Origin of the sequence: Enterococcus sp. DIV1316a (genome assembly GCF_050536915.1) — a bacterium.
Classification (GTDB): domain Bacteria; phylum Bacillota; class Bacilli; order Lactobacillales; family Enterococcaceae; genus Enterococcus; species Enterococcus faecalis.
In genome coordinates this window covers 2680001-2737671 of sequence record NZ_CP172913.1, presented here as the reverse complement: position 1 = coordinate 2737671, position 57671 = coordinate 2680001, and the positions used below count along the sequence as shown (strand labels likewise).

Here is a 57671-nt window from a genome sequence, read left to right as displayed (position 1 = left end):
ACAACTTTGGAACATTTAGATGTCCAAGGCGTTGCGGTCAAGGCGATTGATAAAGGGGCATTAGATTGTACAATCAAAGCTCGGATGATTACAGTTTTACATCGAGGCGCTGAAAAAGAAACGTATGATTGGAAGGAGTTGGACTCATGGAACGTTTAAGAAGAACAATGATGTTTGTCCCTGGAGCGAACGCAGCAATGCTAAGAGATGCACCATTGTATGGGGCAGATTCAATCATGTTTGATTTAGAAGATGCAGTTTCATTAAAAGAAAAAGACTCTGCCCGTGTTTTAGTCCATTCTGCTTTGAAAACTTTCGATTATGGCAATATTGAAATTGTTGTTCGGATCAATGCTTTAGATGCCGGTGGCGCAGAAGATATTGAAGCAATGGTCTTAGCTGGTGTCGATGTGATTCGTTTACCAAAAACAGAAACAGCCCAAGATATCATTGATGTCGAGGCAGTCATTACAGAAGTAGAACAGCAAAATGACATTCCCGTAGGAACAACGAAAATGATGGCTGCTATCGAATCGGCTGAAGGTGTTCTAAATGCGCCCGCGATTGCCAAAAGTTCAACTCGATTGATTGGCATCGCGTTAGGCGCCGAAGACTATGTTACCAATATGAAAACACGGCGCCATCCAGATGGCCAAGAACTATTCTTTGCTCGTAGCATGATTTTACATGCCGCTCGAGCAGCTGGGATTGCAGCTATTGATACGGTCTATTCAGATGTAGACAATACGGAAGGCTTTGAAGCCGAAGTTCGTTTGATTAAACAGCTAGGTTTCGATGGGAAATCGGTGATTAACCCTCGTCAAATCCCATTGGTTAATACTATTTATGCGCCAACAGAAAAAGAAATCCAGAATGCTAAGGAAGTAATCTGGGGCATTCGGGAAGCCGAAGCTAAAGGTTCCGGTGTTATCTCCGTAAATGGAAAAATGGTTGATAAACCAATTGTTGAACGAGCTGAACGGGTCATTGCGTTAGCATTGGCGGCTAAATTAATTACCGAGGAGGAAATATAGACATGGTAGTAAATAAAGTAGGCAAAGACATTCCTCAATCTTATGCAGAGCAATACGGCATTTATGAAGGAGAATTAGCACACATTGATGCTTATCAAGAAGCGAGCCGAGCAATTAAACCAGTGAAACCTCGGGAGACAAAACTTTTAGGAAGTATTCGTGAAGCAATTGAAAAAACAGGTTTAAAAGATGGCATGACCATCTCTTTCCATCACCATTTCCGTGAAGGAGACTATGTGATGAACTTAGTTTTAGCCGAGATTGCCGCCATGGGGCTGAAAAACATTTCGATTGCACCTAGTTCAATTGCAAATGTTCATGAACCTTTGATCGAACACATTAAAAATGGAGTAGTCACCAACATTACTTCTTCAGGTTTGAGAGATAAAGTAGGAGCTGCTATTTCAGCAGGTATCATGGAAAATCCTGTGGTGATTCGTTCACATGGTGGCCGGGCACGGGCAGTAGCAGCAGGCGATATCCATATTGATGTAGCTTTCTTAGGTGCACCAAGTTCAGACGCTTATGGAAATGCGAATGGAACCAAAGGAAAAGCCACCTGTGGTTCTCTTGGATATGCGATGGTCGATGCAAAATATGCGGATCAAGTGGTCATCATTACTGACACATTAGTACCATATCCTAATACCCCTATCAGTATTCCACAAACAGATGTTGATTATGTGGTAGAAATTGATGCAATTGGTGATCCAGATGGAATTGCCAAAGGCGCAACACGTTTTACAAAGAATCCTAAAGAATTATTGATTGCTGAATATGCCGCAAAAATAATTACACATTCTCCTTACTACAAAGAAGGCTTCTCATTCCAAACAGGAACAGGTGGCTCTTCACTAGCAGTTACGCGGTTCATGAGAGAACAAATGCTTAAAGATGGCATTAAAGCAAGTTTCGCTTTAGGCGGAATTACGAATGCAATGGTGGAACTTTTGGAAGAAGGCTTAGTAGAAAAAATTATTGACGTCCAAGACTTTGATCATCCATCAGCTATTTCTTTAGGGGAAAATGCCAATCATTATGAAATTGATGCCAATATGTATGCTTCACCGCTTAGCAAAGGGGCGGTTATTAATCAATTAGACACAGCTATTTTATCTGCTTTAGAAGTGGACACAGATTTTAATGTAAATGTCATTACTGGTTCAGATGGTGTCATCCGTGGTGCTTCTGGCGGACATTCCGATACAAGTATGGCTTGTAAAATGAGTCTAGTGATTGCACCACTTGTTCGTGGACGGATTCCAACAATCGTTGAGCAAGTAAATACAGTCGTTACACCAGGTACGAGTGTCGATGTCGTAGTAACAGAAGTTGGCATTGCAATCAATCCAAAAAGAACAGACTTAATTGATTGTTTTAAAACCTTAGACGTTCCTCAGTTTACGTTAGAAGAGTTGAAAGACAAAGCCTACAACATTGTTGGCACCCCGGAACCAATTAAATATGGAGACAAAGTCGTTGCGTTAATTGAATACCGAGATGGTAGTCTAATTGATGTGGTACGCAATGTTTAATGGGGAAAAAGTAACACTTTTAGAGATGTTGGATGCTCGCGAACAAAGAGCTGCCACACAGAAGGAGTTGTTAGAAACAGCACCAGAAGCTAGTCTCTTATCTGCCACAATGAATATTCCTGGAGAAGTGAAAAATTCGCCCACCTTAACGGCTGTTTTTTTAGAAGTAATTGACGAAGTCGAGCAACAATTGCTGGATCAAGTACCGATTGTTAATTTTTACCGGAATGAAAAAACAGGGCCTGAATATTATTTGGCGGTTTCGTTAGCCCCACAAGAATTAAAACAAAGAATGGTCAAAATTGAAGAAACACATCCTTATGGTCGTTTAGTGGACCTAGATGTTTTATGGGGAAATGAGGAGCTAAAAAGCCTTCATCGAGGAGATTTAGGCTTGCCACCACGGCGCTGTTTTATTTGCCAAGAAGTGGCGAAAGTCTGTGGACGAAATCGACGTCACAGTCTTGAAGCAATGCAAGAAAAAATAACAGAAATAATTTTGACACGAAAGGAGCAGCCAAGTGAGTAAAAAAATTCGTTTTACAGAAACGGTGCTACGGGATGGACAACAAAGTTTAATTGCAACACGGATGCCAACCTCAGATATGCTGCCGATTATTAAAACAATGGACGAGGCAGGATTTCATGCATTAGAAATGTGGGGCGGGGCAACGTTTGATTCCTGTGTCCGCTATTTAAACGAGGATCCTTGGGAACGTCTTCGCCAAATTCGCAAAGAAGTTAAAAATACCAAACTTCAAATGTTATTACGAGGACAAAATTTACTAGGATATCGTCATTACGCTGATGATGTAGTGCGGGCCTTTGTCGAAAAATCAGTTGAAAATGGGATTGATATTATTCGTATTTTCGATGCCTTGAATGATGTCCGTAATTTACAAACAGCAATTCAAACAACAAAAGAAGCTGGCGGACACTGTCAAGCAGCGATTTCTTATACTACGAGTGAAATTCATACCATCGATTACTTTGTAAAATTAGCCAAAGAATTAAGTCAAACAGGAGCGGATTCCATTTGTATTAAGGACATGGCAGGCGTTTTGACGCCACAAACTGGTTTTGAATTAGTGAGCAAAATGAAAGATGCCATTGATTTACCTTTAGAGGTGCATACGCATGCGACTAGTGGTATTTCTGAGATGACCTATTTAAAAGTTGCTGAAGCAGGTGCGGATATCATCGATACAGCTATCTCTTCTTTCGCTGGCGGTACGAGTCAACCAGCCACAGAATCTGTAGCCATTGCGTTAGAAGATTTAGGCTTTGAAACAGGTTTAAATATGGAAAAAGTAACAGAGATTGCTGACTATTTCAATCCGATTCGTGATCGCTTTAGAAGTGAAGGCATTTTAAACCCTAAAGTTAAAGATACGGAACCGAAAACCTTGATTTATCAAGTGCCTGGTGGTATGTTATCAAACTTATTAAGTCAATTAACGGAGCAAGGTTTACAAGACAAATATGAAGAAGTTTTAGCTGAAGTACCTAAAGTAAGAGCAGATTTAGGGTATCCACCACTAGTTACGCCGCTTTCACAAATGGTTGGAACACAAGCCTTAATGAATGTGATTTCTGGGGAAAGATATTCCTTAATACCGAATGAAATCAAAGATTATGTGCGCGGAGAATATGGCAAATCACCAGCACCTATCGCAGAAGAGATTAAGCAAAAAATCATTGGGGATGAAGAAGTAATTACTTGTCGACCAGCGGATTTATTGAAACCAGAGTTGCATAGTTTAGAAAAGGAAATCCAACAATACGCAAAATCTGAAGAGGATGTCCTATTATATGCGATGTTCCCGCAACAAGGAAAAGACTTTTTAGGACGTCGTGAAGATCCTTTTTACGATGTACCGTTACAGAAAGTGACAGTCAAACTTGACTTGCCAGAATAGAACGGGCAAGTGCTCCGCAAATGTATAAAGAAGCAAGGGTTTGAGCGACGATAACGGTTGTTCAAACCCTTGCTTCATCAAATAGAAAAAAGGCAGCCCGTGAAAGGAAGTGACAATGTGTTAGAAGAAATTCTAGCAATTCATCAAAAAAATATTGGTGTGCTAAGTCTTGAAGCAACAGAAGCGGTGTTAAACCATCATGATTTAGCCAAAATGTATACACCTGGTGTCGCAGAATTGAGTTTAATGATTGCTCAAAATCATGAATTAGCGCGCGAGTGGACCATTAGTGGTAAGTTAATTGCGGTTATTACAGATGGGTCAGCTGTTCTGGGTCTCGGCAATATGGGCACGCAAGCGGGCTTGCCAATTGTTGAAGGCAAAGCTTTACTTTATAAAAATTTGGCGGGGGTCGATGCTATTCCTTTAGCACTGGAACAAAAATCAGTTGACGAGATGGTTCAAACAATTGAAAATTTACAAAATAGTTTTGCAGGAATCCACTTAGAAGATATTTCTGCACCAAAATGTTTTGAAATTGAAGAAAAACTTCAACAACGTTTGAACATTCCTGTGTATCATGATGACCAAGAAGGCACTGCCATTGTCGTTTTAGCTGGGCTAATTAACGCAGCTAAAATTAAAGGAAAACCTTTAAATGAATTACGTGTGGTGATTAACGGAGTTGGAGCTTCTGGTGTAGCGACCGCTAAGTTATGTATTCAAGCGGGGATTACGCATCTCACCTTAGTAGATCGCCAAGGTGTTTTAAGAGAAGAAGACCCGACATTGAATCCTTACCAACGTGCTTTGCTTCGACAGGTAATAAAACCATCAGTAGAAAACAAAGATTTAGCCACCGCTGTCGTCAATCAGGATGTTTTTTTAGGCTTATCAGAAGCGGATGTGCTAACGCCAGCCCTGATTAAATCAATGAACCAAGACCCAATTATCTTTGCTTTAGCAAATCCTAAACCAGAAATTGAACCAGACCTCGCCCAAGCCAATGGCGTCCGTTTATTAGCAACTGGTTCTTCCAAATATCCGAATCAAGTGAACAACATTTTAGCTTTTCCAGGTCTTTTTAAAGGGTTATTGGCAGCGAAAGGCAGAAAAGTCGATGTCGGTTTGCAAATGACAGTAGCACGAAGCTTGGCCGCTATGATTTCAGAACCCACAGCAGAAAAATTTATACCTAATGTATTTGATGGCGGCGTAGTTGACACGGTTTTTAATGCTGTACTAGACTATATAAAACAAGAAAAGACCACGGCAGAAGAAGGGACGTAAAAGGCAATGACAAAGCAAGCAAGGAGTAAATTAGCGCAGCAAGCACAATTGGCACTACTCTATGAAGTGACCTGTTTAAATAAACCAGGCTTGGTGGATCCAGTCGATGCAGGCGCCCATCAAGATATGGATGTTTTCACTTTTTTAGAAAGTAGTGTGGTTTTGACTCCTTATTTTGAAACCTTCGTTCAAGCTGGGACAGAGCTACGTCATTTGCCGATTGAGGCAACATTTCGCGCAATTCGACAAGTTGGTTTAGAAGCAGAACGAGCGATGTTTGAGGCAACAGAAGGTATCAATACACATAAAGGAGCGATTTTTTCTCTAGGTATTTTTTTAGCTATCTGTGGTCGTTTAATGATTTGGGAGACCCCTTGCACCTTACAATTGTTTCAACAAACGCTTCAAACAATGACGCAAGACTTATTGGCTGACTTTGAAAACCTCGCTACGAATGAGCTAGAAAAACTAACTTGGGGTGAACGACTATTTGTTCAGCATGGCTTGACTGGAATCCGTGGTGAGGCGCAACAAGGTTATCCCGCTGTCTTTGAACAGGGAGTGCCTTATTATCAAAAACATCAAGGCATACAACAACAAAAACTCATTGATACGCTCCTTTATTTATCGCTCTATGTTGAGGATACGAATTTGATTAAACGAAGTCAAAATGTCCAAATTTTTGAAATATATCAACCGTTAATCCAGGAATATTTTGCTTTAGGGGGGACACAAACGTTACGGGGAACCCTTTGTTTAGAAAGATTGAATCACTTATTCAAAGAAAAAAATTGGAGTATTGGTGGCAGTGCAGATGCTTTAATTTTGGTGGTGTTTTTAGATAAACTAATGAAATTAAATTGGCTGACCCCTTAATTAAAAAGATAGTTACAACGCTGATTTGGTCAGTTATTTTGACCTTATATGCTTATGGAAAGGTCTCAAGAGAATTCAAGAAAGCGATTGACAAATACCACGAAACACAGTATATTTTATTACGAAATCATTCTTATCAGAGTATACAAATACGATGATAAACAGTTGAAGCGAATCTTGATTTGCTTTTCCTAAACCTGATTCTTTTAGAATCAGGTTTTTGTTTATCTAAAAGGCGGCATTCGTTCAAAAACGGCTGTCGCCTTTTTTTATGAAATTTTTTTCTACCAAAAATAGCATAAAAATCTAGTTATCCGCATAAAAACTGGACTTATCACACTTTATCAAGGTCAAAACCACTCAATTTACTACTAATTTACTACTTATGAATGAGCTTTGATACGACGATTTATCCTTGAAAAGTGAAGATATAAAGATACTTCCAATAAAATTTGAATATTTAATAGGTAGACACTTCAAAAAATGAGGTGTCTATTTTTTTACCCGATTTTGAAAGGAAGTGAACTTATGAAAACAAAAAATCAAGAATCAAAAGGTCGTTCCCCACTCTTTAAGACCATCAAACATTCATTCAGCCAATAAAAAAGAAAGGATAGGTAAAAATATGGAACTTAAATTTGTGATTCCCAACATGGAAAAAACATTCGGCAATTTAGAATTTGCTGGCGAGGATAAAGTCGTTCAGCGAAGAATCAACGGACGGCTAACTGTCTTATCAAGAAGCTATAATCTCTATTCTGATGTTCAAAGAGCAGATGATATTGTGGTGGTGCTTCCTGCTGAAGCTGGCGAAAAACATTTCGGCTTTGAGGAACGTGTGAAGTTAGTCAATCCACGTATTACCGCAGAGGGCTACAAAATCGGCACTCGTGGTTTTACAAATTACCTTTTACATGCTGACGACATGATAAAAGAATAAAGAAAGAGAGGAAAAATGATGAGATTAGCAAATGGCATTGTATTAGATAAAGACACGACTTTTGGAGAATTGAAATTCTCTGCTCTACGTCGTGAAGTGAGAATCCAAAATGAAGACGGGTCGGTTTCAGATGAAATCAAGGAACGTACCTATGACTTAAAATCCAAAGGACAAGGACGCATGATTCAAGTAAGTATTCCTGCCAGCGTGCCTTTGAAAGAGTTTGATTATAACGCACGGGTGGAACTTATCAATCCCATTGCGGACACCGTTGCTACTGCCACCTATCAAGGAGCAGATGTTGACTGGTATATCAAGGCAGACGATATTGTGCTGACAAAGGATTCTAGTTCATTCAAAGCTCAACCACAAGCAAAGAAAGAACCGACACAAGACAAATAGTCGCTAGGTAGAAAGGAGACTTTTTCGCATGAAACAGCGTGGTAAAAGGATTCGCCCATCTGGTAAAGATTTAGTCTTTCATTTTACGATAGCGTCACTCCTGCCTGTTTTCCTGCTGGTTGTCGGACTGTTTCATGTGAAGACAATCCAGCAGATCAACTGGCAGGATTTTAACCTATCACAAGCAGATAAGATTGACATTCCCTATTTAATTATCAGTTTCAGTGTCGCAATTCTTATCTGCTTGCTGGTAGCGTTTGTATTCAAACGGGTTCGCTATGATACGGTTAAACAACTTTACCACCGTCAAAAACTGGCAAAGATGATACTTGAAAACAAGTGGTATGAATCTGAACAGGTCAAAACAGAGGGTTTCTTTAAAGATAGTGCTGGTCGTACAAAGGAAAAGATAACCTACTTCCCTAAAATGTATTATCGACTTAAAAATGGCTTGATACAGATACGGGTGGAAATCACGCTGGGAAAATATCAAGACCAACTCTTACACTTGGAAAAGAAATTAGAGAGTGGCTTGTACTGTGAGCTGACGGATAAAGAGTTAAAGGATTCCTATGTGGAATATACTTTGCTCTATGACACCATAGCCAGTCGTATTTCTATTGATGAAGTAGAAGCTAAAGATGGTAAACTTCGCTTAATGAAAAACGTATGGTGGGAATATGATAAGCTCCCTCATATGTTGATTGCTGGTGGTACAGGTGGCGGTAAAACTTACTTTATACTGACACTGATTGAAGCCTTGCTTCATACAGATTCAAAACTGTATATTCTTGACCCGAAAAATGCTGATCTTGCGGACTTAGGTTCTGTGATGGCAAATGTCTACTATAGAAAAGAAGACTTGCTTTCTTGCATTGAAACATTCTATGAAGAAATGATGAAACGTAGTGAGGAAATGAAGCAGATGAAGAACTATAAGACTGGCAAAAATTATGCTTACTTAGGTCTCCCGGCACACTTCTTAATCTTTGATGAATACGTCGCTTTCATGGAAATGCTGGGAACAAAAGAAAACACCGCAGTTATGAATAAGCTGAAACAGATTGTCATGTTAGGTCGTCAAGCTGGCTTCTTTCTAATACTGGCTTGTCAACGTCCAGACGCAAAATATTTAGGCGACGGAATCCGTGATCAGTTTAATTTCAGAGTGGCTTTAGGTCGTATGTCTGAAATGGGCTATGGCATGATGTTTGGCAGTGACGTACAAAAGGATTTCTTCTTAAAGCGAATCAAAGGTCGTGGCTATGTTGATGTAGGAACAAGTGTCATATCAGAGTTTTATACTCCCCTTGTACCAAAAGGATATGATTTCTTGGAGGAAATTAAAAAGTTATCCAACAGCAGACAGTCCACGCAGGCGACGTGCGAAGCGGAAGTCGCAGGTGTGGACTGATCTTGCTGGCTGGTGTGGCAATAGCCACGCCAGCACTTAACCCCCCGTATCTAACAGGGGGGTACAAATCGACAGGAAACAGTCAAAAAAACATTAGAAAATCCTTTGGTTACAAGGGATTTACAAAATTTCAGCGTATGTCAAATGGGCTTTAAAAGTTGACATACGCCTTTTTGATTGGAGGGATTTTTACTGAATGAACAAACTTGGTTACAGCATTTAAAAGAAAAACGCTTGGCTTATGGACTATCTCAAAACCGTTTAGCTGTTGCGACTGGTATTACAAGGCAGTATCTAAGCGATATTGAAACAGGAAAAGTCAAGCCATCAGAGGATTTACAGCAGTCCCTTTGGGAAGCTCTGGAACGCTTCAATCCCGACGCTCCCCTTGAAATGCTGTTTGATTATGTAAGAATTCGCTTTCCGACAACAGACGTACAGCAGGTGGTCGAAAACATCTTACAACTGAAACTGTCCTATTTTCTTCATGAGGACTATGGTTTCTATTCTTATTCAGAGCATTATGCTTTAGGCGACATATTCGTCCTTTGCTCCCATGAACTGGACAAAGGAGTTCTGGTGGAATTGAAAGGTCGTGGGTGCAGACAATTTGAAAGCTATCTTCTGGCACAACAAAGAAGCTGGTATGAGTTCTTTATGGACGTTTTGGTGGCTGGCGGTGTGATGAAACGCCTTGACCTTGCCATTAACGATAAGACAGGGATTTTAAATATCCCTGTACTCACTGAAAAGTGCCAACAGGAAGAATGTATCTCCGTCTTCCGCAGTTTTAAAAGCTATCGCAGTGGCGAACTGGTACGCAAAGAGGAAAAGGAATGTATGGGAAACACCCTCTATATCGGTTCATTACAAAGTGAAGTTTATTTCTGTATCTATGAAAAGGACTACGAGCAGTACAAGAAAAATGATATTCCCATTGAAGACGCAGAAGTAAAAAACCGTTTTGAGATTCGATTGAAAAATGAGCGTGCCTATTATGCAGTCCGTGATTTACTCGTCTATGACAATCCAGAGCATACCGCCTTTAAAATTATCAATCGGTATATCCGTTTTGTAGATAAAGACGATTCCAAACCTCGTTCTGATTGGAAACTGAATGAAGAATGGGCTTGGTTTATTGGGAACAATCGTGAACGATTAAAACTAACCACAAAACCAGAGCCTTACTCCTTCCAAAGGACGCTGAACTGGCTATCTCATCAAGTTGCCCCGACCTTAAAGGTTGCGATTAAACTTGATGAAATCAACCAGACGCAGGTTGTAAAAGACATTCTCGACCATGCGAAACTGACAGACCGACACAAGCAGATTTTGAAGCAACAGTCAGTAAAAGAACAGGACGTGATAACAACAAAAAAATAACTCAAATACAAATTCATTGAATATAGAGAGGAGAACATTTTTATGAATTTTGGACAAAACCTTTATAACTGGTTTCTATCAAACGCTCAATCACTGGTGCTTTTAGCAATCGTTGTGATTGGCTTGTATCTTGGCTTCAAGCGTGAGTTTAGCAAACTGATTGGCTTTTTAATTATTGCGATTATTGCGGTTGGCTTAGTCTTCAACGCTGCTGGAGTAAAAGACATTTTACTAGAGCTATTCAATCGCATTATTGGTGCTTAAATAAAACCGTTCTTTTGTGGAATATAAGTGGTTTTCTTATGTTCCGCAAAGGAATGGTACACCAAACGAAGTGCGGTAGGGATTTTTGAATCTCTACAAAGAAAGGACGTGAATATATGGACGATATGCAAGTCTATATTGCGAATTTAGGCAAATACAATGAGGGCGAATTGGTCGGTGCGTGGTTTACCTTTCCCATTGACTTTGAGGAAGTCAAAGAGAAAATCGGCTTGAATGATGAATATGAGGAATACGCCATTCATGACTACGAGTTACCCTTTACGGTTGACGAATACACTTCCATTGGCGAACTCAATCGACTATGGGAAATGGTATCGGAATTACCCGAAGAATTACAATCGGAGCTATCTGCTCTGCTCACTCATTTTTCAAGCATTGAAGAACTAAGCGAACATCAAGAGGATATTATCATTCATTCCGATTGTGATGATATGTATGACGTGGCACGCTACTACATTGAAGAAACGGGTGCTTTAGGCGAAGTACCAGCTAGTCTTCAAAACTATATTGATTATCAAGCCTATGGTCGGGATTTAGACCTTTCAGGAACGTTTATCTCAACCAATCATGGGATTTTTGAAATCGTCTATTAAATCTGTCGGTACATTACTACTGGCAGATTTTCTATTTTACGGGGTGGCTCAATCAGCTACCCCTATTTTTTATGAAAGGATTGATTACATGAAGAAAATACGAAGCTATACCAGTATCTGGTCTGTGGAAAAGGTACTGTATTCTATCAATGATTTTAGACTTCCGTTTCCCATAACCTTTACGCAAATGACATGGTTTGTCGTGTCACTCTTTGCAGTGATGATACTTGGCAACTTGCCCCCTCTTTCCATGATAGAGGGAGCATTTCTCAAATACTTTGGGATTCCTGTGGCTTTCACATGGTTTATGTCTACAAAAACTTTTGATGGTAAAAAGCCTTATGGATTTTTGAAGTCTGTCATTGCTTATGCACTGCGACCAAAGCTGACCTATGCAGGAAAAAAAGTAACGCTTGGCAGAAACCAGCCACAAGAAGCCATTACAGCAGTTAGGAGTGAATTTTATGGCATATCCAATTAAATACATTGAAAACAATCTCGTCTGGAATAAAGACGGGGAATGTTATGCTTACTATGAGCTTGTTCCTTACAATTACTCATTTCTAAGTCCAGAACAGAAAATACAAGTGCATGATTCTTTCAGACAGCTTATCGCACAAAATCGTGATGGCAAAATTCATGCTTTACAAATCAGTACAGAATCCAGCATACGTTCTGCACAAGAGCGTTCCAAAAATGAAGTCACTGGCAAGCTCAAAGCGGTTGCCTATGACAAAATCGACCAACAGACAGACGCTTTAATATCCATGATTGGCGAAAATCAAGTGAACTACCGTTTCTTTATCGGCTTTAAGTTGCTTCTCAACGATCAGGAGTTTTCTATGAAAAGTCTTACCGTTGAAGCAAAAAATGCTTTGTCTGATTTTGTCTATGATGTGAACCATAAGCTGATGGGCGATTTTGTTAGTATGAGTAATGATGAAATCCTGCGTTTTCAGAAGATGGAAAAGCTCTTAGAAAATAAAATCTCTCGTCGTTTCAAAATCCGCAGGTTAGATAAGGACGACTTCGGCTATCTGATTGAACACCTTTACGGACAGACAGGCACTGCCTATGAAGAGTATGAGTACCATCTATCAAAGAAAAAGCTGGATAATGAAACGCTGATTAAATACTATGACTTGATTAAGCCTACTCGCTGTTTGGTGGAAGAAAAACAGCGATATTTGAAAATCCAGCAGGAAGATGAAACCGTCTATGTAGCTTACTTTACCATTAACAGCATTGTCGGAGAACTGGACTTCCCGTCCTCTGAAATCTTCTACTACCAGCAACAGCAATTTACATTCCCGATTGATACGTCAATGAATGTGGAAATTGTAGCGAATCGTAAAGCCCTATCTACTGTCCGCAATAAAAAGAAAGAACTGAAAGACTTGGATAACCACGCTTGGCAAAGTGATAATGAAACCAGCTCCAATGTGGCGGAAGCTCTGGAAAGTGTGAATGAGCTGGAAACCAATTTAGACCAAAGCAAGGAATCTATGTACAAGCTGTCTTATGTGGTAAGGGTATCAGCAAATGATCTTGACGAACTCAAACGTCGTTGTAATGAAGTGAAAGATTTTTATGACGATTTAAGCGTAAAACTGGTACGACCATTTGGGGATATGCTCGGCTTACATGAAGAATTTTTACCTGCCAGCAAGCGTTATATGAATGATTATATTCAATACGTGACCTCTGATTTCCTCGCTGGTTTAGGTTTTGGTGCTACTCAAATGCTGGGGGAAAATGAGGGGATTTATGTTGGCTACAGCTTAGATACTGGACGCAATGTCTATCTGAAACCTGCTCTTGCCAGTCAAGGGGTTAAGGGTTCAGTAACCAATGCGTTAGCGTCGGCTTTTGTTGGTTCGCTGGGTGGTGGTAAATCCTTTGCGAATAACCTTATCGTCTATTATGCGGTGCTTTATGGGGCACAAGCAGTGATTGTAGACCCAAAAGCAGAACGTGGCAGATGGAAAGAAACCTTGCCAGAGATTTCCCATGAAATCAATATCGTCACTCTGACTTCTGATGAGAAAAACAAAGGCTTACTTGACCCTTATGTGATTATGAAAAATCCCAAAGATTCTGAATCACTGGCTATTGATATTCTGACATTCCTTACGGGGATTTCCTCTCGTGATGGGGAACGCTTCCCAATCCTTAGAAAAGCCATTCGTGCAGTAACCAATAGTGAAGTACGAGGGTTGATGAAAGTGATTGAGGAATTACGGGTTGAGAATACGCCACTAAGTACCAGTATAGCCGACCATATCGAAAGTTTTACAGACTATGACTTTGCACATTTATTATTCAGTAATGGTTATGTGGAGCAGTCTATCAGCTTAGAAAAACAACTGAACATTATACAGGTTGCGGACTTGGTACTTCCCGACAAGGAAACTTCCTTTGAGGAATATACCACTATGGAGCTTTTATCCGTTGCTATGCTGATTGTCATTAGTACCTTTGCTTTAGACTTTATCCATACAGACCGAAGCATTTTCAAGATTGTAGATTTAGACGAAGCATGGAGCTTTTTACAGGTAGCACAAGGAAAAACACTATCTATGAAGCTGGTTCGGGCTGGTCGTGCTATGAACGCTGGGGTATATTTCGTGACCCAAAATACAGACGACCTCTTAGATGAAAAACTGAAAAATAACCTCGGCTTAAAATTTGCATTTCGTTCCACTGACCTTAACGAGATTAAAAAGACCTTAGCCTTTTTTGGTGTAGACCCAGAGGACGAAAACAATCAGAAGCGATTGCGTGATTTGGAAAACGGGCAATGCCTTATCAGTGATTTATATGGTCGTGTCGGTGTGATACAGTTCCACCCTGTATTTGAAGAACTGCTCCATGCCTTTGATACCAGACCACCTGTGCGAAAAGAGGTGTAAATGTGAAACCATCAATAGTAAACAGAATAAAATCAAACTGGACGCTGAAACGTCTAGGTAAAGTGGCAATGACAGTGGCTTTCACACTTGTGATTGCCATTTTTCTTTTAGCCATGCTGGGAACGGTGGTTCAAGCTGCGGGCTTGGTAGATGATACGGTCAATGTGGCAAATGAATACAGCCGATACCCACTTGAAAACTATCAACTGGATTTTTATGTGGATAATAGCTGGGGCTGGCTTCCGTGGAACTGGTCGGACGGGATTGGAAAACAGGTCATGTATGGACTATATGCCATTACCAATTTTATTTGGACAATCAGTTTGTATGTTTCCAATGCGACAGGTTACTTAGTACAGGAAGCCTATTCCTTAGACTTCATTTCCGCTACAGCAGATTCCATTGGTAAGAATATGCAGACCTTAGCTGGTGTGAGTGCAAACGGATTTTCAACAGAGGGTTTCTATGTTGGATTCCTCTTACTCTTGATTTTGGTTCTTGGGGTTTATGTTGCCTATACGGGACTGATAAAGAGAGAAACCACAAAGGCAATTCATGCCATTATGAATTTTGTGCTGGTGTTTATCCTATCGGCTTCCTTTATTGCCTACGCTCCCGACTACATTAAAAAAATCAATGACTTTTCATCAGACATCAGTAATGCCAGTTTATCACTTGGCACGAAGATTGTCATGCCCCATTCCGATAGTCAAGGCAAGGACAGCGTGGACTTAATCAGAGATAGCCTGTTTTCCATACAGGTTCAGCAACCGTGGCTACTGCTTCAATACAACAGTTCAGACATTGAAAGTATCGGTATTGACCGTGTGGAAAGCCTGCTCTCCACCAGCCCAGATTCCAACAATGGCGAAGACAGAGAAAAAATTGTTGCGGAAGAAATTGAAGACAGAAGCAATACCAATCTAACCATTACAAAGACCATTAACCGTTTAGGTACAGTCTTCTTCCTATTTGTCTTCAATATTGGGATTTCCATATTTGTATTCCTATTAACAGGAATCATGATTTTCTCGCAGGTACTTTTTATCATCTATGCTATGTTTCTGCCTGTGAGCTTTATTTTAAGCATGATTCCATCATTTGATGGTATGTCAAAACGAGCCATAACAAAGCTCTTTAATACCATTTTGACACGAGCTGGAATCACATTGATTATTACGACAGCATTTAGTATTTCAACCATGCTCTATACCTTATCGGCTGGTTATCCGTTCTTTTTGATTGCTTTTCTACAGATTGTGACCTTTGCAGGAATCTACTTCAAGCTGGGCGATTTAATGAGTATGTTTTCTCTACAGAGTAACGATTCTCAAAGTGTGGGAAGTCGTGTGATGAGAAAACCTCGTATGCTTATGCACGCTCACATGCACCGTCTACAGCGGAAACTTGGACGTTCCATGACTACTCTAGGGGCTGGGTCTGCCATTGTTACAGGTAAAAAAGGACAGTCGGGTTCGGGGAGTTCTGCAAGGACACAAGCAGATCACTCCCGACCAGACGGAAAGGAAAAATCAACACTTGGAAAACGTATCGGTCAAACCATCGGTACAGTAGCTGATACCAAAGACAGAATGGTAGACACTGCTAGTGGTTTGAAAGAACAGGTTAAAGATTTGCCGACCAATGCAAGATATGCAGTATATCAAGGAAAATCCAAAGTAAAAGAGAATGTCCGTGATTTAACCAGTAGTATTTCTCAAACCAAAGCGGACAGAGCCAGTGGACGCAAGGAACAGCAGGAACAAAGGCGAAAAACCATTGCGAAGCGTCGCTCTGAAATGGAACAGGTCAAACAGAAAAAACAGCCTGCTTCTTCTGTTCATGAAAGACCGACTACAAGACAAGAACAATATCATGATGAACAGACCTCAAAACAGTCTAATATTCAGACTTCATATAAGGAATCTCAACAAGCCAAACAAGAGCGTCCAGCAGTTAAGTCCGATTTTTCAAGTCCAAAAGTGGAACGCCAAGGCAATACCGTTCAAGAAAAAACCGTTCAAAAGCCAGCAACTTCAACCACTACAGCAGATAGAACTTCACAACGTCCAATCACAAAAGAACGTCCGTCTACTGTTCAAAGAGTACCACTACAAAATACAAGAAGTAGACCACCAATCAAAACCGCCACCATTAAGAAAGTCGGTAAGAAACCATGAAGTTGAAAACTTTAGTGATTGGTGGTTCTGGATTATTCTTGATGGTCTTCTCACTGCTTCTGTTTGTTGCCATTTTATTTTCAGATGAACAGGACAGCGGAATTTCCAATATTCATTATGGAGGTGTGAATGTTTCCGCAGAAGTGCTGGCTCATAAGCCTATGGTAGAAAAATATGCCAAAGAATATGGCGTTGAAGAATATGTCAACATACTTCTTGCGATTATACAGGTGGAATCGGGCGGTACTGCGGAAGATGTTATGCAGTCCTCGGAATCCCTCGGTCTTCCACCTAATTCATTGAGTACAGAAGAATCCATTAAGCAAGGTGTGAAGTATTTCAGTGAATTATTAGCCAGTAGCGAAAGGCTCAGTGTAGATTTAGAATCGGTTATCCAGTCCTACAATTATGGTGGTGGTTTCTTAGGGTATGTGGCTAATCGTGGAAATAAATATACCTTTGAACTGGCTCAAAGTTTCTCAAAAGAGTATTCAGGTGGCGAAAAAGTGTCTTACCCCAATCCCATAGCCATACCTATCAATGGGGGCTGGCGATACAACTATGGCAATATGTTTTATGTGCAACTGGTAACGCAGTATCTTGTCACAACAGAGTTTGATGATGATACGGTACAAGCCATCATGGACGAAGCACTGAAATATGAGGGCTGGCGATACGTTTACGGTGGAGCTTCCCCGACTACTTCTTTTGATTGTAGCGGACTGACACAATGGACGTATGGAAAAGCTGGAATTAACTTACCACGAACCGCACAACAGCAATATGATGTGACCCAGCATATCCCACTATCGGAAGCACAAGCTGGCGATTTGGTTTTCTTTCATTCTACCTATAACGCTGGCTCTTATATTACTCATGTTGGGATATACCTTGGCAATAACCGTATGTTTCATGCAGGCGACCCAATCGGTTATGCCGACTTAACAAGCCCCTACTGGCAACAGCATTTAGTGGGAGCAGGACGAATCAAACAATGAGAAAGGAAGATTTAATGATGAAATTTAGAAAAAATCAGAATAAAGAAAAACAGATACCAAAGGAAAAGAAACCTCGTGTCTATAAGGTCAATCCTCATAAAAAGGTTGTGATTGCCTTGTGGGTACTTTTAGGGCTTAGTTTCAGCTTTGCGATATTCAAGCACTTTACAGCTATAGATACTCATACTATTCACGAAACAACTATCATAGAAAAGGAATACGTTGATACTCATCATGTAGAAAATTTTGTAGAGAACTTTGCGAAAGTCTACTATTCATGGGAGCAATCCGATAAGTCCATTGATAATCGAATGGAAAGTCTAAAAGGCTATCTGACAGATGAACTTCAAGCTCTCAATGTTGATACAGTACGCAAAGATATTCCTGTATCGTCTTCTGTAAGAGGATTTCAGATATGGACGGTAGAGCCAACTGGCGACAATGAGTTTAATGTAACCTACAGTGTAGACCAGCTCATTACAGAGGGAGAAAATACAAAGACCGTCCACTCTGCTTATATAGTGAGTGTCTATGTAGATGGTTCTGGAAATATGGTACTGGTTAAGAATCCGACCATTACCAACATACCTAAGAAATCAAGTTATAAACCAAAAGCCATTGAAAGTGAGGGGACGGTTGATTCCATTACAACCAATGAAATCAATGAGTTTTTAACGACGTTCTTCAAGCTCTATCCTACAGCGACAGCCAGTGAACTTTCCTACTATGTGAATGACGGGATATTAAAACCAATCGGAAAAGAGTACATCTTTCAAGAACTGGTAAATCCTATTCACAATCGTAAGGATAATCAAGTCACGGTATCGCTGACAGTGGAGTATATCGACCAGCAGACCAAAGCAACGCAGGTATCTCAATTTGATTTGGTACTTGAAAAGAACGGGAGTAATTGGAAGATTGTAAAATAACAAATATTGGTACATGATTACAGATACTTTGTAATCATGTACTCTTTTTGATAAAAAATTGGAGATTCCTTTACAAATATGCTCTTACGTGCTATTATTTAAGTGACTATTTAAAAGGAGTTAATAAATATGCGGCAAGGTATTCTTAAATAAACTGTCAATTTGATAGCGGGAACAAATAATTAGATGTCCTTTTTTAGGAGGGCTTAGTTTTTTGTACCCAGTTTAAGAATACCTTTATCATGTGATTCTAAAGTATCCAGAGAATATCTGTATGCTTTGTATACCTATGGTTATGCATAAAAATCCCAGTGATAAAAGTATTTATCACTGGGATTTTTATGCCCTTTTGGGTTTTTGAATGGAGGAAAATCACATGAAAATTATTAATATTGGAGTTTTAGCTCATGTTGATGCAGGAAAAACTACCTTAACAGAAAGCTTATTATATAACAGTGGAGCGATTACAGAATTAGGAAGCGTGGACAAAGGTACAACGAGGACGGATAATACGCTTTTAGAACGTCAGAGAGGAATTACAATTCAGACAGGAATAACCTCTTTTCAGTGGGAAAATACGAAGGTGAACATCATAGACACGCCAGGACATATGGATTTCTTAGCAGAAGTATATCGTTCATTATCAGTTTTAGATGGGGCAATTCTACTGATTTCTGCAAAAGATGGCGTACAAGCACAAACTCGTATATTATTTCATGCACTTAGGAAAATGGGGATTCCCACAATCTTTTTTATCAATAAGATTGACCAAAATGGAATTGATTTATCAACGGTTTATCAGGATATTAAAGAGAAACTTTCTGCCGAAATTGTAATCAAACAGAAGGTAGAACTGTATCCTAATATGTGTGTGACGAACTTTACCGAATCTGAACAATGGGATACGGTAATAGAGGGAAACGATGACCTTTTAGAGAAATATATGTCCGGTAAATCATTAGAAGCATTGGAACTCGAACAAGAGGAAAGCATAAGATTTCATAATTGTTCCCTGTTCCCTGTTTATCACGGAAGTGCAAAAAACAATATAGGGATTGATAACCTTATAGAAGTGATTACGAATAAATTTTATTCATCAACACATCGAGGTCCGTCTGAACTTTGCGGAAATGTTTTCAAAATTGAATATACAAAAAAAAGACAACGTCTTGCATATATACGCCTTTATAGTGGAGTACTACATTTACGAGATTCGGTTAGAGTATCAGAAAAAGAAAAAATAAAAGTTACAGAAATGTATACTTCAATAAATGGTGAATTATGTAAGATTGATAGAGCTTATTCTGGAGAAATTGTTATTTTGCAAAATGAGTTTTTGAAGTTAAATAGTGTTCTTGGAGATACAAAACTATTGCCACAGAGAAAAAAGATTGAAAATCCGCACCCTCTACTACAAACAACTGTTGAACCGAGTAAACCTGAACAGAGAGAAATGTTGCTTGATGCCCTTTTGGAAATCTCAGATAGTGATCCGCTTCTACGATATTACGTGGATTCTACGACACATGAAATTATACTTTCTTTCTTAGGGAAAGTACAAATGGAAGTGATTAGTGCACTGTTGCAAGAAAAGTATCATGTGGAGATAGAACTAAAAGAGCCTACAGTCATTTATATGGAGAGACCGTTAAAAAATGCAGAATATACCATTCACATCGAAGTGCCGCCAAATCCTTTCTGGGCTTCCATTGGTTTATCTGTATCACCGCTTCCGTTGGGAAGTGGAATGCAGTATGAGAGCTCGGTTTCTCTTGGATACTTAAATCAATCATTTCAAAATGCAGTTATGGAAGGGATACGCTATGGTTGCGAACAAGGATTATATGGTTGGAATGTGACGGATTGTAAAATCTGTTTTAAGTATGGCTTATACTATAGCCCTGTTAGTACCCCAGCAGATTTTCGGATGCTTGCTCCTATTGTATTGGAACAAGTCTTAAAAAAAGCTGGAACAGAATTGTTAGAGCCATATCTTAGTTTTAAAATTTATGCGCCACAGGAATATCTTTCACGAGCATACAACGATGCTCCTAAATATTGTGCGAACATCGTAGACACTCAATTGAAAAATAATGAGGTCATTCTTAGTGGAGAAATCCCTGCTCGGTGTATTCAAGAATATCGTAGTGATTTAACTTTCTTTACAAATGGACGTAGTGTTTGTTTAACAGAGTTAAAAGGGTACCATGTTACTACCGGTGAACCTGTTTGCCAGCCCCGTCGTCCAAATAGTCGGATAGATAAAGTACGATATATGTTCAATAAAATAACTTAGTGTATTTTATGTTGTTATATAAATATGGTTTCTTGTTAAATAAGATGAAATATTTTTTAATAAAGATTTGAATTAAAGTGTAAAGGAGGAGATAGTTATTATAAACTACAAGTGGATATTGTGTCCTGTATGTGGAAATAAAACACGATTAAAGATAAGGGAAGATACTGAATTAAAAAAATTCCCCCTCTATTGTCCGAAATGCAGACAAGAAAATTTAATTGAAATAAAGCAGTTCAAAGTAACTGTGATTACAGAGCCAGACGCAAAGACGCAGAGCCGATAAAATGAGATTAATACAATCTCATTTTATCGGCTCTTTCCGTTATGTATGGATTCTTTTAATTAGTCTTCGATGTTTCTTGCTTCGTTGATACCGCTGGCTAAAGATTCCATTAAGGATAGTTCTTTGTCTGTAAAGCTATCCATGTATTTCTCTATCTGTAATCGTCGGGTGCTTTTTACCAAGTTATTAGCAGGTAAGAAAAATTCATCAACGGAAACATGAAGTAACGATACAAGGTCATAAAGAACTTGTATGCTGGGGTGTTGCCCTTTATTTTCAATATTAGTTAAGTACCGTGGGTCAATTTCAATCAATGCTCCCACTTGTTCACGAGTTAAACCTCGTTTCAATCGAGCTTCTTTAATGGCTAAACCAAAGGCTCTAAAATCATATTTATCTTCTTTTTTACGCATAGTAGACCACCTCTATACATTTTATTGTTCCTACTGAATTAAAAACAGGTATAGAAAAACGTGTTATATGGTTTATAGGTTTATATTTAATAAAAAGCACTACTAAACGCCAATAAAAAAAACCGTTATATGGTAGTGCTATTTACGCTGTTAAAATATTGTATATTACTTCCAAATGGCGGTTTGTTGGAGGTCAACGTCGCCATGAAGTACATCATATACAATAAATTTCCTTACATTGGGTTCTTGTCAAAAAAAGTCGTCTATCTGCAATAGATAAGTACGTCCACCAATGTGGTTTTATAAATCATATAGATAGAATAACAGAAGCATGTAAACAGAGAAATAAATCTGTTTATATGCTTTTTTGGCTATTCAGAACTTTTTTACAAAGTTTATTTATCAGTAATGCAACAAATCCCCCTTTCACATTGGGACTAAGAGTGAAAGGAGATAAACGAGCAAGGCTCACTTCCTTTCCTAGACAGAAAGGGGGTGAGAAACATGAAACCATCTTCTTTTCAGACCACAATAGAAAATCAGTTTGACTATATCTGTAAACGTGCTATGGAAGACGAGCGAAAGAATTATATGCTTTATCTTTCAAGGATTGCAAAGCGTGAGGTGTCCTTTTCGGATGTTGGCGATTATCTTGTTAGCCAGTTTGCGACAACAGATAACTATTCAACTGACTTTCAGATTTTTACACTCAATGGGTTATCAGTAGGCGTTGAAAATGATTTGTTGAGTGAAGCATTACGTGAGTTGCCAGACAAGAAACGTGAAATTCTACTGCTGTTTTACTTTATGGACATGAGCGATTCAGAAATTGCAGACCTGTTGAAATTGAACCGTTCTACTGTCTATCGGCATAGAACCAGTGGACTAGCCTTAATTAAAAAGTTTATGGAGGAATTTGAAGAATGAAAACACAATATCCTATGATTCCCTTTCCTCTCATTGTAAAGGCAACAGATGGCGATACCGAAGCGATTAACCAGATTCTACATCATTACAGAGGGTACATAACGAAGCGTTCCCTACGACTTATGAAAGATGAATATGGCAATCAAAGTATGGTCGTTGATGAAGTCTTACGTGGAAGAATGGAAACCAGACTGATTACAAAGATTTTGTCATTTGAAATTAAGTAATATCCTCTCTCCTTTCGTGGAAGCGTGCTAAACCATTCCACGCTTCCCGAACAGGGAGGTTTGTTATTCCACCAAAGCATATTGAGCTTTCAATGTGTTTTGATAGGCTAACGAGCCATTGTTCTTTGAAAACTGAATAAAAGTAATCGAATACGTTTCGATAAGAAAAGAGCCAACGGAACTAACCGCCATGACCTATCTTATAAAGATAGCGAGCGATTCATGTTAGTGATCCGAGAAGCAATCTTTAGCAGGATTGCCTGCAACGACATTCTTATCGTGATAATGATACTCCCATACAGTCAATAGTCCGAGCGTGATAAAACCGTCGCAGGCAATGAGTATGGCTACATGAGAACCATGCAGGGGTGGAACTCCCGTGAGCTTTGCTAAAGCTGTTCGATTGCTGGTAAAACAACTTTTATGAAATCCAAATAAGTGATTTGGAAAGGAGGATTTTATGAAGCAGACTGACATTCCTATTTGGGAACGTTATACCCTAACCATTGAAGAAGCGTCAAAATATTTTCGTATTGGCGAAAACAAGCTACGACGCTTGGCAGAGGAAAATAAAAATGCAAATTGGCTGATTATGAATGGCAATCGTATTCAGATTAAACGAAAACAATTTGAAAAAATTATAGATACATTGGACGCAATCTAGCGTCGCCAAAGGGTCTTGTATATGATAAAATAGTATTAAGTCGTATCAAGGCTCTTTCCATAAAGGAAAGGAGCAAATGCCATGTCAGAAAAAAGACGTGACAATAAAGGTCGAATCTTAAAGACTGGAGAGAGCCAACGAAAAGACGGAAGATACTTATACAAATATATAGATTCATTTGGAGAACCGCAATTTGTTTACTCGTGGAAACTTGTGGCTACAGACCGAGTACCAGCAGGAAAGCGTGATTGTATCTCACTTAGAGAGAAAATCGCAGAGTTACAGAAAGACATTCATGATGGTATTGATGTTGTAGGAAAGAAAATGACACTCTGCCAGCTTTACGCAAAACAGAACGCTCAAAGACCAAAGGTTAGAAAAAACACTGAAACTGGACGCAAATATCTTATGGATATTTTGAAGAAAGACAAGTTAGGTGTAAGAAGTATTGACAGTATTAAGCCATCAGACGCTAAAGAATGGGCTATTAGAATGAGTGAAAATGGTTATGCTTATCAAACCATCAATAACTACAAACGTTCTTTAAAGGCTTCATTCTATATTGCTATACAAGATGATTGTGTTCGGAAGAATCCATTTGACTTTCAACTGAAAGCAGTTCTTGATGATGATACTGTCCCTAAGACCGTACTAACAGAAGAACAGGAAGAAAAACTGTTAGCCTTTGCAAAAGCTGATAAAACCTACAGCAAAAATTATGATGAAATTCTGATACTCTTAAAAACAGGTCTTCGTATTTCAGAGTTTGGTGGTTTGACACTTCCAGATTTAGATTTTGAGAATCGTCTTGTCAATATAGACCATCAGCTATTGAGAGATACTGAAATTGGGTACTACATTGAAACACCAAAGACCAAAAGTGGCGAACGTCAAGTTCCTATGGTTGAAGAAGCCTATCAAGCATTTAAGCGAGTGTTAGCGAATCGAAAGAATGATAAGCGTGTTGAGATTGATGGATATAGTGATTTCCTCTTTCTTAATAGAAAGAACTATCCAAAAGTGGCAAGTGATTACAACGGCATGATGAAAGGTCTTGTTAAGAAATACAATAAGTATAACGAGGATAAATTGCCACACATCACTCCACATAGTTTGCGACATACATTCTGTACCAACTATGCAAATGCAGGAATGAATCCAAAGGCATTACAGTACATTATGGGACATGCTAATATAGCCATGACGCTGAACTATTACGCACATGCAACATTCGATTCTGCAATGGCAGAAATGAAACGCTTGAATAAAGAGAAGCAACAGGAGCGTCTTGTTGCTTAGTAGTACAAATGAATTTACTACTTATTTACCACTTCTGACAGCTAAGACATGAGGAAATATGCAAAGAAACGTGAAGTATCTTCCTACAGTAAAAATACTCGAAAGCACATAGAATAAGGCTTTACGAGCATTTAAGAAAATATAAAAAGATAATTAGAAATTTATACTTTGTTTAATATAAAAAATTTCATAAAAAAATCTTAAAAACAGAAAAAATTGTTATAGATTAGAGTCATTTTTTTGATGTAAAGTTTTTATGACTTACAGCCATAAAATTGATAAAAACAGTCAAAGAAGCAGAAAAAATAATAGTGGAATTTCTCAAAAAAATAAAAAAATTTTCCGTTATTTAATTATCGATTTATCAAACGATAAGTTATAATAAAATAATTTATTTATCTTTAATGATTGAGGAGAAATGTATAAACTTCCTCATTTTCCTCTCATTGTATAAAAACTCACTAATGAATTAGTGAGTTTTTTAACATATCCAGGATGTTTGTTATCAAATGAATTTTTATATAAAAATTCACAGCATTATATTTTGAAAAGCTGAGGAAATGTACTAAACTGCAGGTGTTAAATCCATTTAAATCGCTAAAGGGGGAGATGAACAACTAGGGGAAGCTAATGATCTTGGTATTTATCGTTTATTTTAAAGAAAAGAGGGACGATCAGATGAAAAAGAAAATTGTTGAGGATTTTAATCGGAAAAGTCAGCATAAAAAATGGACAAAACGCAAGATGCTTAATTTAGCAATATCAAGTGGTTTATTATTTACGTCATTAGCAATCCCTGTAAGTATAGCTGTTACCTCTGGCACAATCAGTGCATCAGCAGCGGTCTTGGATATCGAACTATTATCAAATGTTACGTCAAATAATGACAGTGGCACTTCAACGAGTAATCGTTGGACAGCCGCAAACCAAAATCAACCAGTTAATTTCACGGTTTCTGGTGGCGCTTTAGCAGATGCTTCCGCTGTGTTTAGTGGACAAAAACAAGCGGTGTTAGTGGTTCCTCCTGAGTTAAGAGGAAATGTAGCTGCAGCAGGCAGCGCAGCAATCAATACCAATGTCACGATTGATCTTTCAAAAGTTACTTTTTTGACCGCCGTTTTGAATGCAGCCAATGATTTAACCAATGTCATTACTCAAATTACCAGTGGAGCGTTAGGGAATTTAACTGGTGTTGATATTGATCTGACGGAAGTGAATCGTCAGTTGGAATTAGTGAATAACATTGAAAACTTAGGTGCTGCTTCATTTACAGCTCCGGAAACGTTAGCAGCTGACGGCTCATACATTAGCGCACCAATTAGTGATGGTTTAGGGTTAGTTTTAGCCCAAAATGTTTCAAACATCTTACAAGATTTGAATGCGGCAGTTCAAGCTTTGGAGGCAAAAGGAACCAGTATCCCAAGTAATCTTGTCGCCACAGCCATAAATGCAGCCTTGCTTCCTGTCAAAGGCACGGTAAACGTGGCTGTTTCAGGTGCTTTGCCTTTATTAGCGGTTGGTGGTTCAGGTGTGAATGAGTTAGTGGATGCTTCTTTACTAGGCGCAACTACGGTTACTTTACCAACTACCGTTTCAACACCTCAAAATTTATCCAATAATTTAGATGCTCGTTTTGTAGGAACAGTCGTTCAAACAGATCTTTTAGACGTTAATTTATTAGCAACAGCAGACGGTGTATCCAACATTTATTTTGCTGCAGGTACTACTAGTGAAGTAACCGCACCTACCGTAACAGGAGTAACAGGCAATTCAACGGCAGGTTACGAAGTTAAAGGAACTGCCGATGCCAATGCCACGGTTGAAATCCGAAATGCAGGAGGTGCCGTGATAGGTACAGGTACTGCTGATGGGACAGGGGCATTTACAGTTACCATTCCCGCAGGTGAAGCAGGTGCGAATGAAACGTTAACCGCCGTAGCGAAAAACGCCAGCGGCACAGAAAGTACGCCAACAACGTTCCAAACACCAGCGGATGAAGCAACCGTAACCGCACCAACAATCACAGGAGTGACAGGTAATTCAACGGCAGGTTACGAAGTTAAAGGAACTGCCGACGCCAATGCCACGGTTGAAATCCGAAATGCAGGAGGCACCGTAATAGGTACAGGTACCGCCGATGGGACAGGGGCATTTACAGTTACCATTCCCGCAGGTGAAGCAGGTGCTAATGAAACGTTAACCGCCGTAGCGAAAAACGCCAGCGGCACAGAAAGCACGCCAACAACGTTCCAAACACCAGCGGATGAAGCAACCGTAACCGCACCAACAATCACAGGAGTAACAGGCAATTCAACAGCAGGTTACGAGATCAAAGGCACCGCCGACGCCAATGCCACGGTTGAGATCCGAAATGCAGGAGGTGCCGTGATAGGTACAGGTACTGCTGATGGGACAGGGGCATTTACAGTTACCATTCCCGCAGGTGAAGCAGGTGCGAATGAAACGTTAACCGCCGTAGCGAAAAACGCCAGCGGTACAGAAAGTACGCCAACAACGTTCCAAACGCCAGCGGATCCTAATACGCCCGTGGCGACGCCAATTGTTGAGACTGTAACAGGTAGTACAACAAAAGGCTATGAGGTCAAAGGGACTGCTGAAGTTGGCACCACCATTGAGGTTCGCGATGCAGCTGGCACGGTCCTTGGTACTGCAACAACTGGAACTGACGGAAAATATACAGTGACTTTAGATTCAGGAACAGCAACAGCAAATCAAACGCTGAGCGTTGTAGCGAAAAACGCTAGTGGCACGGAAAGTCAACCAGCAACGGCGACAACACCAGCTGATGTCACTGCACCAACAGTTGATAACATCACAGGCAACTCTGGTTCGGGTTATGAAATTACAGGAACAGCAGACCCTAACACAACAATCGAAGTTCGTGATCCATCTGGGGCAGTCATTGGTACAGGTACCTCTGATGCGAATGGTGATTTTACTGTAACGCTACCAACGGGAACGACCAATCCTGGGGATACGTTAACAGTGATTGGAAAGGATAACGCGGGAAATGAAAGTCAACCGACTGAAGTCCTTGTTCCTGCTGATGCCACGGTTACAGCACCAACTGTAACAGGAGTAACAGGTAATTCAGTTGCTGGTTATCAGGTGACAGGCACCGCTGATCCGAATGCTACCATCGAAATTCGTGATGCAGATGGGAACGTGATTGCAACAGGGACTGCCGATGGGACTGGTTCCTTTGCTGTGAACCTTCCAGCTGGGACGGCAAATGCGAATGAAACATTGACAGCGTTAGCCAAAGATCCTGCTGGCAATACAAGTACACCGACAACCTTCCAAACACCAGCAGATGAAGTAGTGGCACCGCCAAGTGTCGACAAAGTTACTGGGAATACAACACAAGGATATCAAGTGACAGGTGCCGCTGAACTTGGCACCACCATTGAAGTTCGTGCAACAGACGGAACAGTTTTAGGCACCGCAACAACTGGACCGACTGGCCAATATACTGTGACGTTAGCTTCAGGAAAAGCAACAGCTAAACAAACAGTGAATGTAGTTGCTAAAAATGATACTGGACTTGAGAGTCAACCAACTACAGCTATGACACCCGCTGATGTTACCACACCAACAATTGGTGACATTACTGGAGATTCAACAACTGGTTATGAAATCACTGGGACGGCGGACCCTAATACCACCATTGAAGTACGGAACCCAGATGGAACAATTATTGGTACAACGACAACGGATGATCAAGGAAACTTTACTGTGGACCTTCCAGCGGGAGCCGCTAATCCTGGTGATACATTAACAGTTGTTGGAAAAGACGGTGACGGCAATGAAAGTCAACCAACGGAAGTGACGGTCCCTGAAGATGCAACCGTAGCAGCACCAACTGTGACGACTGTTACAGGAACAACTGCCACTGGGTATCAAGTAACCGGCACGGCAGAGCCAAATGTCACCATTGAGATTCACAATGAAGCAGGTTTAGTTATTGCTACGGGAACGACTGATGGTGCTGGCGCCTTTACAATCACTCTTCCGACGGGCACAGCAACAGCTAACGAAGCCTTAACTGCCATTGCGAAAGATGCTGCTGGGAAAGAAAGTAATCCGACTGCTTTCAAAACACCTGCTGATCCAGATGCACCAGTCACGACACCTACTGTTGACAAAATCACTGGTAGCACGACAAAAGGGTATCAAGTAGTAGGAGCAGCAGAAGTTGGTACAACAGTTGAGGTGCGTGATGCCGATGGCACAGTCCTTGGCATGGCAACTACTGGAACTGATGGCAAATACACAGTGACTTTAGAGCCAGGGAAGGCCTCAGCTAACGAAACAATAACTGTCGTAGCGAAAAATGCAACAGGAAAAGAAAGTCAGCCAGCTACAGCAACTACACCAGCCGACTTAGCCACACCAACCATTGATTCTATTACCGGAAATTCTGGTAAAGGTTACGAAATCACTGGAACGGCGGAGCCCAAAACCACTATTGATGTCCGTGACGCAGACGGAACCATCATTGCTGCTACCACTGCTAACGAAACCGGCCAATATACGGTGACTCTACCAGCTGGCGTAGTGACACCAGGAGAAACGATTACGATTATTAGCAAAGATGGCGCTGGCAATGAAAGTCAACCAGCTACAGCCGTTATTCCAGCGGATGTTGTTTTAGCGGCGCCAACTATTACGAAGGTTGAAGGAAACAAAGCCAATGGCTATACAGTCACTGGAACTGCTGATCCAAATGTCACGGTTCAATTTTACAATAGCAGTGAACAATTATTGGCAAGTGGCAATACAACTACTGGAGGCACCTTCTCCGTTCATATTGCAGCAGGGTTAGCAACAGAAAAAGAAACGTTAACCGCACTAACCACAGATACACAAGGAAATGTGAGTCCTAAAACCACATTTATGACGCCAGCCGATATTACGGGAGAACCAGAAATTAAAATTGCGGCACCAACTGTTTCTTCAGTTTTAGGAACGTCTAAAGCCGGCTACCTCATCAAAGGAACAGCTGAACCAAACCGAATCATTCAAATTAGCAACCGACTATTAAGAAGTGTGATTGCTGTAGGTGCCACCGATGCTGAAGGCAACTTCGCTATCCAATTAACAGCGGGACAAGCGACTGCTCAACAAAGTTTACTTGCGACAGCTACCGATGGCGCAGGACATTACAGTACGGCTACAACCTTCATGACACCAGCCGACCCAACGAATCCTGGAGGAGGCAATGGTAACACTGGCGGAAATAACGGCAATACAGGAAACAATGGCGCAACTGGCGGGAATAATGGGAATGGTTCAAACACAGGTTCAAATCCAAATGGAGGTTCTGGTTTAGGCACAACAGGTTCTGGCTTAGGTTCACTAGGCAATGGCCTCGGTACAAATGGTAGTGGCTACCACCCTAAACTAAGCACCATCAGTTATGGCACTGGAAATCACGGGAAAACAGGCTTCTTACCTAGCACAGGTGAAAAAGAGTCTTCAGCCGTGACAACAAGTTTGTTTGGCGCCTTTGTCGCACTCCTTGCGAGCATGGGAATCATCAAACGCAAACGTAAAAACTAGCTCTCTCCTTTAATTCCTATAGATGAGAAAACGTATTGTTGAGAATTCCCCACTCAATGATACGTTTTCTCATTCCATTTAATGAAGAAAAATTGCCAAATAGAATAAAATGTGCTATTCTATTTTCAGAAAATCGAAGGAACAAGCAGTGAAAGTGCTAAATCCAACCTGAATTTTTTAATGCAGGAGGAGTGGGCGCTTTTTTTGTTGTTATGAAGAAAGGAAGCTAATTATGCAATCAGCTACAATGGAATTTGATACAATTGCGGCGATTTCTACGCCGCCAGGTGAAGGTGCGATTAGTATTGTTCGTTTAAGTGGCGAGCAAGCAGTTGCTATTGCAAACAAAGTTTATCGGTCAGGCACTAAAGATTTAGCTAAAGTCCCCACGCACACGATTCATTATGGTCATATTGTTGATCCGCAAAACGATCAATTGATTGATGAAGTCATGCTTTCTGTGATGCGGGCACCGAAAACATTTACACGAGAAGACGTGGTAGAAATTAACTGTCATGGCGGCATTGTCGTGGTGAACCAACTACTGCAATTACTGTTACGTGAAGGCGCACGAATGGCCGAACCTGGGGAATTTACAAAACGTGCTTTTCTAAATGGCCGAATGGATCTTTCACAAGCAGAAGCAGTGATGGACTTAATCCGTGCTAAAACGGATAAAGCGATGAATGTTGCATTGAACCAATTGGATGGTAACTTGTCGGCGTTAATTCGTTCATTAAGACAAGAAATTTTAAATACTTTAGCACAAGTAGAAGTTAATATCGATTATCCAGAGTATGATGATGTCGAAGAATTAACCACGAAATTACTTTTAGAAAAAGCCGAATTTGTGAAAGCGCAGATTCAACAATTATTAACGACCGCTAAACAAGGAAAAATTTTGCGAGAAGGCCTAAGTACAGCAATTATTGGCCGACCAAATGTCGGGAAATCCAGTTTGTTAAACCATCTGTTACGAGAAGAAAAAGCCATCGTTACAGATATTGCTGGAACGACACGTGATGTCATTGAAGAATACGTTAACGTTCGCGGCGTTCCTTTAAAATTAATTGATACAGCTGGGATTCGCGAAACAGAAGACATTGTGGAACGAATTGGTGTCGAACGTAGCCGCAAAGCGTTAGCAGATTCGGATTTAATTTTGTTAGTCTTAAATCAAAGCGAAGAATTGACAGAGGAAGATCGTCAACTGTTGGAAGCAACGAAAGGCTTAAAACGCGTTATTCTTTTAAATAAAATGGACTTACCGACAAAACTGGATCCTAACGAATTACAAGAATTAGTCCCTGCAGAAGAAATTTTATCCGTTTCGGTGTTGTCAAACACAGGCTTAGACCAGTTAGAAGCGAAAATTGCTGATCTTTTCTTTGGCGGCCAAACAGGCGAAAAAGATGCTACCTATATTTCTAATACACGTCATATTGCTTTGCTGGATCAAGCAGCGCTTTCGTTACAAGAAGTGATTAACGGCATCGAAGCAGGTATGCCAGTCGATTTAGTTCAAATTGATATGACCCGTTGTTGGGATTATTTAGGGGAAATCGTCGGCGATAGTGTCCAAGATGAATTAATTACACAGTTATTTAGTCAATTTTGTTTAGGAAAATAAGACAAGAGAGGAATTTTTTATGAATCAATATCAAGCAGAATCATATGATGTTATTGTCGTCGGTGCTGGACATGCTGGCTCTGAAGCAGCCTTAGCAGCCGCACGAATGGGCGTTAAAACGTTACTTTTAACAATTAATTTAGATATGGTTGCTTTTATGCCATGTAACCCTTCTGTTGGTGGACCTGCCAAAGGAGTCGTTGTCCGAGAAATCGATGCATTAGGCGGTGAAATGGGTAAAAACATTGATAAAACCTACATCCAAATGCGGATGCTAAATACTGGTAAAGGTCCAGCAGTGCGTGCGTTGCGCGCGCAAGCTGACAAACATGCCTATGCGACAGAAATGAAACATACCATTGAAAAAGAAGAAAATTTAACCCTTCGTCAAGGGATTGTTGAAGAATTAATCGTGGAAGATGGCGTTTGTCGTGGTGTTGTAACTTCAACAGGTGCCGCATACCGTAGTCAAGCAGTGGTGATTACTGCCGGTACTGCCTTGCGTGGCGAAATTATTATTGGTGAATTAAAATATTCATCAGGACCAAACAATTCGCAACCTTCCGTTGGTTTAGCCAATCATTTAAAAGAATTAGGTTTAGAAATCGATCGCTTTAAAACAGGAACGCCGCCGCGAGTAAAATCAAGTACGATTGATTATTCTGTGACAGAGGAACAACCAGGCGATAAAGAACCCAACCACTTTAGTTACAGCACGCCAGATAGTGCCTACAATCAAAACCAAGAACCTTGTTGGTTAACTTATACGAATGAAACAACGCATGAAATTATTCAAAAAAATCTACACCGCGCCCCAATGTTTACTGGGATTGTTGAAGGTGTGGGCGCTCGGTATTGTCCATCCATCGAGGACAAAATTGTTCGTTTTGCAGACAAACCAAGACACCAATTGTTCTTGGAACCAGAAGGGTTGAATACCGAAGAAGTTTACGTCCAAGGCTTATCTACTTCTTTACCAGAAGATGTCCAAACAGAAATGCTTCATTCTATTGAAGGATTAGAAAAAGTAGAAATGATGCGTACAGGTTACGCCATTGAATACGATGTGGTAGTCCCTCACCAATTACGCCCAACATTAGAAACAAAGGTCATTGAGAATCTTTATACAGCAGGTCAAACGAACGGAACTAGTGGCTACGAAGAAGCTGCTGGTCAAGGCTTGATGGCAGGAATTAATGCTGCATTGAAAATTCAAGGCAAAGAGCCTCTTGTTTTAAAACGTAGTGATGGCTATATTGGCGTCATGATTGACGATTTAGTTACAAAAGGCACTAACGAACCTTATCGCTTATTAACGTCACGTGCGGAGTATCGTTTGATTTTACGACATGACAATGCGGACTTACGTTTAACAGAAATGGGTCATGAAATTGGCTTAGTCAAAGAAGAACAATATGCCGCCTATCTAGTCAAAAAAGCGGCTGTTGAAGCGGAAATTGCCCGCTTAGGCAAACATCGGATTAAACCAACCAAAGAAGTGCAAGCATTTTTGGAAACCAAAGGCGCTGCTGGCTTAAAAGATGGTATTTTAGCTAGAGATTTTCTGAAACGCCCAGAAATCAGTTATCAAGAAGTCGCTCAATTTATTCCCGCACCTGAAGAGGCGCTCGATCCGAAAGTGATTGAACAAGTAGAAATTCAAATCAAGTACGAAGGCTACATTAAAAAAGCCATGGAAAAAGTTGAGAAACTAAAACGCATGGAAGCAAAACGCATTCCAGAAAACATTGATTACCAAGCGATTAACGGCTTGGCTACAGAAGCAAAACAAAAACTACAAAAAATCCAACCAGAAACGATTGCCCAAGCAAGCCGTATCAGCGGTGTGAACCCCGCTGACATTAGCATTTTGATGGTCTACATCGAACAAGGAAAAATCGCGAAAGTGCAAGGATAATAAAAATTTGAAGCAGTTGCTTCTTCACGGATGATTGATTGTGAAGAAGCAACTGCTTTTTTGTTTTGAATTAGTCTACTTTTTTTTCTAAACTGCAAAAAAAGACTGTCTTAAATAATTTCACAAACTGACCTATACTGAAAGCGCAAACAAATGATAGGAGTGGAACAAATGACAGATTGGTTAGGAATTAAAGGAAAAGTAGTGATTGTTACAGGAGGCTCATCTGGTATTGGTCGCAGCATTGTTGAAAGCTTGTTAGCGCAAGAGGTCTATGTCGCTAATTTTGATATTTCAGCATCAGAAACGCAACATGAGCATTTACTCTTTGTGAAAGTCGATGTAACTTCTCGAGCAGAAGTAGAAGCGGGTGTCGCTCAAGTGGTGGAAAAATTTGGAACCGTAGATGGCCTAGTAAATAACGCCGGAATCAATATTCCTCGTCTATTGGTGGATAAAAATCATCCTCATGGGCCTTATGAATTATCGGATGAGGTATTCGACAAAATTGTAGCCATCAATCAAAAAGGGCTCTACCTAATGAGCCAAGCAGTGGGCCGGATTCTTGTACAAAAACAAGCAGGTGTCATTATTAATATGTCTTCAGAAGCTGGATTAGAAGGCTCCGAAGGGCAAAGCGCCTACGCTGCAACGAAAGCAGCAGTCAGCAGTTATACACGTTCATGGGCTAAAGAGTTAGGAAAATCAAACGTCCGTGTCGTGGGGATTGCGCCAGGCATTATGGAAGAAACGGGCTTGCGCACTTTAGCATACGAAGAAGCATTGGCTTATACACGAAACATTTCTGTGGAGCAATTGCGAGCAGGTTATTCAAAAACAAGTACGATTCCATTAGGTCGTAGCGGAAAACTCCATGAAGTCGCTGACTTAGTATGCTATTATTTATCAGACCGTTCAAGCTATATTACAGGCATCACCACAAACGTAGCTGGAGGTAAAACAAGAGGATAGAGGTGGGAAAACTAAATGACGCTAGTAAATAGATGGTACCAAGTAATAAAATTACTAGTTGATCACAAAGGAATGAGCTTACAGGAATTGCAAGAGAAATTAGCCGCAAGTCCTCAAACAGTTCGTAAAAACATTGATACATTGAATGATGAATTAATCGGTATCGCCCAAATTATTCAGAAGGAAAATCTCTTTCAGTTAGAAATCAATAACTTTGAAGGTTTTGAAGAGGTTTTGTCTGGACGGCTAAAAAGGGAATCTGATTTTAATTCTTCAAGCAAGCGTGTTTCCTACATTATCAAACGATTAATAGAAGAAGATCAATTTATTTCAACTTATGATTTATCCGAAGAACTCGCCGTTAGTCGCGGCACAGTTAATAAAGACATTAAGCGCATGAAAGAGCTGATTGCTCCTTGGCAGGTTGCGGTTGTAGGTACGCCAAACCGTGGCATTCATTTAGAAGGAAAAGAGTTTGATTTACGCTTACTTCATGTGAATTACGTCCAAGAATATTTTGAAGAACAGTTTCTTCATGAAACTACCAAACAAATGATACAAAAAATAATCAAAGAAACAAGACTAGCAAAACAAGATAGTTTTCTTTTACGAAGAGTGGTTTCAATTGTTTTGCAGCGTGTTTTAGCTGGAAAACTCATTACGGAACTACCACTAGAATATGTTGATTATGTTCGTCATAACGAGCAGATTGAAGAACTGATGTATCACTTGGAAATAACCTATAATGTAACGTTAAGCCAATGGGAACGTTCCTTTATCAGCTTTCCTTTTAACATCAACACAAACCATATTCGTAATTCTTTATTGGCTGATGAAGGACTCTTAGCTGACTATTTTCAAAAAATGATGAAAAAAATTCATCATTCAGTTGTTGTTGAATTTGATGAGGACTTCTTGTTTTCAGAAATGAAAGATCATTTAAGAAACGTGATGAATCGACTCGTTTTTCATGTGGAGTGTCACGATTTATTTTACGGAGAAATTGAACGACAATATCCTTTGGCCTATGAATTAGCCAAGATTGGCTTGCAAGAATTGGGCCGTTTGTTAAATCGTTGTGTGCCGACGGTTGAATTTGGGTATCTCGCTTTGTATTTTGAACTAGCATTGAGAGGGAACTATGAAGCGGGAGCCAAAAAAGAAATCGCTGTAATCTGCAGTACAGGTCATGGAACGGCCTTGATCATTCAGCGGCAATTGGAAAAAGTTTTGGGTCCAGACGTCCAGATTGCCCATTTTTCTGAAGAAGAGGCAGAGAGAAGAGAATTGAATCAATATTTTGCTATTTTTACAACCATTCCCTTAAAAAATATTCGACCACAAACACCGATGATCCATTTAACTAATTTATTTAACGATACTTGGCTCAGAAATGAGTGGCAGAGAGCAAAAGAAATTCGTTCCGTGGAATCTCAAAATATTCATATGACCTATCAATTATTAGAGAATACTCAAGGTTACCGAGCGAATATCCAGAAAATGGTTGCTGATTTAGAAGCAGAAAAATTAGTAGATCCTCAATTTATCGAACGAATTTTTACTAGAGAAGATCAACAAACAACTATTTTTGAATCGGGGATTGCCTTTCCCCATACAATTAATCAAGCCTTACCAACGATTATTTTATCGATTGGGGTTTTTGAAGAATCACTGGTTACACCAGAAGGTAAAGTTGATGTTATTTTGCTGTTGGGTATTCCAGAAGAGCTGACGGCCACTGTTGAAGCAGAGTTACTACAACTATATGACCGCTTGTTTACAATCGCAGGAGACGAACGTTTACGTAATGAGTTACGGAAGCAACGAGATGTTTTAGCAGTTAAAGAGTGGATGCAAAGGAAGGGGATTATCATATGAGTTTTATCTACGTATTCGGGGCGCTTTTTTTAACAGCTTACTTTGTTCAGATAGCTATGGGAATGAAACAGATTAAACACTTTAATCAAAACTACCAAGAATTGCGACAATTAGGAAAAGTCGCGATTGGTCGACGTGCAGGGAAGTTAAAAGCAGGCACGATTATCTTGTTTGCTGTGGATTCGCAAGGGAAAATCTTAGCCGCTAGAAAGATGCAAGGTGTCACCGTTCTAGCTAAATTTCATCCCTTACCTCAGTACGTGAACGAGGATATTCATTATATGGATCATTACCATCCACTCGTACAAAAGGAAAATAAATTAACCCAACAAGCGATGGAAAATGCACGAGAAATTTACTTACGTGTTGAGCTTGGCAATTATCAAGAAACACAACCATTAACGCCGCTTAATGGAGCCAAAATTCAATGGCAATTATGGAAAAATAAAGTACAAACAAAATTGAAAGGAAGTGTCGAGTAATGTCTTATATTACAAAATTTGCGGAAGGATTTATGCACCTTTTCCAAACAGGAGCAGAAACATTTATTTCTTGGATGACAGGCATCGTACCTGTTGTTTTGATGTTAATGGTAGCTATGAATACTTTAATTGCTTTTCTAGGAGAAGAAAGAGTAACCAAAGTAGCCAAACTTTCTGCTAAAAATCCTGTTACGCGATATTTAGTGCTGCCTTTTTTATCCGCTTTTATGTTAGGCAATCCAATGTCCTTTACGATGGCTCGATTTTTACCAGAATACTATAAACCTAGCTATTATGCTGCACAAGCGCAATTTTGTCATACAAGTAATGGAGTTTTCCCTCATATTAATCCTGGTGAATTGTTCGTTTGGTTAGGGATTGCGCAAGGGATTGATACGTTAGGACTAAATTCGATGGACCTAGCGATTCGCTATATGTTTGTAGGGATATTAATGAATTTTATTGGCGGTTGGGTTACCGATTTCACTACCGCCTATGTTTGCAAACAACAAGGAATTACCCTTAGTAAAACAGTAGAGATTGCTGTGGATTAGAAAGGAGCAAGGTGCGATGACGTACAATAGTATTAAGGTAGTTAAAGGAAATGGCGGTTATGGTGGGCCCTTAGTGATTACACCGACAGAAGAAAAACATAAATTTATTTACATTACAGGTGGCGGCGAGAAACCCGCAATTGTTGATAAAATCGTAGAATTGACAGGAATGGAAGCGGTCAATGGTTTTAAGACATCGATTCCAGATGATGAAATCGCATTAGCCATTATTGATTGTGGAGGCACTCTTCGTTGCGGAATTTATCCTAAAAAAGGAATTCCTACTATTAACGTTGTTCCAACTGGCAAAAGTGGTCCCTTAGCACAATACATTAATGAGACAATTTATGTTTCCGCTGTAGGCCCGAAACAGATTACATTGACATCAGAAGAAGCTGCTGCTGATACAGAAAAGCCCACCTCGAAAAAAACAGAATTTAAATATGATACAAGTAAAAAAATTACTGAACAAAAAGCGGAACAACAAAGTTTTGTTGCGAAAATTGGTATGGGTGCAGGAAAAGTTGTAGCGACATTCAACCAATCAGCCCGTGAAGGCGTACAAACGATGATCAACACAGTGATTCCGTTTATGGCATTTGTTTCTTTATTAATTGGTGTAATTCAAGGTTCAGGAATTGGTGAATTTTTTGCCAATATCATGGCGCCATTGGCAGGAAACATTGTGGGGTTAACAATTATTGGTTTTATTTGTTCTCTGCCATTTCTTTCTCCTTTATTAGGTCCTGGAGCAGTAATCAGCCAAGTAATTGGTACGTTAATTGGTGTGGAAATTGGGAAAGGCAACATTCCGCCACAACTAGCTCTACCAGCATTGTTTGCTATTAATACACAAAACGCGTGCGACTTTATTCCCGTGGGCTTAGGCTTGGAAGAAGCTGAAGCTGAAACCGTTGAAGTCGGGGTCCCTTCTGTTTTATATTCTCGTTTCTTAAATGGTGCCCCTCGAGTACTAGTTGCTTGGTTAGCAAGTTTTGGATTGTATAGTTAAAAAATTTTTTTGGAGGATGGGAAATGTCAGTATTTACAACAAAGGTTCAGTCTATTGGACCAGAAGCCGAATTATTTAAAGAAGAAAAAATGGTCATCTTATTTGGAAAAGATGCACCAGATGCTTTAGCAGATTATTGTTATAACATTGAGGTTCAGCCAGTCACAGAAGCGATTACGGACAAGCAAACGTTAGTGATTGATGAACAAACTTACCAGATTACCGCTGTAGGCGAGGTAGTATTAACTAATTTAGACACATTGGGTCACATTACTATTAAATTTGATGGCGCAACAACACCTGAATTACCAGGTACATTATATGTTGAAGAAAAAGCTATTCCTGAAATAACTGTTGGTACAACAATCACTATTCTATAATTATCGTTTAAGGGAGGAACGTAAAAGATGGAATTTATGCTAGATACAATTAATCTTGAGGCTATTCGAAAGTATCAGAAAATTTTACCACTGGCAGGCGTAACGTCTAATCCCAGTATTGTTAAACAAGCAGGAAAAATTGACTTCTTTGCGCAGATGAAAGAAATCAAAAAAACGATTGGACAAGCGAGTTTGCACGTCCAAGTGGTCGGTCAAACGACAGAAGAGATGCTAGAAGATGCCCAAACCATTGTACAACAATTAGGCCAAGAAACATTCATTAAAATCCCAGTTAATGAAGCAGGCTTGGCAGCCATCAAACAACTTAAGCAGGCAAATTATCGGATAACAGCAACCGCTATTTATACAGAATTTCAAGGCTACCTAGCGATTGCGGCAGGTGCAGATTATTTAGCGCCATATTATAATAGGATGGAGAATTTAACAATTGATTCTCAAAAGGTTATTGAGCATTTAGCTGCAGAAATTAAACGGACGAACGCAAAGAGTAAGATCTTAGCTGCTAGTTTTAAAAACGTGGCACAAATTAATCAAGCCTGTCAAATGGGGGCGCAAGCGGTCACTATCGCACCAGAACTCGTGACACAAGGCTTGGCAATGCCCGCCATTCAAAAAGCAGTAACTGATTTTCAGGAAGATTGGGTTGCTGTTTTTGGAGTAGAAACGGTAAACGAATTAGCATAAAAAGAACGAGAAGAAAAAACGGCCATTTTTCTTCTCGTTCTTTTTTTGTTTCACATGAAACATCTACGATTATTCACTTGCTTAAAAATTAGACAATTCTCTTTATTTGTCAAAGAATTTCTTAAAAAAAAGGGTTATCTTTTGGGTATTTTTTTTGGTAGCAGTATGATGAGGGTATCAAATGATAGGAGGAAACGAGAATGAGATACACAAATGGAAATTATGAAGCATTTGCTCGACCAAGAAAACCAAAAGGTGTAGATGACAAGAGTGCCTACATCGTTGGTGGTGGCCTAGCAGGTTTAGCAACGGCTGTTTTCTTAATTCGTGACGGTCAAATGAAGGGCGAAAATATTCACATTTTTGAAGAACTCACGCTGTCTGGCGGTTCTTTAGATGGTAAATTTATTCCCCATGATGGCTTTGTCACTCGCGGCGGACGCGAAATGGAAAACCATTTCGAGTGTTTGTGGGATCTATTTCGTTCGGTACCATCATTAGAAGTAGAAGATGCCTCTGTCCTAGATGAGTTTTACCGGTTAGATTTAGATGATCCGAATTCTTCAAATTGCCGCATTATTCATAACCGTGGCGAACGTGTCCCCGATGATGGACAATTTACTTTATCCAAAAAAGCACAAAAAGAAATCGTTGATTTATTTATGACTTCTGAAGATCAATTAATTGGCAAAAAAATTGAAGATGTTTTCGGCGAAGAATTTTTTGAATCCAACTTTTGGATCTATTGGTGTTCAATGTTTGCTTTTGAAAAATGGCACTCTGCCATTGAAATGCGCCGTTACATCATGCGCTTTATCCATCACATCAAAGGTTTGCCTGACTTTACAGCCTTGAAGTTTACCAAATACAATCAATACGAATCGTTAGTGAAACCATTACTAAGCTTTTTAACCAATCAAGGGGTAGACTTTCAATATGAAACAACGATCAATGATATCCAAGTCGACATCAAAGGAGATACTAAAGTTGCTCGGCGATTATTGTTGACACAAGCGGGCAAAACCAAAGAAATTCCTTTAACTGAAAATGATTTAGTCTTCGTAACGAATGGCTCAATTACTGAAAGTTCGACGCAAGGAGATCATCATACACCAGCACCAATTACTCATGAACTAGGGGGAAGTTGGAATCTCTGGAAAAACTTAGCAAAACAATCCCCAGAATTTGGGCACCCAGAAGTTTTCTGTGAAAATTTACCAGATGAAAGTTGGTTTGTCTCAGCAACGATTACGTGGGAAAATTTCGATATTGAACCGTATCTTTCTCGGTTAACACATCGTAAATTACGCACAGGAAAAATTGTCACAGGTGGTATTATTACTATCAAAGACTCTAATTGGATGATGAGTTTCGCTATGCATAGACAACCGCATTTTAAAGAACAAAATGATCAACAATCTATAACTTGGGTATATGGATTGCTTTCTAATAAACCAGGAAATTATATTAAAAAACCAATCGAACAATGTACAGGGCAAGAAATTACGCAAGAGTTACTTTATCATTTAGGGGTCCCAGAAGGGGAAATTGAACGTATTTCAGAAGAATCGGCTACCACTATTCCGGTTTATATGCCGTTCATCACTTCTTACTTTATGTTAAGAGAACCAGGCGATCGACCATTAGTTGTACCAAACGGCTCTAAAAATCTTGCTTTCATTGGGAACTTCGCAGATACTGAACGAGATACGGTGTTTACAACAGAGTATTCTGTACGGACAGCGATGGAAGCTGTTTATCAATTGCTAGAGGTTGAACGCGGAGTACCAGAAGTGTTTGCTTCTGCATACGACTTGCGCGTCTTAGCAAACTCTGTTTATTATTTATCTGACAAGAAAAAATTAACAGAAATGGATATGCCGTTCGTGGAACGCAAAATGGTTGAACACTTTGTGAAGAAATTTGAGGATACGTATATTGGTGATATTTTAAGAGAAAATCATTTAATTTAGTTGAAAGAGGTCGGGATAGAAGTGTTTAACTCCGAGAAATAAGAAGGAATTTCCGAAAATTGTTCTATAATTTTTGGAGAATTTCGGCTTATTTCCGAAGGAGTTGCTTCTGTTCCCGCCGTTTATCAGTTTTTGAGCGTGGAGCAAAAATCCAAAGTGATTTTTGTCCCATGCTCTTTTTTGGTTGTTTTATTAACCGTTGAATAAATATTCATTATTGTGTATATTTATTTTATGATTTTATGAATATTAAATATATAATATGTTGAACGGGAGTGGCCAGTGGGCAACTTCGCAAAAAAATCTTAATTTCTGAAGAGACTTTTTCAAAATTTTGTTGAAAAGAAGGCGCATTTTTACCATAGTTTCTTCACATTTAACGGCTATTATTTAAACATACCCGATAAACAAAACCCTAACAAAACACTTTTTCATTTTTTAACTCCTCCGCCCGCCCTTCCCCAAAGGGCGGGTTGTTTTTTTGCGTTAAAGCAGTTGGCATTTTGTGGGGAAAGGATTATCATTATAGAAGAAGTATATAGAAAAAGGCGGCGAGAAGATGGGACGTTGGCAAGAATTACAACAAGCAATGAGTGCTGGTGTAGAGGCGGCGATTGACGCTGGCTGGGACCGCCAAGCTGTTTATGGATTAGTGGAAAGTGCCATAAAAGACACGCGTTTCTTGCCACTTGAGCAAGCGAAAACAGCAGTCGCGGAACTGTTTTCTGAAGTGGAAGAAGTGGGCTCTTCAGCGTATGAGCGATTATTTCGCTTTTCGGCTTATCGTCCGCAAGAAAAGCTCTCGTTACTGTTATGGCAATTAGGTGCAGTGTTGGATCAGCATGGCATGTTGCAATTAGTAGGACCTTATCGTTTCTCGAAGACGGTTGCACCGCATGCGACGTTTTGGGATTTGTTGGCAAAAACAGTTCAAAAAGCCTATCCGTTAGGTCTTCTTGGGAGCTTTAACCAAGAGAAAGCGAAAAAGATACATCAATTAAGAATGTATATTGATCGTCAAAATATCATGTATATCCGCGATTTTTTTAAACAAGAAGGGGACGCCGATGAACAGGCATTAAAACGCTATGTTTTTGCGGCCAAGCCGCAAGGGATGGGCGGGCGGAAGCTGAAAAAAAGCTCTGCTCGTTTGCACAACAAATACCCTGAGGGGGCATCCTATTCTTTAATTAATAAGAAACGATTGACACCTAATTTTCACAGTGAGTTTATTTTGAATGAAGAAGGGACCTTTGTAACCCAGTGGGATGTGTTAGTTGAAGACTGGCGAGGCAGATTAATTAGTAATCCAGCTTATTATCAAGCGGCCAAAAACAATGAATACCAGGAAAAAGTCTTGAATGGTGAATCGTTTAATTATGCAAATCGGAATAATCGTACCCATGAATTACTAGATAGTTCACCACCAGGGAGATTTGATCATCAATTACGAAAAACAGCCAAAAAAGGTTGGTTAAGTCCCCGTATCCAAGAATACGACTATCGCAGAGAACGACAAATAAAGTGCGATGATTATAGTAAGTAAAACAAGCCAATGTTTCACATGAAACATTGGCTTGTTTTACTCTTAGAGAAAGGCGGTTTTCGTTGCCGCCAATTGAACATTTTGGCCCGTGGCTAGAGACTTTTTACCACATAAAAAGGCGGATTTTTCTTTTATCATTCAGGCAAAAATCTTCCGAAAAGCATTGCAAGAAATTGCTATTTGCGTTAAAGTAGGAAAAGATGATTGTGAAACATTTTTCTGTTTCACAAAAAAGGAAGGAGTCTTTATGCTACCCGAAGAATTTAGACAACTATTAGCCGCAAAAGGCATTGAATTGACAGACCAACAGATGACACAATTTGACCAATATTTCCATTTACTAGTAGAATGGAATGAAAAAATGAATTTAACAGCCATTACAGAAGAAAAAGAAGTTTATTTGAAACATTTCTATGATTCTGTTTCGTTGGCATTCTTTGAAGACTTTGCCAGTGACAAAGCCATTTGTGATGTTGGCGCAGGCGCAGGATTTCCAAGTATTCCTTTGAAAATTGTTTTTCCTTCATTAAATGTCACAATTGTTGACTCTTTAAATAAACGAATTACTTTCCTAACAGAGTTGGTGAATCAACTAGGTTTGGCTAATGTTTCTTTGTATCATGATCGTGCAGAAACATTTGGTCAAAAAGCAGAATTTCGTGGCGCGTTTGATTACGTTACAGCGCGAGCAGTTGCACGATTAAATGTTTTAAGTGAACTGTGTTTACCCTTAGTTAAAAAAGAAGGCTATTTTTTAGCCTTAAAAGCATCGAAAAGCGAAGAAGAAATTAATGAAGCAAAACCTGCAATCGCTACATTAGGCGGTCAATTTCAGAAAGAAGTTGGTTTTACTTTGCCGATTACGGCAGACGAACGCCACATTGTCGTGATTCAAAAGAAAAAAGAAACCCCTAAAAAATATCCCAGAAAACCTGGATTACCAAATAAACAACCGATTAAATAAGATGGAGGCACACACATGACACGAATTATTTCTGTAGCGAACCAAAAAGGCGGCGTTGGTAAAACAACGACCACTGTAAATTTAGGCGCATGTTTAGCAAACTTAGGCAAAAAAGTCTTACTGATCGACATTGATGCACAAGGAAATGCTACCAGTGGCATGGGTGTCCCTAAACCAGATGTCGCACACGATGTGTATGATGTCCTTGTAAATGAAGAACCAATCACTAGCGTGGTTCAACATACCAGCCGTGAAAATTTAGATATTGTCCCTGCAACTATTCAATTAGCAGGCGCTGAAATTGAATTAACTTCAATGATGGCTCGAGAATCGCGCTTGAAATTAGCAATTGATGAAGTAAGAGACATGTATGATTTCGTTTTAATTGATTGCCCGCCTTCTCTAGGGCATTTAACAATCAATGCTTTTACAGCAAGTGATTCGATTCTAATTCCTGTTCAATGTGAATATTACGCATTAGAAGGCTTGAGTCAATTGCTAAATACGATTCGCTTGGTTCAAAAACATTTTAACCCTGAATTGAAAATTGAAGGGGTCTTGTTAACCATGTACGATGCTCGGACCAATTTAGGTGCCGAAGTCGTTGAAGAAGTCCGTAAATATTTCCGTGAAAAAGTCTATGATACGATTATTCCAAGAAATGTCCGTTTATCCGAAGCACCAAGTCATGGTTTACCAATCATTGACTATGATATTCGCTCAAAAGGTGCCGAAGTGTATCAAGCACTAGCAAAGGAAGTGTTGGAGAATGAATAAAGGCAAAGGTTTAGGCAGAGGCATCGATGCCTTGTTTCAAGATATCGCAAAGCTAGAAGATGTCGACGTTAAGAACGAACAAGTGACAGAAATTCTATTAAACGAACTTCGTCCCAATCCTTACCAACCGCGGAAAACATTTGATGAAACCTCTTTACAAGAACTTGCAAACTCGATTCTACATTCCGGTGTGTTTCAACCGATTATTGTTCGTAAATCGGCAGTTAAAGGCTATGAAATTATTGCAGGTGAGCGTCGGTTCCGGGCTTCTAAATTAGCCGGCAAAGAAAAAATTCCCGCAATTATTCGCGAATTTGATGAAGAATCCATGATGCAAGTTGCTGTTTTGGAAAACTTACAAAGGGAAGATTTAAATCCGCTAGAAGAAGCAGAAGCCTATGAAATGCTAATGAAAAATTTGAAATTAACACAAGCGGAAGTCGCAGAACGTTTGGGCAAAAGTCGCCCGTATATTGCCAATTATTTACGATTGCTAACCTTACCAGATGCGGTCAAAGCAATGGTTCAAAAACAAAGCATGTCAATGGGTCAAGCACGGACGTTATTAGGCTTGAAGAACAAAGAACAGCTATTGCCATTAGCTAATCGTTGTATTAAAGACAATTTAACGGTTCGACAATTAGAACAACTTGTCGCTGAATTAAACGAAACACAAGGCAAAAAGGGCAAAAAAGCGAAAAAAGCCATCAAAGAAAAACCCATTTATATTCGTGAAAGTGAAGACCGCTTAATGGATAAATTTGGGACAACCGTAGCGATTCAAGAAAAAGAAGGCAAAGGAAAAATTGAAATTGAGTACTTGTCCTCTTCGGATTTGGCTAGAATTTTAGATATTTTAGATATTCATTTTGACGAGGAATAAAAAGCAAAGTGAGAAAGTAAGACAGAAAGTCACAAATCCTTTTGCTAGTTTCGTTAAAAAATGGTATTGTAATCATGGTATTTTTATATAAGTAAGAGAAGAAAGAAGGCTTGGAACATGTATGATTTAGGCGATATTGTCGAAATGAAAAAGCCGCATGCTTGCCAAGCAAATCGTTGGCAAATCATTCGCATGGGCGCTGATATCAAAATCAAGTGCACGAATTGCGGGCATATTGTCATGATGCCGCGTCGTGATTTTACTAAAAAATTAAAAAAAGTAATCGAGAAAAAAGCAGACTAATGCTTTGATGCCTCTAATAGAAAAGAGAATAGACTGAGAGAAAGAGTGGAAAACAAATGGCACTAACAGCTGGAATTGTCGGCTTACCAAACGTTGGTAAATCGACCCTATTTAACGCAATTACAAAAGCAGGAGCAGAAGCTGCAAATTATCCCTTTGCAACGATTGATCCGAACGTCGGCATGGTTGAAGTACCAGATGCCCGTTTACAACGCTTGACAGAACTAGTAAAACCGAAAAAAACAGTTCCCACAACGTTTGAATTTACAGACATCGCCGGAATTGTTAAAGGTGCCAGCAAAGGAGAAGGGCTGGGAAATCAGTTTTTAAGTCACATTCGTCAAGTAGATGCAATCTGTCACGTGGTTCGTTGTTTTGATGACGAAAATATCATGCGTGAACAAAATCGGGATGCGGATTTCGTTGATCCTTTAGCAGACATTGATACAATTAATTTAGAGCTAATTTTAGCAGATTTAGATTCAATCAATAAGCGCTATACTCGCGTGGCTAAAATGGCGAAAGCAAAAGATAAAGAAGCGGTGGAAGAATTAGCTGTTTTAGACAAAATTAAACCAGTTTTAGAAGAAGGGTTATCTGCTCGTACGATTGAATTTACGCCAGAAGAAGAGAAAATTGTTAAATCTCTTTTCTTATTAACCACAAAGCCGGTCCTTTATGTAGCAAATGTTTCAGAAGATGAAGTGGCAGATCCAGACAACAATGAGTATGTACAACAAGTTCGTAATTTTGCAACCAGTGAAAATGCGGAAGTAATCGTAGTTAGTGCGCGAGCAGAAGAAGAAATTGCTGAATTGGATTCTGAAGAAGACAAGGCTGAATTTTTAGAAGCAATGGGCATTGAACAATCTGGCTTAGATCAATTGATTCGTGCGGCGTACGATTTGTTAGGCTTAGCTACCTACTTTACAGCTGGTGAACAAGAAGTTCGTGCGTGGACGTTCCGTAAGGGAATCAAGGCACCTCAAGCAGCTGGGATTATCCACAGTGACTTTGAACGAGGCTTCATTCGTGCGGAAACAGTTTCTTATGAAGACCTAGATAAATATGGCAATATGCAAGCTGCCAAAGAAGCGGGCCGTGTTCGTTTAGAAGGAAAAGACTACGTCGTTCAAGATGGCGATGTTATGTTGTTCCGTTTTAACGTTTAAAAAAATGTGCCCAACAAGCAATTTGTTTTGGGCTAAGCCCACATATTTAAGGCCATTCAGCCGTTTAGAAAGAGGTTCCCTCTACATGAGGGTGAGGAGGATACAACTATGGAAGCAGAAGCATTACGAGCAATCGTGGCTGAGAATCGTCAATTAGAACAGAATTTGACTAAAAGAAATGAACAATACATTTTTGACTTAAAAAAATCATTAAAAGCGGCTAATTTATCTGAAGAAGAGCTAGCATTGGCTCTACACGGTATTTTACCAGAATTAGTAGCCGGTCAAAAAACAGGTAAAACAGCCCGTCAGTTATTTGGCACTGTTTCAGAACGGACGGAAGCAATTTTAAATAAACCAGCAGAAGTCAAAGAACCAGCGGGCTGGATGATTTGGCTCGACAATACCTTACTATTACTTGGTTTATTAACAATCATGTTAGCGGCGATGTCTCTATTTTCAAAAGGAACCGCACAACCTCTCGGATTAACCACATATATCTTAGGTGCGATGGCTGGGGGTTATGTTTTCTATCTAATGCACAAATATGTTTACCGTTTTGATCGTCAAGGTGGCGACAAAAGCAAACGTCCTGGTTGGTTAAAAACGACCGCCATTCTATTTGGTGGGATGTTCTTGTGGATTGCAGTTTTTGCCGGTTCAGCGATGCTGCCACCAGTGATCAATCCCATTTTAGATCCGATGATTGCTTTAGTAATCGGTGCGTTAGCCTTTGTAGCACGCTATTTCTTCAAGAAAAAATACAATATTCAAGGTAGTTTCATGACACGTCAATAAACGGCGCGCGCTCAATTGTGAATGCGCTCGGCTGACGCAGAAACTGCAACAAGCAAAGTCGCTCTCTCAATAGAGCGTTTTAACAGTTAAAGCCTGGGGGATTAGTCGAAAAAACTAGTGTCCCAGGCTTCTGTTTTCAGAAGTTTGCTAAAGAAAGGAGCCTCTTATGGGACAACAAGTGAAGTCTTGGTGCCGTCAACACGAGCGGCTACTCATTTTTATTAGTTTTCTCTTATTAAGTGGACTTTCTCTCTATTTTGTCTATTTTCAAGAGAATTTTTTACGAGCAAGTGATTTTCGCTTTCATCAAAATCGGGTGGAAGGTCTCGCATTAGCAATTAAAAACAACGACTGGTTTCCTAAAATCAATTATTTTTTCTTGGGAGGCTATGGCTATGCCTCTAGTTTGTTTTATCCAGATGCGTATCTTTATTTACCTGCGCTTTTGCGTGTTCTGGGGCTTTCCTTTGTCGCTAGTATGGCGATTTTTGTGTTTGCAGTAAACTTGGCAACATTTAGTCTTACTTATTATGCAGGCCGATTAATGGCGCTCTCTAAAAAAAGAAGCTATCTCTTTGCCATTTTGTATGGCTTATCTATTTACCGCATGCAAGACTTGTTTAATCGCCAAGCGTTAGGAGAATTTTTGGCGCTAAGTTTTTTTCCGTTGGTCTTAGCGAGCCTGTTTTTATTACGAAAGGGAATCACGAAATATTGGCCGTTGTTAACGCTGGCGATGACTGGCATTGGGTTGGCTCACTTTATTTCTATTGAAATGGTTTCTATTTGGATTGGGTTATACATTCTGTTTTATTGGCAGCAGTTTTTTAAAAAGGAGGTCCTGTGGGCATTAGCGAAGGCTGCAGGTCTGACGCTGCTTTGGCTGGCCTTTTATCTTTTACCAGTTGCTGAACAAATGAAAAATCAAGTGTTTAAAGTTACCTCCAATCCACTCACTTATATTTCCGAAAGAAGTTATCCCATTGTTTCTCTTTTCATTAATAGTTTAAAGAGCAGTGTTTTTCACGCGAAAACAGCGAATCTAGGAACCCTTTTGTTTGTAGGGCTTGTTGTAGCAGTGGTTTCGCTTGCCAGCAAAAAAATTCAGAACAAACGGTTTATTGGTTTGACGCTGGTACTCTTATTGATGGTTACCACGCTTTTTCCTTGGCACTGGCTGAACCACACGCCTTTAAATACGATTCAGTTTCCTTGGCGGTTTTTAGGGATTCTTTCTGTAATGCTCGCTTTTTTCATTGCACAAGACGAATGGGGCGTTTTCCGTAAATCTTGGACCGTGGCTTTGTTGGTTTTCCTTGCCATCAGCAATTTGGGCATTTATCAATATCAAAGTATTCAGTCACAACAAGGCCACCTGTTAACAAAAGCTGAGTATGAGCAACCAACGCCTTTTTATATCGGTGCGGGCCATGAATATTTGCCAGATGAAATCAATTATCAGGAATTATTGAAACAGAAAAAACGACAACTTGATTATTCGGCAGAACAAGTAACCATTACAAACGTTAGAATGCCTTATGGGAAAATTTCATTTGACTACCAAGTGGTGAATCAATCAGCGAAGGTGACCGTTCCTTTTATTTATTACTTAGGCTATCAAGCCACGATTCAAATGAAAAACCAAACGGGCGCTAAAAAAATGAACCTAACCAATCAAGGAGGCTTAGCCGCTCTTTCTTTATCTGGTACAGGACATGTCGACATCCGTTACCAAAGAACAAAAGTGCAAAAAATAGGGACAATGATGACCTTGCTTTCTGTTGGTGGTTTTGGATTTAGCCGATTTTTACAACAAAAAAAGAAACACAAGATAAAAGAACAACGATGAAAGTAGGACCTTAATTAGGAAGAGTTGAATAAAGGACAAACCGATTTCGGCATTTTGTCCTTTATTCCTCATTGATTATTTAAACAAATCTAGTTGACTTCCTTAGTATTATCTGTTATTTTCATATATAAAATTAAGTCGAGGAGTGGACAAAAAAATGTCAAATTGGGAAACAAAATTTGCGAAAAAAGGTCTTACATTTGATGATGTGCTATTAATCCCTGCAGAAAGCCATGTCTTACCAAATGATGTAGACATGAGTGTACAATTAGCTAAAAATATCAAGTTAAATATTCCATTGATGAGTGCCAGTATGGATACTGTTACAGATAGTAATATGGCAATTGCGATGGCTCGTCAAGGTGGACTAGGTGTCGTACATAAAAATATGACTGTCGCCCAACAAGCAGACGAAGTACGTAAAGTCAAACGTTCTGAAAGCGGCGTTATCATTGATCCATTCTTTCTAACACCAACAAACTTAGTAGCGGATGCAGAAGAATTAATGAGTCGTTACCGTATTAGCGGTGTGCCAATTGTAGAAACAATGGAAAACCGTAAATTAGTCGGAATTATTACAAACCGTGATATGCGTTTTGTAACGGACTACCAAATCAAAATTGAAGAAGTCATGACAAAAGATCATTTAGTCACTGCGCCAGTTGGCACATCTTTAAAAGATGCAGAAAAAATCTTACAAAAACATAAAATCGAAAAATTACCAATCGTTGATGAAGCAGGTCGCTTAAGTGGCTTAATTACAATTAAAGACATTGAAAAAGTGATTGAATTCCCAAATGCTGCCAAAGACGAACACGGTCGTTTACTTGTGGCGGCAGCAGTCGGTGTCACTAGTGATACGTTCGAACGTGCGGAAGCATTATTAGAAGCAGGTGCCGATGCGATTGTTATCGATACTGCACATGGCCATAGTGCCGGCGTTATTCGCAAAATTAAAGAAATTCGTGAAACGTTCCCTGAAGCAACATTAATTGCTGGTAATGTTGCCACTGCTGAAGCAACCAAAGCATTGTATGATGTCGGCGTGGACGTTGTCAAAGTTGGTATTGGACCTGGTTCAATTTGTACAACACGTGTCGTTGCTGGTGTTGGTGTTCCTCAATTAACAGCGATTTATGATGCTGCTTCTGTAGCTAGAGAATATGGTAAAGCAATTATCGCTGATGGCGGTATTAAATATTCTGGTGATATCGTGAAAGCCTTAGCTGCTGGTGGACATGCTGTAATGCTAGGAAGTATGTTAGCAGGTACAGATGAATCTCCAGGCGAATTTGAAATTTATCAAGGCCGTCGTTTCAAAACTTACCGTGGCATGGGCTCATTGGGTGCAATGGAAAAAGGATCAAGTGATCGTTACTTCCAAGGAAGTGTCAATGAAGCAAACAAATTAGTGCCAGAAGGAATCGAAGGACGTGTCGCCTACAAAGGAAGCGTTTCTGATATTGTCTTCCAATTAATCGGTGGCTTGAAATCAGGGATGGGTTACGTCGGTGCAGCAGACCTGAAAGCGTTGCGTGAAGAAGCACAATTTGTTCAAATGAGTGGTAACGGATTGAAAGAATCACATCCACATGACGTTCAAATCACAAAAGAAGCACCAAACTATTCTGTTCAATAAAATAAAAGCTGATTTTTTTGAAATTTAAAAGAGGCAGACGTCATTTCGACGTCTGCCTCTTTTTCTGTAGAATGAAGGAGTTGCTTCTGTTTCCACCGTTTATCAGGCTCCTTTTTCTGTAGAATAAAAGCCGTTATCTGATATCAGACAACGACCTTCATCTTCCCTTTATTTAATAACTGTTAGGTTACCCATGTAAGGAACTAGGACTTCTGGTACAGTCACAGAGCCATCTTCGTTTTGGTAGTTTTCTAAAATAGCAGCGACTGTCCGTCCCACGGCTAAACCAGAACCATTGAGTGTATGCGCATATTGGACTTTATCATTTTCATCACGGTAACGAATCATCGCACGGCGCGCTTGGAAATCTTCACAGTTTGAGCATGAACTGATTTCACGGTATGTCTCTTGAGCGGGAATCCAAACTTCCAAGTCATAAGTTTTCGCAGCTGAGAAGCCCATGTCACCTGTTGAAAGAGCCATGACACGGTAAGGTAATCCCAGTTTTTGCAGAATTTCTTCGGCATTATTCGTCATTTTTTCTAATTCCTCATAAGAATGCTCTGCATCACTAAATTTAACCATTTCGACTTTATTAAATTGGTGTAAACGAATTAACCCACGTGTGTCACGACCAGCGCTACCAGCTTCAGAACGGAAAGAAGGGCTCAAGGCCGTAAAGTAAATTGGTAAATCCTTGCCATCTAAAATTTCATTGTTGTAGTAATTGGTTAGAGGGACTTCCGCCGTTGGGATTAACGTTAAATCCGTATCTTGTAATTGGAAGACATCTTCTTTAAATTTAGGAAATTGGCCAGTTCCGAACATGGCGGTGTCATTAACGATATAAGGCGTAATCATTTCTGTATAGCCATGTTCATAAACATGTAAATCTAACATGAAGTTGTATAACGCACGTTCTAAGCGAGCACCTAGGCCTTTGTAATAAACAAAACGGCTACCAGCTACTTTGGCACCACGTTCAAAATCTAGAATGCCTAAGTTTTCAGCGACTTCCCAGTGTGGTTTTGGTTCAAAAGCAAAAGTTCTTGGTTCACTCCAACGACGTACTTCTACATTTTCTTCTTCACCAGCACCAACAGGCACAGAATCATCTGGCAAGTTCGGTAAAGTAGTTGTGATCCCACGTAGCTCTTCGTCAATAGCATTAATTTCTGCATCTAACGCTTTAATATTACCGCCGACTTCTTTCATTTCCGCGATTTTGGCCGTTGCATCTTCTTTGTTCCGTTTTAATTGAGCAATTTCAGCAGACACATCGTTCCGGTATTTTTTCATTTCTTCGACTTTGACTAATAAATCACGGCGACTTTCATCTAAACGCAGAAATTCCACTAAGATTTCTTCTTTCACACCACGGGTTTGTAGCTTTGCTTTTACTTCGTCAAAATTTTGACGCATCATTTTTACATCTAACATATTTTTTCCTCCTTAAAATTAGTACATAATCAATAATAACTGTTGTAGAAAACAACAAAAAAGCCATCTCACCCCAAAAATAAATATTCTTGGGACGAAATGACTGGAAATCTCGCGGTACCACCCAAGTTCAGTAATGTTACTGCCCTTGATTTGCAGATAACGGCTGCAGACCGTTCCAACTTATTTCGCTGGACACCTGGAAGAGACGGACTTCTTTATAGATGAATGTTTGCTCGCACCCCCGCAAACTCTCTGGAATTCAGTGCCATAAATACTTTTTCTCTTAGTTTTCTCTTTTCTATAGAATACCGAAAAAGTTCAGGGATGTCAATTAACTCTCTGATTTCTTGTTGGTACGCTGTAAGGGTAGATGAATAATAAAGGAAGTCCACTTTTGATCAGACTTCGCATAAATATATCCACCATGTAAAGCGACAATACTTTGTGCAATAGCCAGACCTAAACCAGTACCACCCGTTTCTTGTGATCGGGATTCTTCGACACGATAGAAGCGGTCAAATAACTGATCTAAAGAATGTTTAGGGATAGCTGGTCCATCATTGCGAACAGCGATAATTGCTTCGGTGCCGACTTTGTCTACTTCCATTACAATATGATGGCCGCCTTTGCCATATTTCAAAGCGTTTGAAAGAAGGTTGTTAAAGACTCGGACTAGTTTTTCCGTATCGCCTTCCATCATTAAAGAAGCTGGATTGGCTTTTACTTGGATTTGCATATTAATCTTTTTCGCTTCCAATTCAAAATCGGCAGCAAGCTGTTCAATTAATTGTGCCATATCAAAAGTCGTCGTATGAATCGGTACACTTGGTTGACGGACTTTTGTATATTCAAAAAGATCATCAACTAATAATTTCATTTGTTTCGCTTTGACGTAAGCGGTATGCGTATATTTCAGTAAATCTTCTTGGCTATGAAATTGACGATCTTCAATCAATCCCAGATAACCAATAATAGAAGTTAACGGTGTCCGAATATCATGACTGACATTCGTAATTAATTCATCTTTTGATTTTTCAATTCGCCGTTCATCTTCAATGGCTGCGACAGTACTATCCACCAGACCGTTAATACTCGTCACGACTTTTGCTAAATCACCACTTAATTCAAACGGAATGCGGTGATTGTAATTACCATCAGCGATGTAATGTAACTCACTGATAATATGACGCAATTGCATTTGATGGTAGCGACGAATTAAGCGCCAATAGAGAACAGCTGCATCTACTAAAAAGAAAATAGGTAAGACAAATTTATTCCAGCTCCAAAACAAATCAGTATTTAATTCTTTAGCGACCGCATCCTTAGTGGCCCAGATGACACCAGCTAAGGGCGAGTTTTCACTAAGTAGTTGTCCTAAAAGGAACATAATTGAGACATTTAATAGTAGTAATAAAACAATTGTCACAATTGCTTCTGCTAATAACTCGCTGATTTCTTTAGAAGTTAAGGTAATTCGTTTTTGTTTTTCAATCTTTTTAGGTTTAACGAGCATCGATCTTATATCCAACTCCCCACACTGTTTGAATGACTTTTTCTCCACCAGTTGCTTCTTCAATTTTATCTCTTAAATGACTGACGTGAACCATCACGGTTTTAGCAGAAACAATACTTTCTTGTTGCCACACACGCTCAAAAATTTCATCCGCACTAAACACACGATTTGGATGACTAGCTAATAGATAGAGGATACCAAACTCAAGAGCGGTTAATTGAATTTCTTTTCCTTCTATTGTTTTGACTTCGTGAGAGTCCTTATTAATCATTAATGGGCCGACTTCTAATTCATCGGGTTCTTCTTTGGTTAATTGCATTTGGCTTCTACGTAAAATAGACTTCACCCGAGCCATTACTTCTAAAGGATTAAAAGGCTTGGTGACATAATCGTCTGCACCAGCAACTAAGCCTTTGATTTTATCCATATCGGTTGTTTTTGCTGTTAACATAATAATTGGAATTTGCGATTCTTTTCGAAGTTCTTTCACTACTTCCATTCCATCCATGATTGGCATCATAATGTCCAAGATTAATAAATCGATATCTGGTGTTGTGTGCAATTTGGATAACGCTTCTTTTCCATCATAAGCTTTCACGACTTCGTATCCTTCATTATGAATATAAATACTCAATAGTTCTACAATTTCTTTATCATCATCTGCAACTAAAATTTTCATAAGCGTTCATTTCCTCCATATATAAAAAAATCTCTTTTCCATATTTTAACAAATAATTGCTAAAAAGGACAAAATCCTTGATATATTACGATAAATTTAGAAGATTTTGCTAAAAGTTAATAAACTATAGCCAAAAAAGGATGAAAGGGGGTAAAAAACGAACGAAAATACCTATACCAATCATAATAATCGGTATTGAAAAAAAGTTTAAAAAAAGTGAAAATAATGATTGACCAATGCTTGAAATCTTGGTATATTATTACATGTCGCAAGGCGAGTCACACAGCTGAGCGATTCAGAAATCAATAATTAAATAACAATTCTTGATTTCAAATCTCTCGAAAAAAGTTTGAAAAAACAACAAAAAAGTTGTTGACAAATAACAAGCGAGATGATAAGATATAGAAGTTGTCACAACAGACAACAACAACCGAGCAAAACAACTTAAAAAAACTTTTTTAAAAAAGTTCTTGACATCCAAACGAAAGTTTGTTATGATATAAAAGTTGCTGCGAGGTAACGTAGACCTTTGAAAACTGAACAAAGAATAGACGAACCAAATGTGTAGGGCGTCTTGATTCAATTCAAGACAACAAACATTTTTAACAAGCAAGCAATATGCTAGCAAACAAATTGAGCTTAACAATCGCAAGATTGTTCTAACTTTTATTATGAGAGTTTGATCCTGGCTCAGGACGAACGCTGGCGGCGTGCCTAATACATGCAAGTCGAACGCTTCTTTCCTCCCGAGTGCTTGCACTCAATTGGAAAGAGGAGTGGCGGACGGGTGAGTAACACGTGGGTAACCTACCCATCAGAGGGGGATAACACTTGGAAACAGGTGCTAATACCGCATAACAGTTTATGCCGCATGGCATAAGAGTGAAAGGCGCTTTCGGGTGTCGCTGATGGATGGACCCGCGGTGCATTAGCTAGTTGGTGAGGTAACGGCTCACCAAGGCCACGATGCATAGCCGACCTGAGAGGGTGATCGGCCACACTGGGACTGAGACACGGCCCAGACTCCTACGGGAGGCAGCAGTAGGGAATCTTCGGCAATGGACGAAAGTCTGACCGAGCAACGCCGCGTGAGTGAAGAAGGTTTTCGGATCGTAAAACTCTGTTGTTAGAGAAGAACAAGGACGTTAGTAACTGAACGTCCCCTGACGGTATCTAACCAGAAAGCCACGGCTAACTACGTGCCAGCAGCCGCGGTAATACGTAGGTGGCAAGCGTTGTCCGGATTTATTGGGCGTAAAGCGAGCGCAGGCGGTTTCTTAAGTCTGATGTGAAAGCCCCCGGCTCAACCGGGGAGGGTCATTGGAAACTGGGAGACTTGAGTGCAGAAGAGGAGAGTGGAATTCCATGTGTAGCGGTGAAATGCGTAGATATATGGAGGAACACCAGTGGCGAAGGCGGCTCTCTGGTCTGTAACTGACGCTGAGGCTCGAAAGCGTGGGGAGCAAACAGGATTAGATACCCTGGTAGTCCACGCCGTAAACGATGAGTGCTAAGTGTTGGAGGGTTTCCGCCCTTCAGTGCTGCAGCAAACGCATTAAGCACTCCGCCTGGGGAGTACGACCGCAAGGTTGAAACTCAAAGGAATTGACGGGGGCCCGCACAAGCGGTGGAGCATGTGGTTTAATTCGAAGCAACGCGAAGAACCTTACCAGGTCTTGACATCCTTTGACCACTCTAGAGATAGAGCTTTCCCTTCGGGGACAAAGTGACAGGTGGTGCATGGTTGTCGTCAGCTCGTGTCGTGAGATGTTGGGTTAAGTCCCGCAACGAGCGCAACCCTTATTGTTAGTTGCCATCATTTAGTTGGGCACTCTAGCGAGACTGCCGGTGACAAACCGGAGGAAGGTGGGGATGACGTCAAATCATCATGCCCCTTATGACCTGGGCTACACACGTGCTACAATGGGAAGTACAACGAGTCGCTAGACCGCGAGGTCATGCAAATCTCTTAAAGCTTCTCTCAGTTCGGATTGCAGGCTGCAACTCGCCTGCATGAAGCCGGAATCGCTAGTAATCGCGGATCAGCACGCCGCGGTGAATACGTTCCCGGGCCTTGTACACACCGCCCGTCACACCACGAGAGTTTGTAACACCCGAAGTCGGTGAGGTAACCTTTTTGGAGCCAGCCGCCTAAGGTGGGATAGATGATTGGGGTGAAGTCGTAACAAGGTAGCCGTATCGGAAGGTGCGGCTGG

The 57671-nt window shown here is 39.9% G+C and carries 48 protein-coding genes, 1 rRNA gene, 1 pseudogene and 1 other annotated feature (2 of these 51 running past the window's edge); of the genes and pseudogenes, 46 read left to right on the top strand and 4 right to left on the bottom strand.

Annotated elements, in window-relative coordinates:
- From citD to IGL56_RS12855, 21 genes and pseudogenes are all read left to right on the top strand, one after another.
- On the top strand, positions 1–159 hold the 3' portion of the coding sequence (gene citD / locus IGL56_RS12955; RefSeq protein ID WP_080477295.1) for a citrate lyase acyl carrier protein. It extends 150 nt beyond the left edge of the window; the window shows 159 of its 309 coding nt (coding positions 151–309); its start codon lies off the left edge, out of view; it ends in the stop codon at positions 157–159.
- Positions 147–1034, top strand: coding sequence for a citrate (pro-3S)-lyase subunit beta (gene citE, locus IGL56_RS12950; RefSeq protein ID WP_002355998.1), 888 nt, complete (start codon positions 147–149; stop codon positions 1032–1034). The genes citD and citE overlap by 13 nt, the downstream gene beginning before the upstream one ends.
- A 2-nt stretch (positions 1035–1036) precedes the next feature.
- Positions 1037–2569 carry a citrate lyase subunit alpha gene (gene citF / locus IGL56_RS12945; RefSeq protein ID WP_002355996.1) on the top strand — a complete coding sequence of 511 codons (1533 nt, stop codon included), beginning with the start codon at positions 1037–1039 and terminating at the stop codon, positions 2567–2569.
- A complete protein-coding gene (gene citX, locus IGL56_RS12940) occupies positions 2562–3098 on the top strand; it encodes a citrate lyase holo-[acyl-carrier protein] synthase (protein WP_002381329.1) in 537 nt (178 codons plus the stop codon). The genes citF and citX overlap by 8 nt, the downstream gene beginning before the upstream one ends.
- Positions 3091–4488 (top strand): oxaloacetate decarboxylase subunit alpha, encoded by a 1398-nt coding sequence (locus tag IGL56_RS12935; RefSeq protein ID WP_002355994.1) that lies wholly within the window; start codon positions 3091–3093, stop codon positions 4486–4488. The genes citX and IGL56_RS12935 overlap by 8 nt, the downstream gene beginning before the upstream one ends.
- Positions 4489–4605: 117 nt before the next feature.
- Positions 4606–5778 (top strand): NAD(P)-dependent malic enzyme, encoded by a 1173-nt coding sequence (locus IGL56_RS12930; protein ID WP_002355992.1) that lies wholly within the window; start codon positions 4606–4608, stop codon positions 5776–5778.
- 6 nt (positions 5779–5784) lie between these two features.
- Positions 5785–6654: a triphosphoribosyl-dephospho-CoA synthase CitG gene (gene citG / locus IGL56_RS12925; RefSeq protein WP_065813783.1), complete on the top strand. Its 870-nt coding sequence runs from the start codon at positions 5785–5787 to the stop codon at positions 6652–6654.
- Between the two features lie 625 nt (positions 6655–7279).
- Positions 7280–7594: a YdcP family protein gene (locus tag IGL56_RS12920; protein ID WP_000420682.1), complete on the top strand. Its 315-nt coding sequence runs from the start codon at positions 7280–7282 to the stop codon at positions 7592–7594.
- 15 nt (positions 7595–7609) lie between these two features.
- Positions 7610–7996, top strand: coding sequence for a YdcP family protein (locus IGL56_RS12915; protein ID WP_000985015.1), 387 nt, complete (start codon positions 7610–7612; stop codon positions 7994–7996).
- Positions 7997–8024: 28 nt separating this feature from the next.
- Positions 8025–9410 (top strand): FtsK/SpoIIIE domain-containing protein, encoded by a 1386-nt coding sequence (locus IGL56_RS12910; protein WP_000813488.1) that lies wholly within the window; start codon positions 8025–8027, stop codon positions 9408–9410.
- Between the two features lie 177 nt (positions 9411–9587).
- The gene (gene mobT / locus IGL56_RS12905) at positions 9588–10793 is read left to right on the top strand and encodes a MobT family relaxase (protein ID WP_000398284.1); all 1206 of its coding nucleotides are present in this window, start codon (positions 9588–9590) and stop codon (positions 10791–10793) included.
- A 42-nt stretch (positions 10794–10835) separates the two neighbouring features.
- A complete protein-coding gene (locus tag IGL56_RS12900) occupies positions 10836–11057 on the top strand; it encodes a hypothetical protein (RefSeq protein ID WP_001009056.1) in 222 nt (73 codons plus the stop codon).
- Positions 11058–11173: 116 nt separating this feature from the next.
- A complete protein-coding gene (locus IGL56_RS12895; RefSeq protein WP_000342539.1) occupies positions 11174–11671 on the top strand; it encodes an antirestriction protein ArdA in 498 nt (165 codons plus the stop codon).
- A gap of 88 nt (positions 11672–11759) precedes the next feature.
- Positions 11760–12152 carry a conjugal transfer protein gene (locus tag IGL56_RS12890; protein WP_000723888.1) on the top strand — a complete coding sequence of 131 codons (393 nt, stop codon included), beginning with the start codon at positions 11760–11762 and terminating at the stop codon, positions 12150–12152.
- Positions 12136–14583, top strand: coding sequence for an ATP-binding protein (locus tag IGL56_RS12885; RefSeq protein ID WP_000331160.1), 2448 nt, complete (start codon positions 12136–12138; stop codon positions 14581–14583). The genes IGL56_RS12890 and IGL56_RS12885 overlap by 17 nt, the downstream gene beginning before the upstream one ends.
- Positions 14584–14585: 2 nt before the next feature.
- Positions 14586–16763, top strand: a complete 2178-nt coding sequence (locus IGL56_RS12880) for a CD3337/EF1877 family mobilome membrane protein (RefSeq protein ID WP_000804748.1) — start codon at positions 14586–14588, stop codon at positions 16761–16763.
- Positions 16760–17761, top strand: a complete 1002-nt coding sequence (locus IGL56_RS12875; RefSeq protein ID WP_000769868.1) for a lysozyme family protein — start codon at positions 16760–16762, stop codon at positions 17759–17761. The genes IGL56_RS12880 and IGL56_RS12875 overlap by 4 nt, the downstream gene beginning before the upstream one ends.
- Positions 17758–18690, top strand: coding sequence for a conjugal transfer protein (locus IGL56_RS12870; protein ID WP_001224319.1), 933 nt, complete (start codon positions 17758–17760; stop codon positions 18688–18690). Before IGL56_RS12875 ends, IGL56_RS12870 begins: the two co-directional genes overlap by 4 nt.
- Before the next feature lie 313 nt (positions 18691–19003).
- A pseudogene (locus IGL56_RS12865) lies at positions 19004–19051 on the top strand (hypothetical protein); the annotation flags it as partial.
- Positions 19052–19066: 15 nt separating this feature from the next.
- Positions 19067–20986 (top strand): tetracycline resistance ribosomal protection protein Tet(M), encoded by a 1920-nt coding sequence (tet(M), locus tag IGL56_RS12860; RefSeq protein ID WP_000691727.1) that lies wholly within the window; start codon positions 19067–19069, stop codon positions 20984–20986.
- Between the two features lie 100 nt (positions 20987–21086).
- Positions 21087–21272 (top strand): cysteine-rich KTR domain-containing protein, encoded by a 186-nt coding sequence (locus tag IGL56_RS12855; protein ID WP_011058338.1) that lies wholly within the window; start codon positions 21087–21089, stop codon positions 21270–21272.
- 59 nt (positions 21273–21331) lie between these two features.
- On the opposite strand, the gene IGL56_RS12850 is transcribed toward IGL56_RS12855, so the two are convergent.
- Entirely contained in the window at positions 21332–21685 is a 354-nt protein-coding gene (locus IGL56_RS12850) for a helix-turn-helix transcriptional regulator (RefSeq protein WP_001227347.1), read from the bottom strand.
- Positions 21686–22189: 504 nt separating this feature from the next.
- On the opposite strand from IGL56_RS12850, the gene IGL56_RS12845 reads away from it, so the two are divergent.
- The 24 genes from IGL56_RS12845 to guaB all read left to right on the top strand — a co-directional run bounded on the left by IGL56_RS12845 (position 22190) and on the right by guaB (position 51820).
- Positions 22190–22612 (top strand): sigma-70 family RNA polymerase sigma factor, encoded by a 423-nt coding sequence (locus IGL56_RS12845; RefSeq protein ID WP_000804885.1) that lies wholly within the window; start codon positions 22190–22192, stop codon positions 22610–22612.
- Positions 22609–22839 carry a helix-turn-helix domain-containing protein gene (locus tag IGL56_RS12840; RefSeq protein ID WP_000857133.1) on the top strand — a complete coding sequence of 77 codons (231 nt, stop codon included), beginning with the start codon at positions 22609–22611 and terminating at the stop codon, positions 22837–22839. Before IGL56_RS12845 ends, IGL56_RS12840 begins: the two co-directional genes overlap by 4 nt.
- Before the next feature lie 460 nt (positions 22840–23299).
- Positions 23300–23503 (top strand): excisionase, encoded by a 204-nt coding sequence (locus IGL56_RS12835; protein ID WP_000814511.1) that lies wholly within the window; start codon positions 23300–23302, stop codon positions 23501–23503.
- A gap of 81 nt (positions 23504–23584) precedes the next feature.
- Positions 23585–24802 (top strand): tyrosine-type recombinase/integrase, encoded by a 1218-nt coding sequence (locus IGL56_RS12830; RefSeq protein ID WP_001291561.1) that lies wholly within the window; start codon positions 23585–23587, stop codon positions 24800–24802.
- A 630-nt stretch (positions 24803–25432) separates the two neighbouring features.
- Entirely contained in the window at positions 25433–30385 is a 4953-nt protein-coding gene (locus IGL56_RS12825; protein ID WP_263308057.1) for an Ig-like domain-containing protein, read from the top strand.
- Positions 30386–30617: 232 nt separating this feature from the next.
- Complete coding sequence (gene mnmE / locus IGL56_RS12820) at positions 30618–32015, top strand: tRNA uridine-5-carboxymethylaminomethyl(34) synthesis GTPase MnmE (protein ID WP_002355989.1); 1398 nt, start codon at positions 30618–30620, stop codon at positions 32013–32015.
- Positions 32016–32034: 19 nt separating this feature from the next.
- Positions 32035–33933, top strand: a complete 1899-nt coding sequence (gene mnmG / locus IGL56_RS12815) for a tRNA uridine-5-carboxymethylaminomethyl(34) synthesis enzyme MnmG (protein WP_002355988.1) — start codon at positions 32035–32037, stop codon at positions 33931–33933.
- Positions 33934–34104: 171 nt separating this feature from the next.
- On the top strand, positions 34105–34905 hold the full coding sequence (locus IGL56_RS12810) for an SDR family oxidoreductase (RefSeq protein WP_002355987.1): 801 nt from the start codon (positions 34105–34107) through the stop codon (positions 34903–34905).
- Positions 34906–34920: 15 nt separating this feature from the next.
- Positions 34921–36783, top strand: a complete 1863-nt coding sequence (locus IGL56_RS12805; RefSeq protein ID WP_002355986.1) for a BglG family transcription antiterminator — start codon at positions 34921–34923, stop codon at positions 36781–36783.
- Positions 36780–37265 carry a transcriptional regulator GutM gene (locus tag IGL56_RS12800; RefSeq protein ID WP_002355985.1) on the top strand — a complete coding sequence of 162 codons (486 nt, stop codon included), beginning with the start codon at positions 36780–36782 and terminating at the stop codon, positions 37263–37265. Before IGL56_RS12805 ends, IGL56_RS12800 begins: the two co-directional genes overlap by 4 nt.
- A complete protein-coding gene (srlA, locus tag IGL56_RS12795) occupies positions 37265–37819 on the top strand; it encodes a PTS glucitol/sorbitol transporter subunit IIC (protein WP_002355983.1) in 555 nt (184 codons plus the stop codon). The genes IGL56_RS12800 and srlA overlap by 1 nt, the downstream gene beginning before the upstream one ends.
- 16 nt (positions 37820–37835) lie before the next feature.
- On the top strand, positions 37836–38831 hold the full coding sequence (gene srlE / locus IGL56_RS12790; protein ID WP_002355982.1) for a PTS glucitol/sorbitol transporter subunit IIB: 996 nt from the start codon (positions 37836–37838) through the stop codon (positions 38829–38831).
- Positions 38832–38854: 23 nt separating this feature from the next.
- On the top strand, positions 38855–39211 hold the full coding sequence (locus IGL56_RS12785; RefSeq protein WP_002355981.1) for a PTS glucitol/sorbitol transporter subunit IIA: 357 nt from the start codon (positions 38855–38857) through the stop codon (positions 39209–39211).
- A gap of 27 nt (positions 39212–39238) precedes the next feature.
- A complete protein-coding gene (locus IGL56_RS12780) occupies positions 39239–39916 on the top strand; it encodes a fructose-6-phosphate aldolase (RefSeq protein WP_002355980.1) in 678 nt (225 codons plus the stop codon).
- 200 nt (positions 39917–40116) lie between these two features.
- A complete protein-coding gene (locus IGL56_RS12775) occupies positions 40117–41889 on the top strand; it encodes an oleate hydratase (RefSeq protein ID WP_002355979.1) in 1773 nt (590 codons plus the stop codon).
- Between the two features lie 559 nt (positions 41890–42448).
- Positions 42449–43435, top strand: coding sequence for a DUF3114 domain-containing protein (locus IGL56_RS12770; protein ID WP_002355978.1), 987 nt, complete (start codon positions 42449–42451; stop codon positions 43433–43435).
- Positions 43436–43682: 247 nt separating this feature from the next.
- Complete coding sequence (gene rsmG, locus IGL56_RS12765) at positions 43683–44399, top strand: 16S rRNA (guanine(527)-N(7))-methyltransferase RsmG (protein ID WP_002355977.1); 717 nt, start codon at positions 43683–43685, stop codon at positions 44397–44399.
- 15 nt (positions 44400–44414) lie between these two features.
- Positions 44415–45176: a ParA family protein gene (locus tag IGL56_RS12760; RefSeq protein WP_002355976.1), complete on the top strand. Its 762-nt coding sequence runs from the start codon at positions 44415–44417 to the stop codon at positions 45174–45176.
- Positions 45169–46059 carry a ParB/RepB/Spo0J family partition protein gene (locus tag IGL56_RS12755; RefSeq protein ID WP_002355975.1) on the top strand — a complete coding sequence of 297 codons (891 nt, stop codon included), beginning with the start codon at positions 45169–45171 and terminating at the stop codon, positions 46057–46059. Before IGL56_RS12760 ends, IGL56_RS12755 begins: the two co-directional genes overlap by 8 nt.
- A gap of 117 nt (positions 46060–46176) precedes the next feature.
- Positions 46177–46362: a DUF951 domain-containing protein gene (locus IGL56_RS12750; protein ID WP_002355974.1), complete on the top strand. Its 186-nt coding sequence runs from the start codon at positions 46177–46179 to the stop codon at positions 46360–46362.
- Positions 46363–46418: 56 nt separating this feature from the next.
- A complete protein-coding gene (gene ychF / locus IGL56_RS12745) occupies positions 46419–47534 on the top strand; it encodes a redox-regulated ATPase YchF (RefSeq protein WP_002355971.1) in 1116 nt (371 codons plus the stop codon).
- Between the two features lie 108 nt (positions 47535–47642).
- Positions 47643–48332 carry a DUF1129 domain-containing protein gene (locus tag IGL56_RS12740; RefSeq protein WP_002363563.1) on the top strand — a complete coding sequence of 230 codons (690 nt, stop codon included), beginning with the start codon at positions 47643–47645 and terminating at the stop codon, positions 48330–48332.
- Between the two features lie 166 nt (positions 48333–48498).
- Positions 48499–50181, top strand: a complete 1683-nt coding sequence (locus tag IGL56_RS12735; protein WP_002355967.1) for a 6-pyruvoyl-tetrahydropterin synthase-related protein — start codon at positions 48499–48501, stop codon at positions 50179–50181.
- Between the two features lie 157 nt (positions 50182–50338).
- Positions 50339–51820, top strand: a complete 1482-nt coding sequence (gene guaB / locus IGL56_RS12730; protein WP_002355966.1) for an IMP dehydrogenase — start codon at positions 50339–50341, stop codon at positions 51818–51820.
- A gap of 168 nt (positions 51821–51988) precedes the next feature.
- On the opposite strand, the gene serS is transcribed toward guaB, so the two are convergent.
- From serS to IGL56_RS12715, 3 genes are all read right to left on the bottom strand, one after another.
- On the bottom strand, positions 51989–53260 hold the full coding sequence (gene serS / locus IGL56_RS12725) for a serine--tRNA ligase (RefSeq protein WP_002355965.1): 1272 nt from the start codon (positions 53258–53260) through the stop codon (positions 51989–51991).
- An 87-nt stretch (positions 53261–53347) separates the two neighbouring features.
- Positions 53348–53554 (bottom strand) — a binding site (T-box leader).
- A 40-nt stretch (positions 53555–53594) separates the two neighbouring features.
- Complete coding sequence (locus tag IGL56_RS12720; protein ID WP_002363566.1) at positions 53595–54776, bottom strand: sensor histidine kinase; 1182 nt, start codon at positions 54774–54776, stop codon at positions 53595–53597.
- Entirely contained in the window at positions 54766–55455 is a 690-nt protein-coding gene (locus tag IGL56_RS12715) for a response regulator transcription factor (protein WP_002355963.1), read from the bottom strand. Before IGL56_RS12715 ends, IGL56_RS12720 begins: the two co-directional genes overlap by 11 nt.
- 667 nt (positions 55456–56122) lie before the next feature.
- Between IGL56_RS12715 and IGL56_RS12710 the strand changes: the two genes are divergently transcribed.
- Positions 56123–57671 (top strand): 16S ribosomal RNA (locus IGL56_RS12710) (it continues 12 nt past the right edge of the window).

Bases quoted from the DNA above. Each gene is read 5' to 3' on its own strand.
- citE (WP_002355998.1), top strand. From the start codon at position 147: ATGGAACGTTTAAGAAGAACAATGATGTTTGTCCCTGGAGCGAACGCA.
- citF (WP_002355996.1), top strand. From the start codon at position 1,037: ATGGTAGTAAATAAAGTAGGCAAAGACATTCCTCAATCTTATGCAGAG.
- citX (WP_002381329.1), top strand. From the start codon at position 2,562: ATGTTTAATGGGGAAAAAGTAACACTTTTAGAGATGTTGGATGCTCGC.
- citG (WP_065813783.1), top strand. From the start codon at position 5,785: ATGACAAAGCAAGCAAGGAGTAAATTAGCGCAGCAAGCACAATTGGCA.
- IGL56_RS12920 (WP_000420682.1), top strand. From the start codon at position 7,280: ATGGAACTTAAATTTGTGATTCCCAACATGGAAAAAACATTCGGCAAT.
- IGL56_RS12915 (WP_000985015.1), top strand. From the start codon at position 7,610: ATGATGAGATTAGCAAATGGCATTGTATTAGATAAAGACACGACTTTT.
- IGL56_RS12910 (WP_000813488.1), top strand. From the start codon at position 8,025: ATGAAACAGCGTGGTAAAAGGATTCGCCCATCTGGTAAAGATTTAGTC.
- IGL56_RS12900 (WP_001009056.1), top strand. From the start codon at position 10,836: ATGAATTTTGGACAAAACCTTTATAACTGGTTTCTATCAAACGCTCAA.
- IGL56_RS12895 (WP_000342539.1), top strand. From the start codon at position 11,174: ATGGACGATATGCAAGTCTATATTGCGAATTTAGGCAAATACAATGAG.
- IGL56_RS12890 (WP_000723888.1), top strand. From the start codon at position 11,760: ATGAAGAAAATACGAAGCTATACCAGTATCTGGTCTGTGGAAAAGGTA.
- IGL56_RS12885 (WP_000331160.1), top strand. From the start codon at position 12,136: ATGGCATATCCAATTAAATACATTGAAAACAATCTCGTCTGGAATAAA.
- IGL56_RS12875 (WP_000769868.1), top strand. From the start codon at position 16,760: ATGAAGTTGAAAACTTTAGTGATTGGTGGTTCTGGATTATTCTTGATG.
- IGL56_RS12870 (WP_001224319.1), top strand. From the start codon at position 17,758: ATGAGAAAGGAAGATTTAATGATGAAATTTAGAAAAAATCAGAATAAA.
- IGL56_RS12850 (WP_001227347.1), bottom strand. From the start codon at position 21,685: ATGCGTAAAAAAGAAGATAAATATGATTTTAGAGCCTTTGGTTTAGCC.
- IGL56_RS12845 (WP_000804885.1), top strand. From the start codon at position 22,190: ATGAAACCATCTTCTTTTCAGACCACAATAGAAAATCAGTTTGACTAT.
- IGL56_RS12840 (WP_000857133.1), top strand. From the start codon at position 22,609: ATGAAAACACAATATCCTATGATTCCCTTTCCTCTCATTGTAAAGGCA.
- IGL56_RS12835 (WP_000814511.1), top strand. From the start codon at position 23,300: ATGAAGCAGACTGACATTCCTATTTGGGAACGTTATACCCTAACCATT.
- IGL56_RS12830 (WP_001291561.1), top strand. From the start codon at position 23,585: ATGTCAGAAAAAAGACGTGACAATAAAGGTCGAATCTTAAAGACTGGA.
- IGL56_RS12825 (WP_263308057.1), top strand. From the start codon at position 25,433: ATGATCTTGGTATTTATCGTTTATTTTAAAGAAAAGAGGGACGATCAG.
- mnmE (WP_002355989.1), top strand. From the start codon at position 30,618: ATGCAATCAGCTACAATGGAATTTGATACAATTGCGGCGATTTCTACG.
- mnmG (WP_002355988.1), top strand. From the start codon at position 32,035: ATGAATCAATATCAAGCAGAATCATATGATGTTATTGTCGTCGGTGCT.
- IGL56_RS12810 (WP_002355987.1), top strand. From the start codon at position 34,105: ATGACAGATTGGTTAGGAATTAAAGGAAAAGTAGTGATTGTTACAGGA.
- IGL56_RS12805 (WP_002355986.1), top strand. From the start codon at position 34,921: ATGACGCTAGTAAATAGATGGTACCAAGTAATAAAATTACTAGTTGAT.
- IGL56_RS12800 (WP_002355985.1), top strand. From the start codon at position 36,780: ATGAGTTTTATCTACGTATTCGGGGCGCTTTTTTTAACAGCTTACTTT.
- srlA (WP_002355983.1), top strand. From the start codon at position 37,265: ATGTCTTATATTACAAAATTTGCGGAAGGATTTATGCACCTTTTCCAA.
- srlE (WP_002355982.1), top strand. From the start codon at position 37,836: ATGACGTACAATAGTATTAAGGTAGTTAAAGGAAATGGCGGTTATGGT.
- IGL56_RS12785 (WP_002355981.1), top strand. From the start codon at position 38,855: ATGTCAGTATTTACAACAAAGGTTCAGTCTATTGGACCAGAAGCCGAA.
- IGL56_RS12780 (WP_002355980.1), top strand. From the start codon at position 39,239: ATGGAATTTATGCTAGATACAATTAATCTTGAGGCTATTCGAAAGTAT.
- IGL56_RS12775 (WP_002355979.1), top strand. From the start codon at position 40,117: ATGAGATACACAAATGGAAATTATGAAGCATTTGCTCGACCAAGAAAA.
- IGL56_RS12770 (WP_002355978.1), top strand. From the start codon at position 42,449: ATGGGACGTTGGCAAGAATTACAACAAGCAATGAGTGCTGGTGTAGAG.
- rsmG (WP_002355977.1), top strand. From the start codon at position 43,683: ATGCTACCCGAAGAATTTAGACAACTATTAGCCGCAAAAGGCATTGAA.
- IGL56_RS12760 (WP_002355976.1), top strand. From the start codon at position 44,415: ATGACACGAATTATTTCTGTAGCGAACCAAAAAGGCGGCGTTGGTAAA.
- IGL56_RS12755 (WP_002355975.1), top strand. From the start codon at position 45,169: ATGAATAAAGGCAAAGGTTTAGGCAGAGGCATCGATGCCTTGTTTCAA.
- IGL56_RS12750 (WP_002355974.1), top strand. From the start codon at position 46,177: ATGTATGATTTAGGCGATATTGTCGAAATGAAAAAGCCGCATGCTTGC.
- ychF (WP_002355971.1), top strand. From the start codon at position 46,419: ATGGCACTAACAGCTGGAATTGTCGGCTTACCAAACGTTGGTAAATCG.
- IGL56_RS12740 (WP_002363563.1), top strand. From the start codon at position 47,643: ATGGAAGCAGAAGCATTACGAGCAATCGTGGCTGAGAATCGTCAATTA.
- IGL56_RS12735 (WP_002355967.1), top strand. From the start codon at position 48,499: ATGGGACAACAAGTGAAGTCTTGGTGCCGTCAACACGAGCGGCTACTC.
- guaB (WP_002355966.1), top strand. From the start codon at position 50,339: ATGTCAAATTGGGAAACAAAATTTGCGAAAAAAGGTCTTACATTTGAT.
- serS (WP_002355965.1), bottom strand. From the start codon at position 53,260: ATGTTAGATGTAAAAATGATGCGTCAAAATTTTGACGAAGTAAAAGCA.
- IGL56_RS12720 (WP_002363566.1), bottom strand. From the start codon at position 54,776: ATGCTCGTTAAACCTAAAAAGATTGAAAAACAAAAACGAATTACCTTA.
- IGL56_RS12715 (WP_002355963.1), bottom strand. From the start codon at position 55,455: ATGAAAATTTTAGTTGCAGATGATGATAAAGAAATTGTAGAACTATTG.